The 57,671-nt window shown below is 59.6% G+C and carries 48 protein-coding genes (1 of these 48 running past the window's edge); 26 read left to right on the top strand and 22 right to left on the bottom strand.

Annotated features, from left to right (window positions below):
* From H0241_RS31355 to H0241_RS31345, 3 genes are all read left to right on the top strand, one after another.
* A protein-coding gene (locus H0241_RS31355) for a glycoside hydrolase family 3 N-terminal domain-containing protein (RefSeq protein ID WP_181061633.1) crosses the window boundary here: on the top strand, window positions 1-723 show its 3' portion. It extends 291 nt beyond the left edge of the window; the window shows 723 of its 1,014 coding nt (coding positions 292-1,014); the start codon falls outside the window, past its left edge; its stop codon occupies window positions 721-723.
* Between the two features lie 64 nt (window positions 724-787).
* A complete protein-coding gene (locus tag H0241_RS31350) occupies window positions 788-1,375 on the top strand; it encodes a DUF1349 domain-containing protein (protein ID WP_181061632.1) in 588 nt (195 codons plus the stop codon).
* An 82-nt stretch (window positions 1,376-1,457) separates the two neighbouring features.
* Window positions 1,458-2,252 carry a glucose 1-dehydrogenase gene (locus H0241_RS31345; RefSeq protein WP_181061631.1) on the top strand — a complete coding sequence of 265 codons (795 nt, stop codon included), beginning with the start codon at window positions 1,458-1,460 and terminating at the stop codon, window positions 2,250-2,252.
* A gap of 34 nt (window positions 2,253-2,286) precedes the next feature.
* Here the strand turns inward: H0241_RS31345 and H0241_RS31340 are convergent, their stop codons facing one another.
* Complete coding sequence (locus H0241_RS31340) at window positions 2,287-3,339, bottom strand: LacI family DNA-binding transcriptional regulator (protein ID WP_181061630.1); 1,053 nt, start codon at window positions 3,337-3,339, stop codon at window positions 2,287-2,289.
* Between the two features lie 198 nt (window positions 3,340-3,537).
* Between H0241_RS31340 and H0241_RS31335 the strand changes: the two genes are divergently transcribed.
* Together H0241_RS31335 and H0241_RS31330 are read left to right on the top strand one after the other, a co-directional pair.
* The gene (locus tag H0241_RS31335; protein ID WP_181061629.1) at window positions 3,538-5,655 is read left to right on the top strand and encodes a hydantoinase/oxoprolinase family protein; all 2,118 of its coding nucleotides are present in this window, start codon (window positions 3,538-3,540) and stop codon (window positions 5,653-5,655) included.
* Complete coding sequence (locus tag H0241_RS31330; protein ID WP_407941789.1) at window positions 5,639-7,306, top strand: hydantoinase B/oxoprolinase family protein; 1,668 nt, start codon at window positions 5,639-5,641, stop codon at window positions 7,304-7,306. Before H0241_RS31335 ends, H0241_RS31330 begins: the two co-directional genes overlap by 17 nt.
* 187 nt (window positions 7,307-7,493) lie before the next feature.
* On the opposite strand, the gene H0241_RS31325 is transcribed toward H0241_RS31330, so the two are convergent.
* Window positions 7,494-8,501, bottom strand: coding sequence for a Gfo/Idh/MocA family protein (locus H0241_RS31325; protein WP_181061628.1), 1,008 nt, complete (start codon window positions 8,499-8,501; stop codon window positions 7,494-7,496).
* A 388-nt stretch (window positions 8,502-8,889) separates the two neighbouring features.
* Between H0241_RS31325 and H0241_RS31320 the strand changes: the two genes are divergently transcribed.
* Complete coding sequence (locus H0241_RS31320) at window positions 8,890-10,485, top strand: GMC family oxidoreductase (protein ID WP_181061627.1); 1,596 nt, start codon at window positions 8,890-8,892, stop codon at window positions 10,483-10,485.
* A 50-nt stretch (window positions 10,486-10,535) separates the two neighbouring features.
* Here H0241_RS31320 and H0241_RS31315 read toward each other — a convergent pair whose 3' ends face one another.
* Window positions 10,536-11,231: a hypothetical protein gene (locus H0241_RS31315; protein WP_235984576.1), complete on the bottom strand. Its 696-nt coding sequence runs from the start codon at window positions 11,229-11,231 to the stop codon at window positions 10,536-10,538.
* Between the two features lie 154 nt (window positions 11,232-11,385).
* Here H0241_RS31315 and H0241_RS31310 point away from each other — a divergent pair, with 154 nt between their 5' ends.
* Together H0241_RS31310 and H0241_RS31305 are read left to right on the top strand one after the other, a co-directional pair.
* The gene (locus H0241_RS31310; RefSeq protein WP_181061650.1) at window positions 11,386-12,552 is read left to right on the top strand and encodes a Gfo/Idh/MocA family protein; all 1,167 of its coding nucleotides are present in this window, start codon (window positions 11,386-11,388) and stop codon (window positions 12,550-12,552) included.
* Window positions 12,553-12,593: 41 nt separating this feature from the next.
* Entirely contained in the window at window positions 12,594-13,091 is a 498-nt protein-coding gene (locus H0241_RS31305) for a VOC family protein (protein WP_181061625.1), read from the top strand.
* 27 nt (window positions 13,092-13,118) lie between these two features.
* Here H0241_RS31305 and H0241_RS31300 read toward each other — a convergent pair whose 3' ends face one another.
* The 9 genes from H0241_RS31300 to H0241_RS31260 all read right to left on the bottom strand — a co-directional run bounded on the left by H0241_RS31300 (window position 13,119) and on the right by H0241_RS31260 (window position 25,347).
* Window positions 13,119-14,582 carry an aldehyde dehydrogenase family protein gene (locus H0241_RS31300; protein ID WP_181061624.1) on the bottom strand — a complete coding sequence of 488 codons (1,464 nt, stop codon included), beginning with the start codon at window positions 14,580-14,582 and terminating at the stop codon, window positions 13,119-13,121.
* A gap of 160 nt (window positions 14,583-14,742) precedes the next feature.
* A complete protein-coding gene (locus H0241_RS31295) occupies window positions 14,743-16,017 on the bottom strand; it encodes an ABC transporter substrate-binding protein (protein ID WP_181061623.1) in 1,275 nt (424 codons plus the stop codon).
* A 274-nt stretch (window positions 16,018-16,291) separates the two neighbouring features.
* The gene (locus H0241_RS31290) at window positions 16,292-17,848 is read right to left on the bottom strand and encodes a GMC oxidoreductase (protein WP_210285145.1); all 1,557 of its coding nucleotides are present in this window, start codon (window positions 17,846-17,848) and stop codon (window positions 16,292-16,294) included.
* Window positions 17,849-17,855: 7 nt separating this feature from the next.
* The gene (locus H0241_RS31285) at window positions 17,856-18,965 is read right to left on the bottom strand and encodes an ABC transporter ATP-binding protein (protein ID WP_181061621.1); all 1,110 of its coding nucleotides are present in this window, start codon (window positions 18,963-18,965) and stop codon (window positions 17,856-17,858) included.
* Between the two features lie 4 nt (window positions 18,966-18,969).
* The gene (locus tag H0241_RS31280) at window positions 18,970-19,872 is read right to left on the bottom strand and encodes a carbohydrate ABC transporter permease (RefSeq protein WP_181061620.1); all 903 of its coding nucleotides are present in this window, start codon (window positions 19,870-19,872) and stop codon (window positions 18,970-18,972) included.
* Complete coding sequence (locus H0241_RS31275; protein WP_328824916.1) at window positions 19,862-20,812, bottom strand: carbohydrate ABC transporter permease; 951 nt, start codon at window positions 20,810-20,812, stop codon at window positions 19,862-19,864. Before H0241_RS31275 ends, H0241_RS31280 begins: the two co-directional genes overlap by 11 nt.
* A gap of 223 nt (window positions 20,813-21,035) precedes the next feature.
* Entirely contained in the window at window positions 21,036-22,838 is a 1,803-nt protein-coding gene (locus tag H0241_RS36280; protein ID WP_181061619.1) for a thiamine pyrophosphate-binding protein, read from the bottom strand.
* Between the two features lie 609 nt (window positions 22,839-23,447).
* Window positions 23,448-24,317 carry an NAD(P)-dependent oxidoreductase gene (locus H0241_RS31265; protein ID WP_181061618.1) on the bottom strand — a complete coding sequence of 290 codons (870 nt, stop codon included), beginning with the start codon at window positions 24,315-24,317 and terminating at the stop codon, window positions 23,448-23,450.
* A 142-nt stretch (window positions 24,318-24,459) separates the two neighbouring features.
* The gene (locus H0241_RS31260; protein ID WP_181061617.1) at window positions 24,460-25,347 is read right to left on the bottom strand and encodes a sugar phosphate isomerase/epimerase family protein; all 888 of its coding nucleotides are present in this window, start codon (window positions 25,345-25,347) and stop codon (window positions 24,460-24,462) included.
* Window positions 25,348-25,851: 504 nt separating this feature from the next.
* On the opposite strand from H0241_RS31260, the gene H0241_RS31255 reads away from it, so the two are divergent.
* The 7 genes from H0241_RS31255 (at window position 25,852) to H0241_RS31225 (ending at window position 35,651) form a co-directional block, all read left to right on the top strand.
* On the top strand, window positions 25,852-26,553 hold the full coding sequence (locus H0241_RS31255; protein ID WP_181061616.1) for a hypothetical protein: 702 nt from the start codon (window positions 25,852-25,854) through the stop codon (window positions 26,551-26,553).
* Window positions 26,554-26,598: 45 nt separating this feature from the next.
* Window positions 26,599-28,218, top strand: coding sequence for a GMC family oxidoreductase (locus H0241_RS31250; RefSeq protein ID WP_181061615.1), 1,620 nt, complete (start codon window positions 26,599-26,601; stop codon window positions 28,216-28,218).
* Between the two features lie 274 nt (window positions 28,219-28,492).
* Window positions 28,493-29,662, top strand: coding sequence for a Gfo/Idh/MocA family protein (locus H0241_RS31245; RefSeq protein ID WP_181061614.1), 1,170 nt, complete (start codon window positions 28,493-28,495; stop codon window positions 29,660-29,662).
* Window positions 29,663-29,749: 87 nt separating this feature from the next.
* The gene (locus H0241_RS31240) at window positions 29,750-31,405 is read left to right on the top strand and encodes a GMC family oxidoreductase (RefSeq protein ID WP_181061613.1); all 1,656 of its coding nucleotides are present in this window, start codon (window positions 29,750-29,752) and stop codon (window positions 31,403-31,405) included.
* Window position 31,406: 1 nt separating this feature from the next.
* Window positions 31,407-32,417, top strand: coding sequence for a glycoside hydrolase family 3 protein (locus H0241_RS31235; protein ID WP_181061612.1), 1,011 nt, complete (start codon window positions 31,407-31,409; stop codon window positions 32,415-32,417).
* 5 nt (window positions 32,418-32,422) lie between these two features.
* On the top strand, window positions 32,423-33,952 hold the full coding sequence (locus H0241_RS31230; protein WP_181061611.1) for a GMC oxidoreductase: 1,530 nt from the start codon (window positions 32,423-32,425) through the stop codon (window positions 33,950-33,952).
* Window positions 33,953-34,043: 91 nt separating this feature from the next.
* Window positions 34,044-35,651 (top strand): GMC family oxidoreductase N-terminal domain-containing protein, encoded by a 1,608-nt coding sequence (locus H0241_RS31225; protein ID WP_181061648.1) that lies wholly within the window; start codon window positions 34,044-34,046, stop codon window positions 35,649-35,651.
* A gap of 87 nt (window positions 35,652-35,738) precedes the next feature.
* On the opposite strand, the gene H0241_RS31220 is transcribed toward H0241_RS31225, so the two are convergent.
* The 4 genes from H0241_RS31220 to H0241_RS31205 are packed head-to-tail and all read right to left on the bottom strand — an operon-like array spanning window position 35,739 to window position 40,170.
* Window positions 35,739-36,608: a carbohydrate ABC transporter permease gene (locus H0241_RS31220; RefSeq protein ID WP_181061610.1), complete on the bottom strand. Its 870-nt coding sequence runs from the start codon at window positions 36,606-36,608 to the stop codon at window positions 35,739-35,741.
* A gap of 27 nt (window positions 36,609-36,635) precedes the next feature.
* Window positions 36,636-37,592 (bottom strand): carbohydrate ABC transporter permease, encoded by a 957-nt coding sequence (locus H0241_RS31215; protein WP_181061609.1) that lies wholly within the window; start codon window positions 37,590-37,592, stop codon window positions 36,636-36,638.
* A 23-nt stretch (window positions 37,593-37,615) separates the two neighbouring features.
* On the bottom strand, window positions 37,616-39,001 hold the full coding sequence (locus tag H0241_RS31210) for an ABC transporter substrate-binding protein (RefSeq protein WP_181061608.1): 1,386 nt from the start codon (window positions 38,999-39,001) through the stop codon (window positions 37,616-37,618).
* 38 nt (window positions 39,002-39,039) lie between these two features.
* The gene (locus tag H0241_RS31205; protein ID WP_181061607.1) at window positions 39,040-40,170 is read right to left on the bottom strand and encodes an ABC transporter ATP-binding protein; all 1,131 of its coding nucleotides are present in this window, start codon (window positions 40,168-40,170) and stop codon (window positions 39,040-39,042) included.
* Between the two features lie 380 nt (window positions 40,171-40,550).
* On the opposite strand from H0241_RS31205, the gene H0241_RS31200 reads away from it, so the two are divergent.
* Window positions 40,551-42,053, top strand: coding sequence for a GMC family oxidoreductase (locus H0241_RS31200; protein ID WP_181061606.1), 1,503 nt, complete (start codon window positions 40,551-40,553; stop codon window positions 42,051-42,053).
* A 26-nt stretch (window positions 42,054-42,079) separates the two neighbouring features.
* Here H0241_RS31200 and H0241_RS31195 read toward each other — a convergent pair whose 3' ends face one another.
* Window positions 42,080-42,910 carry a helix-turn-helix domain-containing protein gene (locus tag H0241_RS31195; RefSeq protein ID WP_181061605.1) on the bottom strand — a complete coding sequence of 277 codons (831 nt, stop codon included), beginning with the start codon at window positions 42,908-42,910 and terminating at the stop codon, window positions 42,080-42,082.
* A 170-nt stretch (window positions 42,911-43,080) separates the two neighbouring features.
* Between H0241_RS31195 and hisD the strand changes: the two genes are divergently transcribed.
* From hisD to H0241_RS31170, 5 genes are all read left to right on the top strand, one after another.
* On the top strand, window positions 43,081-44,430 hold the full coding sequence (gene hisD / locus H0241_RS31190) for a histidinol dehydrogenase (RefSeq protein ID WP_181061604.1): 1,350 nt from the start codon (window positions 43,081-43,083) through the stop codon (window positions 44,428-44,430).
* Window positions 44,417-46,249, top strand: coding sequence for a thiamine pyrophosphate-binding protein (locus H0241_RS31185; protein ID WP_210285144.1), 1,833 nt, complete (start codon window positions 44,417-44,419; stop codon window positions 46,247-46,249). Before hisD ends, H0241_RS31185 begins: the two co-directional genes overlap by 14 nt.
* A gap of 59 nt (window positions 46,250-46,308) precedes the next feature.
* Window positions 46,309-46,500, top strand: a complete 192-nt coding sequence (locus H0241_RS31180) for a hypothetical protein (protein WP_181061603.1) — start codon at window positions 46,309-46,311, stop codon at window positions 46,498-46,500.
* Window positions 46,501-46,649: 149 nt separating this feature from the next.
* Window positions 46,650-47,444, top strand: a complete 795-nt coding sequence (locus H0241_RS31175; RefSeq protein ID WP_181061602.1) for an inositol monophosphatase family protein — start codon at window positions 46,650-46,652, stop codon at window positions 47,442-47,444.
* A gap of 84 nt (window positions 47,445-47,528) precedes the next feature.
* A complete protein-coding gene (locus H0241_RS31170; RefSeq protein WP_210285143.1) occupies window positions 47,529-48,695 on the top strand; it encodes an MFS transporter in 1,167 nt (388 codons plus the stop codon).
* Between the two features lie 76 nt (window positions 48,696-48,771).
* On the opposite strand, the gene H0241_RS31165 is transcribed toward H0241_RS31170, so the two are convergent.
* The 3 genes from H0241_RS31165 to H0241_RS31155 all read right to left on the bottom strand — a co-directional run bounded on the left by H0241_RS31165 (window position 48,772) and on the right by H0241_RS31155 (window position 51,626).
* A complete protein-coding gene (locus H0241_RS31165; protein ID WP_181061600.1) occupies window positions 48,772-49,560 on the bottom strand; it encodes an ATP-binding cassette domain-containing protein in 789 nt (262 codons plus the stop codon).
* A gap of 69 nt (window positions 49,561-49,629) precedes the next feature.
* Window positions 49,630-50,628: a sugar ABC transporter substrate-binding protein gene (locus H0241_RS31160; RefSeq protein WP_181061599.1), complete on the bottom strand. Its 999-nt coding sequence runs from the start codon at window positions 50,626-50,628 to the stop codon at window positions 49,630-49,632.
* Window positions 50,625-51,626, bottom strand: a complete 1,002-nt coding sequence (locus H0241_RS31155; protein WP_181061598.1) for an ABC transporter permease — start codon at window positions 51,624-51,626, stop codon at window positions 50,625-50,627. The genes H0241_RS31160 and H0241_RS31155 overlap by 4 nt, the downstream gene beginning before the upstream one ends.
* A gap of 318 nt (window positions 51,627-51,944) precedes the next feature.
* Between H0241_RS31155 and H0241_RS31150 the strand changes: the two genes are divergently transcribed.
* From H0241_RS31150 to H0241_RS31140, 3 genes are all read left to right on the top strand, one after another.
* Entirely contained in the window at window positions 51,945-52,511 is a 567-nt protein-coding gene (locus H0241_RS31150; RefSeq protein WP_181061597.1) for a TetR/AcrR family transcriptional regulator, read from the top strand.
* A gap of 164 nt (window positions 52,512-52,675) precedes the next feature.
* The gene (locus H0241_RS31145; RefSeq protein ID WP_181061596.1) at window positions 52,676-53,494 is read left to right on the top strand and encodes an SDR family oxidoreductase; all 819 of its coding nucleotides are present in this window, start codon (window positions 52,676-52,678) and stop codon (window positions 53,492-53,494) included.
* A gap of 230 nt (window positions 53,495-53,724) precedes the next feature.
* Window positions 53,725-54,579 (top strand): SDR family NAD(P)-dependent oxidoreductase, encoded by an 855-nt coding sequence (locus tag H0241_RS31140; protein ID WP_181061595.1) that lies wholly within the window; start codon window positions 53,725-53,727, stop codon window positions 54,577-54,579.
* A gap of 131 nt (window positions 54,580-54,710) precedes the next feature.
* Here the strand turns inward: H0241_RS31140 and H0241_RS31135 are convergent, their stop codons facing one another.
* Entirely contained in the window at window positions 54,711-55,088 is a 378-nt protein-coding gene (locus H0241_RS31135; protein WP_181061594.1) for a winged helix-turn-helix transcriptional regulator, read from the bottom strand.
* 116 nt (window positions 55,089-55,204) lie between these two features.
* Between H0241_RS31135 and H0241_RS31130 the strand changes: the two genes are divergently transcribed.
* Together H0241_RS31130 and H0241_RS31125 are read left to right on the top strand one after the other, a co-directional pair.
* A complete protein-coding gene (locus H0241_RS31130; protein ID WP_181061593.1) occupies window positions 55,205-56,329 on the top strand; it encodes a Gfo/Idh/MocA family protein in 1,125 nt (374 codons plus the stop codon).
* A 60-nt stretch (window positions 56,330-56,389) separates the two neighbouring features.
* Window positions 56,390-57,358, top strand: coding sequence for a quinone oxidoreductase family protein (locus H0241_RS31125; protein ID WP_181061592.1), 969 nt, complete (start codon window positions 56,390-56,392; stop codon window positions 57,356-57,358).
* A gap of 41 nt (window positions 57,359-57,399) precedes the next feature.
* Here the strand turns inward: H0241_RS31125 and H0241_RS31120 are convergent.
* Window positions 57,400-57,671 (bottom strand): LysR substrate-binding domain-containing protein (locus H0241_RS31120; RefSeq protein ID WP_235984543.1); only part of this gene is annotated, 272 nt, incomplete at its 5' end.

Genomic DNA, 57,671 nt, shown 5'->3' with positions numbered 1-57,671 from the left:
TCGCTGCCATCGCTCGAAGAGGCGCATCGATCCACAAGTGAGGCCATCGAGGCGCGATCAAAGGCCTCGGCCGTGTCCGCTCGCAATCTTGGCGTCAACGTCTTCCTGTCGCCTGTGGCGGATGTGCTTGTCGGCCCCAATCCCTGGCTTGAGGGGCGTACCCTCAGCGACGATATTGGTGAAGTGACGCGGATTGTCAGTGCCTTCGTCAAAGGTGTCCAGGATGGCGGCGTCGCCGCAACGGTGAAGCATTTTCCCGGGCACCCGATCTGTGCGCTCGACCCCGCCGTTGACGAAGGCGAAGTTCCCCATTCGCTGGAGGAATTGCGGACATTTTCAGCACCGTTTCGAGCCGGCATCGAAGCCGGCAGCGATGTCGTCATGATGGGTCCGGCGATCTTCAAGGCGACGACCCCACCCACCGCAGCCTCCCACTCAGCCGAACTGATCAGCCTGCTAAAGGGCGAATTCGGTTTTGGCGGCGTTGTCCTTACCGATGACCTGGACTGGAAAGCGACAATCCGGGACATGACCATCGAGCAGTCGGCCGTCAAAGCGCTGGCCGCCGGCGCCGATTGGATGCTGGTCTCTGCAAACGGCGTTCCACACATCACGTCGATGGTCCGCGCTATTGAGCTGGCAGTCCAGCACGGGGCCCTGTCGGCCGATCAGATCGCCGCATCAGCTTCGAAATTGCGCACGCTGGCCTTGCGACTGACCTGAGCGCTGTCTCGACTGGCCGTCGCCATTTGCGACTTCAATTCAACTATGAATGTGGACATAGAATATGCTGATCGAACGATTTGAAAAACGCGGCCCACAGGCAGGCCGTATCGATTTCGACGGAAATGACGCGGTGATCGAGGCCGGCCCGAACACCGACTGGTTTTTTGATCCCCGGGGCAAAGCGAAATTGCGCAATGTTCCTTCGATGGCAATGTCCATCGAGGCACCCGTCTTTTCCCTGCAAGCAAAGGTAACCGCCGATTTCGGTTCCCGGTTCGACGGGGGGACCATTTTCGTCCAAGCCAGTGAAGACACTTGGGCTAAAATTGCTTTCGAGTATTCGCCCCAGCACATTCCAACAATCGTCAGCGTCGTTACCAAGGGCGTGTCGGATGATTGCGACGGCCCGTCCTTCGAAAAGGAGGCCGTCTATCTGAGGCTGAGCGCCCAGGACGGCGCCTTTGCCTTTCATTTCTCCGAGACCGGTAGCCACTGGCATTTCCTGCGATGGTTTTCCCTGCCACGTGGCAGCGGTCCGCTGACCATCGGTTTGTCGGCACAATCGCCGCTCGGAAACGGCTGTCGCGTCCGTTTCTCGGACATAAGGCTCAGCTACGATCCGATCCCGGATCTGCGGGACGGCAGCTGATGCTGACCGCACCATGCAGGTCTGTAGCGCCCGAACGGGCATTGAGGCCGAAATCGATTGCCTTACAGCACAGAGGAATGTCATGCGCGGATTGACCGACAAGCGGGTGCTGATAACGGGTGCCGCACAAGGCATTGGCAGTGCGACAGCCATGCGTTTTGCCGAGGAAGGCTCGATCGTCATTCTCAACGATCTTCAAGGCTCTGATGCCCTTCGCCAGACCGCCGCTTCGATAGCTGATCGTTATGGCACCGATCGGGTTGGCGGCGTCGTACCAGGCGATCTGTCCGATCCGCGCCAGGTCGAGACGATGTTCGAAGAGGCGGTCGACCTCGCGGGACAGGTCGACATACTGATCAACAATGCTGGCATCAACCGCGAACATGCATCGCATGAATTCCCGCTAGAGGATTTTGACGCGGTCCTGGATGTCAATCTCAGAGGCGCTTTCATCTGCTCGAAACTTGCCGTGCGGCATTTTCTCTCGCGCGGCATAGGCGGGGTGATCCTGAACAATTCCAGCAATCACGAAACGATCCCGAAGCCGCGGTTCATCGCCTATGCCGCAAGCAAAGGCGGGCTCGGCATGCTCATGCGGACACTGGCCCTGGAATATGCGGCGCAGGGTATCCGGGTGAACAATGTCGCGCCTGGCGCAACGGTGACGCCGCTGAATCGGAGCTGGGTTTTCGATCCCGACAAGCGCGCCGCTGTCGAAGCGCATATTCCGCTCGGCCGGATTGCCGACGCGGAGGAGGTTGCGGCAGCCTTTGCCTTCCTCGCCTCGGATGATGCCCGCTACATCACCGGGCACACGCTGTACGTCGATGGTGGCCTGACGATCTATCCGGACTACCGGGAAAACTGGGCGTCCTGACGTCGACTTGCCGGCAGCGCGGCCCTGCCGCGGATTAAGCCGCGGCGAAAGACTCGCCGCAGGATTCCCGGATCATCAGCTTGGGTTCGACGATGATGTCTCGCGAGGTCCGGCTAGGATTGGCGATCTTGTCCATAAGAACGCGGGCTGCCAATCGCCCAATGTTGCGTGCATCGATCGAGACGGTCGTCAGCGCTGGCGTCCAGAGCGCGGATTCCGGTATGTCGTCGAAACCGACAAGAGCAACATCCTTGCCCGGCACCAGGCCGAGGCGCTGCATCGCCAACATCACACCGAACGCCATCAGGTCGTTGTAGCAGATGATTGCATCCGGGCGATCGGGGCGGTCGAGCAGGACAAGTGCCGCCTCCATCGCTTCGCGCCGATTGATCGCGACGGACTTGATGAAGTCCTTCTTCACCCTCAACCGATGCTTGGCCACGCCCTGATTGAAGCCTTCAAGTCGCTCCTCGCTCGAAGACTTGCCGGCGGGGCCGCCAATGAACGCCAGTTTCTTGCGGCCCAAGCGCACCACGTGATCGATACCAAGCTGGACTCCGGCAACGTTGTCCGGGCCGATATAGGGTACTTTTTGCCCCGAGACGTGGCGCATGATCTGGACTACCGGTGTACCCGCCACTTCGAGGGCGGCGAGATCGTCAGCAGAGTTGTCGCCGGCGGGGCAAAAAAATACGCCGGCCACATTGTGCTGTATAAGACGATCGATGATCATCTTCTGGCGTCCGCCGTCTTCTGCAGTGTCGGCAAAGATCGTCAGGAAATCCTGCTGGTGGCACGCCCATTCAATGCCGGACGCGAGTAGTGCGTAAAACGGGTTCGATACGTCGGCAATGACCATGCCCAACGTCTTCGTCTTCTGCGACCGCAAACTGCCGGCCGACTGATTGTAGATGTAGCCCAGCGCCTTCATGGAGGCGCGAACACGCTCATGCGTTTCGGGCGCGATCAGGTTGCTGTTGCGAACAACGAGGGAGGCGGTCGACCTCGAAACCCCGGCATGTTTGGCGACGACGTCAAGCGTCACACGGTTCTGCCCGCGCTTTTCCGTCAAGGTCTTGCCGTCCATGCCTTCTCACTCCAACCTGGTCGAGATTGAAAGAACGCCGGCCGACTCCAGCGAGTCAGCGAGCGATCTTCCCTGACATACAGGAAAAGCTGTTTCAAATCATCAACCGCCTTGACGTCATTCCGCACAGGCATTAGATCGATCTAACAACCGAGATGGATCTATTTTCGGAAATATCTCCGGCGGCAAGGAATTGAAATGACCAAGAAGCTTTCCTGTCGATTGGCCGCCGACATTGGCGGCACGTTTACCGACATCGCGCTCGAATGTGGTGACCGTCGCTTTACCGCCAAGGTATTGACGACGCCCAAGGCGCCGGAAATCGGTGTGATCACGGGAATTCTTGAGGCGCTGAAGCGCGCCGGCCTCACCGCCGCCGATGTCGATATCTTTATCCACGGGACAACGCTGGCCACAAACGCGCTGATTGAACGCAAGGGCGCCAAGACCGCACTTATCACCACGCAAGGGTTCCGCGACGTGATCGAGATCGGCCGCGAAAGCCGCTTCGACCAATACGATATCAATCTCGTAAAACCCGAACCGCTCGTTGCACGCGCACTGCGCCTGACGGTTCCTGAAAGACTTGCCGTCGACGGCTCGGTCGTCATACCGATCAATCTCGACCAGATCGACGCACATGTACGCACGATGCGAGCAGCCGGCGTGACCAGCGTCGCTGTCGGGCTCCTGCACAGCTACGCGAATCCGCAGCACGAACAGTTGGTCGGCGAGCGGCTGAACCAGTTGATGCCGGAAGCGTATGTCTCGCTTTCCAGCAAGGTCTGCCCCGAGATCCGCGAATACGAAAGACTGATGACCACATGCGCCAACGCCTATGTGCAGCCACTTATGGCAAGCTATCTGCGGCGACTACGCGACGAACTTGATCGCATCGGCCTCTCGGCGCCGCTGCTGCTGATGACTTCCGGCGGCGGTCTGACGACGCTAAGCAATGCCTGCGAATTGCCTATCCGACTGGTTGAGTCCGGTCCCGCTGGGGGCGCCATCCTGGCTGCCCATGTCGGTGCAAAATGCGGCGTCGACGACCTGTTGTCCTTCGACATGGGCGGAACGACCGCCAAGATCTGCATCATCGACAATAGCGAGCCACTCAAATCGCGTTCGTTCGAAGTTGCTCGATCGAAACGCTTCATGAAGGGAAGCGGCATGCCGATCCGCATACCGGTCATCGAAATGGTCGAGATCGGCGCGGGTGGCGGATCGATCGCACATGTGGACTCGCTCGGCCGGATACAGGTGGGGCCAGAGAGCGCAACCTCTGAACCTGGACCTGCCTGCTATGGGCGCGGCGGCGAAACGCCGACCGTCACAGACGCCGATCTCGTTCTGGGAAAGATTGACCCTTTGCGTTTTGCCGGTGGCTCGATCCAACTCGACGCTGGTTCTTCACGCCGGGCAATCGCAGCGCATGTTTCGGATCGGCTTGGGACGGAACTTGAGACAGGCGCATTCGGCATCTGCGAGGTGGTCGAGGAAAACATGGCCAACGCATCGCGGGTGCATGCGATCGAGCGCGGCAAGGATGTTCGCGCCAGGACCATGGTCGCGTTCGGCGGCGCCGCCCCTCTTCACGCCGCCCGTCTTGCGGAAAAACTCGGCATAGGGCGCGTCATCGTGCCACGAAGTGCGGGCGTCGGTTCCGCCGTCGGCTTCCTGCGCGCGCCGCTCGGCTACGAAGTGGTGCGCAGCGCGTTCGCCCGCATCACCAGCCTCGACATCGAGGCCATCAACCGGCAGTTCGACGAGATGATCACGGAGGCTTCCGCGGTTATCCGCGAGGCCGATCCGGATGCGCAGCTCCAGTCGCGACGCTCCGTTTTCCTGCGCTACACCGGACAAGGCCACGAGATCGAGGTTCAACTGGAGGATCGGCCGCTCCACGGCGATGACCGGGAGGCTCTCGCCGACGCCTTCACCAGCGCCTACATCGCGCTCTACCGGCGCAAGATCGACAACGCCGCCATCGAGGCCTTGAGCTGGGCCGTTACCGTTGCAGCCACCGGTATGGCAACCGCACAGGATATCGCTTTCATTCGTCCCGACATGGCAGATGCGGCGGAGCCCGTCTCGCGAAGCCGACTTTTCGACGGGCAGCTTGGGATCTTTGCGGATAGCCCGGTCTATTGGCGCGATGCCATCGGCACCGATCAGCTGATCAGTGGACCGGCGATCATCGCGGAAGACGAAACGTCGACGGTCGTCACCTCGACATTCTGCGCGTCGATCGACGCGAACGGCTACATCATCCTCAACGCCAAGTCTGACGGAACCGGTCATGGACATGCATTCTGAGCTTTCCGACATCCACACGCAGATCATGTGGAATCGCCTGATCTCGGTCGTCGAGGAACAGGCACAAACCCTGGTCCGTACCGCCTTTAGCCCGATCGTGCGGGAGTCGGGCGACCTGTCGGCCGGCGTCTTCGACATGGATGGCCGCATGCTGGCACAAGCGGTGACGGGGACGCCCGGTCATGTCAACTCGATGGCCGAATCGGTGAAACACTTCCTCATCGCCTTTCCCGCCGAGACGATGCAGGAAGGCGACGTCTACATCACCAACGATCCCTGGAAAGGCACCGGGCATCTGCACGATATGGTGGTGGTGACACCGGCATTTCTCGACGGCAGGCTGGTTGCCCTGTTTGCCTGCACCAGTCACCTCGTCGACATCGGCGGCATCGGCTTCGGCCCGGACGGACGCGATGTCATTGAGGAAGGCCTCTATCTGCCTTTTCTTCGGCTGATCGACCGCGGCGTCAAGAACCAGACGTTGATCGACATCGTGCGCGGCAATTCCCGCTATCCCACCGAGGCGGAGGGCGACATCCTGTCGCTCGCCGCCTGCAACGATATCGGCGTCGAACGGCTCATCGAGATGATGCGCGAGTTTCGCCTCGAGACGCTCCGCGGGCTGGCGGAGCACATCATCACGCAATCGCGCAATGCGGTCGAGGCTCAGATCTCAGCGCTGCCGGACGGCAGCTATTCGTCATCGATGCGGGTCGACGGCTATGAGCAGCCCATCGACCTTGTGGCGACACTCACCGTCAAAGGCTCTACCATCACCATCGACTTCGAGGGTAGCTCCGGCGCTTCTTCAAAGGGAATCAACGTACCCCTCACTTACGCGCAAGCCTATTCGACCTATGGCGTCCGTGTGTTGGTTGCGCCCGACATTCCCAACAATGCCGGCTCGCTGGAACCGATACGGGTTACAGCGCCGATGAACTGTATCCTGAATGCGCAACGGCCGGCGCCCGTGTCATCGCGACACATCATCGGCCAGATGCTTCCTGACGTCGTCTTTGGTTGCCTGGCGCAGATTCCGGCGATACAGCCGCCGGCCGAAGGCACATCGTGCCTATGGAACCTCATCCTGGAGAACCACGCCAGCACTGCAAACGGGGCTACGGGCGATTTCAACCGCTTCTCGGTCCTTTCGGTGCAGACCGGCGGCGTTGGCGGGCGTCCTTCCCTGGACGGCCTGTCGGCGACCGCCTTTCCAAGCGGTGTCTCCGGTGTCCCGGTGGAAATCATCGAATCCATCTCACCGCTGCTGTTCAGATGCAAAGAGCTTCGCCCCGACAGCGGCGGTCCCGGCACCTATCGCGGCGGCCTCGGCCAGCACATCGAAATCCAGAACCGCGATCCCGTCGATTTCGACCTCTACGCCGCGCTTGATCGGATCGTGCATCCGCCGCGTGGTCGAAATGGAGGCAAGGCCGGTGGATCAGGCTATGTCGGTCTGGGTTCCGGGAGGACGCTGAATGGCAAAGGCCGGCAAACAGTGCCAGCTGGCGATTGGCTGGTCGTCCTGACCCCTGGTGGCGCCGGCTACGGTGCGCCGGTCGACAGACCGCGCGAGGCAGTCGCGTCCGACATAGACAACGGCTTGGTTTCGGCGGCGGCGGCCGCGGGCGACTACTCTTTCGGCACATAGCCCGCCAAGACCCCATCGTTTCGGCTGGCCTTATCCCGCGACTGGCGCTTCGGAGGCGATCCAGGTGCCTGAGGCCGCGGGACGTCTTGGCAAGCTCGATGCGCATGCCCGCCAATTTTCCTCCTGACGAGTGTGCCGGTCCGGGGCTATGGCTCAGCCCCGGATAGGTGTTCTGCACATGTTGCGACTAGAGCCGCACGGTGTTTCCGATTTCCATCGACTGCACTGCAGCCAGCGCCAAGCGCAGCGCATTCATGCCGTCCTCGCCAGTGACGGACGGCGCGCCGGTGCCGCGAACAGCCTTGACGAAATCGTCGATCGTCCGATCGTAGGGGACGAGATGCTCGACGCGAATTTCGTGCGTACCCCCGGCATCGCGCACTGTGACGCGCCCTTGCGGTTTCTGCCACAACACGTCCGCGCCATGGACTGATCCGTCCGTGCCGTGAATGTCGATTGCCGTCCCACCAAAGGGCACGAGGAACGTGTCATGGCAGCTGACGAGCAAGCGGCCGGGAAATTCCCAGATGGTCATGACATTGTCCTTGATGCCGTGCGGGGCACTCCCTGAAGTCAGGCCCATCGCCGTTACCGAAATCGGATCCGCGTCGAAATAGAAGCGCAGCAGATCCATGTCATGCACGGTCAAGTCGAGAACCACACCGGCGCCGGCCTTGGGGTCGTTCAGCCGCCAGCGAGCCAGATCGTCCGGCAGGTCGACGGTAAAGGACACCCGGGCCGAGGTGATATGACCCAATTGGCCCGACTTGATCAGATCCTTGATCGCGCGATGCGTCTCCATGTTGCGAAGATGATGATTGGTTGCAAGAACGACACCGGCCGCCCCGGCCGCGTCTATCATCGCCTGCGCGTCCTCCACCTTCAACGCCAGTGGCTTTTCACAAAGGATGTGCTTGCCGGCCTTGGCAGCGGCAATTGCCTCGTCGCGGTGCTTGTCGTTGGTCGTTGAAATATAGACGGCGTCAAGTTCGGGATCGGACAGAAATGCATCAAGGTCGGTGAAATTTCGCCGCAGACCCAAATCCTTTGCATAGGCCGCGGCGCGCTCCTTGTCCCGACTGTATACCGAGATCACCTCGCAGTCGGGATGCTTGCTGATCGACGTATGGAGCCACTGCTTGGCGATATTGCTGGCGCCAAGCAGGCCCCATCTCAGTTTTCCGTGCTTTGCCATTTCAAACTCCTTTTGGAAAAGACCAAGAGACCTGGGATCGATCTAAGGACGGGACGCAGGCTGTTTGTGCAGTCGCCAATCGCGACCCTTGCGTGCCGGCGAAGCCTCCGATTCCGATTCAGGAACGATGTTTCGACATGGGGATTCGGCCTCGATCACAACACCGCTGATATCGTGAACCGCATCCCGGATCATGGCTGTTCCCGTGCTGGAATAGCAATTGAGTTCAGCGCCCGTTGTTGCTATTAGATCGATCTAAGGCCTAGAGCGAAGTTTGTCAAATCCTCTCGGCCGACGGCGAGTTGCAAGGCGCCATTGGCCCGGGCACTCAAGTCTGATCAACATTGTAGAGGCCTATTGAGGGCCTACCAGGAATCGGGTTGCACGGATGACTTACGACTACATTATCGTCGGTGGCGGATCTGCGGGATGCGTCATCGCCAATCGCCTCAGCGCCGATCCGCAAGCACGTGTTCTCCTTCTTGAGGCCGGTGGGCCGGACAAGTCGCTGTTGATCCACTTCCCAGCCGGCTATTCGAAGCTCGTCGGGCCAAGGGTGAGTTGGGAGTTTCGAACCACGCCGCAAAAGAACGTCAACAATCGCGAGATGCATTACCCGCAAGGCATGACGCTTGGCGGGGGCAGTTCGATCAACGCGATGGTCTATATCCGCGGCAACAGCAATGACTACGATCAATGGGCAAAGCTCGGCAATGACGGCTGGGGATACGATGGCTGTCTGCCTTACTTTGTTCGCGCTGAGTCCAACCAGCGTTTTACCGCGCCTTACCATGGCAATGACGGACCTCTGGCGGTCTCCGATCAGGTCAGCCCTATTGCGCTGACCGACACGTTTGTTCGCGCCGCCCAGCAGGCCGGCCATCCCTTCACTGCCGATTTCAATGGCGCTCGGCAACATGGTGTCGGCTACTATCAGGTCACACAGCGCGATCGCCGGCGTGGCAGCGCTGCGGTATCGTACGTCCATCCTGTCCGTCATCGCACCAATCTGACGGTGATCACGCTGGCCAGGGCCTTGCGGGTCATCGTCGAGAATGGTCGTGCCACTGGCGTTGAGTATGTGGTCGGTTCATCAAGGGCGCCGAAGATTGCCTATGCCGACCGCGAAGTCGTTGTTTCCAGCGGCGCGATCGGTTCACCGCGCCTGTTGCTGCTTTCGGGGATCGGACACGCCGACAGCCTGTCGGCGCTCGGCATCAAACCGGTGCACGACCTCGGGGGCGTCGGCAAGAATCTGCAGGATCATCTCGATGTCTATGCCGTGGCGACCTTGAAGGAGCCGATCAGCTATGATGGGCAGGACCGACTGATCCCGATGATCCGGAATGGTATCCAGTACCTGTTGTACCGGACCGGACCGGTCACCTCCAATGTCTGCGAGGGCGGTGCCTTTCTGTCGACACAAGGCAATGACGGTTGGCCGGACAATCAGATGCATTTCCTGCCCGCCTACGTCGTCGACCATGGCCGCAAGAAGATTGCCGGTTCCGGCATGACGCTGAACACCGCCTATCTGCGACCCGAGGCCCGCGGCACCGTCACCCTGGCTTCAAACGACCCGCTTCAGCGGCCACTGATCGACCCCAATTTCCTCGGTGTCGATGAAGATCTGCGCCGGTCGATCGCTTGCTTCAAGCAATCACGCGAAATCTTTGCCCAGCCGGCGCTCGACCGGGTGATCGAGCGCGAATACATGCCCGGAAAGGACCTCAGGACCGACGCTCAGATCGCCGATTATGTGCGCGAATGGAGCAAGACCGACTACCACCCCGTCGGCACCTGCAAGATGGGCAACGACGAGATGGCTGTCGTCGATACACAATTGCGCGTGCGCGGGCTGGAGCGCTTGCGTGTGATCGATTCGTCGATCATGCCGACGCTGGTCAGTGGCAACACCAATGCCCCATCGATCATGATCGGCGAGAAGGGCGCGGCGATCATGATCGCCGGAAAGGTCGTTTGACCAACGCGGCGCCCCGGCATCTGGTGTGCCGGGGCGCCCGATGAGACATGTCAGGGGTGCAGTTCGACGGCGAGCCATATGGCATCGGTATCCGAGAAATAGCGATGCCACGGATAAGTCCACTCGTTCTTTCCCGTCACCAGGCAGAACGCTTCATGCGTGTAGCCAGGCGACATGATGACGTCCTCGTAGATCGTCTTCGAATCGCGCTCGCGAAACTTCTGCATCCTGCCAAAGCCGTGAATCTGGGTGTGTGTTTCCAGGAAGGGATGTTCGTTGTGGATGAAGCCGTCGGTCTGGGCCGGCGCCCACCAAAGCTTCAGCTTGAGTTCGAAGGCTTGCAGCGAACCGCCTGCGGTGCTCTCTCGCGTGAAATCAGACGGACACGCTTCTACGACACCGATGCTGTCGATCGCCGAAACATAGAGCGGGTTCTGCCGGGGAAAGCCGGCGTAGACATCGCCGAACCACGTCCAGCCGCGGTGCATGACCCCACCGAGGTTCTCGGTATTGTCGATCCTGAGCACGGCAATACGATCCGCCTTGAGCACCTTCTTGTCCAAGACTGTCGTTGACCTCCAGGGCTGAATTGGCGCGTTCACAACGCCTTCGATCCAGATGGTCCGCGGGCTGAGATTGACCACGATGCCACGAACATCGAGGGCTTCGACATTCTCGTACAGAACCGCCGAGATGTGTTTGTCAGCGAATTTGAGCGGGCGTGATCGGTTTTTTTCGATGGTCAAGGCATTCTCCAGCATGGTCAGAAAAGATGCCTTGACGTTTAAATTAGATCGATGCAATTTTCAACTCACTTCTCGTATATGTGACGGCGCTTGTTGCATTCGAGCAGGCGAAATCGCTTCTCGTAGCGCGTTACACCAGGATCAGGAGACGATGATGAAGCAGGTGGTGGTGGCGGTGCTTGGCGCATGCGGGTGGATGGGGCGGGTGCACTCCAACGCCTATGCCGCAATGATGCGACAGTTTCCCAGGCTTGGCGCCGAGGTGGTGATCAAATGGCTGGTCGACGACAATGAAGCTGGCGCGCACGAGGCGGCGCGGCTTCTCGGTGTGGCACGCGTCGGCCGGGACTGGCGCGAGGCAGTCGCTGATCCCGATGTCGACCTGATCGACATCTGCCTGCCAGACGCACTGCATTTCGAGGTTGCCAAGGCGGCGCTGCAGAACGGCAAGCATGTCTATTGCGAAAAGCCGTTCACGGACACCGGTGCCGAGGCCGACGAACTGGTAGCGCTGGCGCAAAGGACGGGAGTCATCACACGCGTCGGCCACAGCTTTCCCGTCAATCCGGTTCACCAGCTGGCGCGGGAGATCATTCGGTCAGGAGAGATCGGGGACATCACCATGTTCCGTGGCACGCAACACGTCGACAGCCATGGCGATCCACGGGCCCCTTTCATCTGGCGCCTTGACGGCGAACTCGCCAGGACAGGGATCGTCGGGGACACCGGCTCGCATGTGTTCAGCTTCATGGACTATCTGATCGGAGAGGTCGACGAACTGGTCGCGCATTGTCCGATCGTTTTCGGCGAGCGTCCGGACGTACCTGGAGCCACATACGGAGGGCAGGCTCCGGCGTTGGAGACTGGCAGGACTCGAAAGGTGACCAATCCGGATGCCGGCTTCCTCATCTGTCGCTTCAAGGGGGGCGCCATTGGCACAATCGACTTCAGCCGGATTGCCACCGGTAAGAGATTCACGCAGCGCTATGAGATCTACGGAACCAAGGGCTCGATCACCTATGACTACGATCAAATCACGCGGCTAAACCTGTTCAAGCTCAGCGACACGCCGGGCCAGCAAGGATTCCGCGCCATTGATGTTGGGCCGGAGCATGCCGACTACCGGAGCTTCCTGCCATTGCCAAATTTTGGCCTGGGCTACAACGAGATCAAGATGCTTGAAGCAAGCAAGGTCATCGCATCGATCGTGTCTGGCGCTCCCGCATGGCCTACATTTGGGGACGCGAAACGCATCGTCGCTCTCGTCGATGCATGCATGGCCTCTCATGCATCGCGTCAATGGGAGACCGTGCGAAACTGATCGCAGCGCGTTGAGTCCACATATCGCAACGGAGAGAATCGATGTCGTCACCCGCCAACCCGATCCCGCTCGTCGGCCTGGATCACGTGGTCTTTCTCGTCGACGACATGAAAGCAGCACTCGCTTTCTATCAAGGCGTTCTCGGCTGCCAGCCTGGCTACGCCTACCCGGATCTGGGTATGGAGCAACTATGGTGCGGCGCTTCTCTCATTGTTCTGTGGGACACGACCAATCCCGGTGGCCATGATGCGATCCCACCAGTTGTCGGTGGCCGCAATGTCGATCATGTTTGCATCGCTTGTGGCCCACTGGACCATGACACGGTGCGCAAACACCTCGTCCATCATGGTGTGCAAATCGAACGGGAGGCGTTCCATGGCGGCGCTCGCGGGATGGGGCATTCGTTCTACATCTTCGACCCATTCGGCAACAAGATCGAGATCAAGGGCCCGCCCGTCTATCCCGATGGTCGGCGCCAGGCACAGAGCCAAAATACGAAGGGTTTGGTTCTCGAAGACATCGATCTGCGCTCGAGCTGAGAACGACCAGACCCACATCGTGTTGGTTCAGCGCTGTCCTCGCACCCACCAGGCCTGACGGCCACCGAAATGAAACTGAACTGTTTTCAGTTCGGTGAATTCCTCGACACCGGCGCGGCCGTTCTCCCGTCCGATTCCACTTTGCTTGTATCCGCCGAACGGAAGCTCGGCCGGTCCCGAGGAATAGGTATTGACCCAGACCGTACCGGCCTGGAGCCGGCGTGTCATCGCGACGGCGCGTTCGTAATCCGATGTCCATACCGCGGCCGAGAGACCAAAATCCGTCTGATTGGCGATGGCGACAGCTTCGGCGGGGGTGTCGAACGGGATCACCGAGAGCACTGGTCCAAAGATCTCGCTGTTGGCCACCTCCATTTGCGGATCCACACCTGTCAGGATGGAGGGATAGACGTAGAGACCGGCATCCGACGGCGCCCTTCCCTCGCCGAGCAGCACGCCGGCTCCACCTTCCCTGGCTCGCGACACGAAACCGACGATCTTGTCGAGTTGAGCCGGGCTGATGATCGCTCCGATCTGTGCCTCCGGGTCAAGCGGATCGCCGACCTTGACGGACTGGGCCCGCTTCGACACGCGCTGCACGAGCTCGTCATGGATACTGCGTTCGACAAGCAGCCGGGCGCCACAGTTGCAGCTCTCTCCAGCGTTCTTGAATGCCCCTTCGATGATCGCGTCTGCCGCCTCTTCGAGGTTTGCATCGGCAAACACAATCTGGGCGTTCTTGCCGCCAAGTTCGAGCGACACTTTCTTCAACTGCTGCGCGGAGGATTGCACCGCGATCTTGCCGACGGCGGTCGATCCTGTGAAGGAAATCATATCGACGCCCGGATGGTCGAGCATGCGCTGGCCCGCCGGGCGGCCGTGACCAGTGACGATGTTGACGACCCCGTCGGGCAGCCCTGCTTCCATCAGCAGTTCACCCAGGATCAGGGTCGTTCCAGGCGTGAATTCGCTTGGCTTTACGATTGCCGTGCAACCTGCGGCGAGCGCGAAGGGCAATTTCTGCGAAATGATCAGCAATGGGAAATTCCACGGCGTGATGATCGACACCACCCCGATCGGCTCTCGCATGACATTGGCGATCAGGTTCGGCCCGAGGTTGTTGTGGCTGTCGCCGTGCAATGTTCGCGCCACGCCGGCGCAATAGTCCCAGAGATTTGCCGACCAATCCATTTCGGCGCGAGCCTGGGAAATTACCTTGCCGCTTTCCAGCGTCTCGATCAGTGCAATCCGATCGGCATTCTTTCGGATCAGCTCTGCGGTGCTCGTCAGAATGCGTGCTCGATCTTCTGCCGCCATGTAGGGCCATTCACCCGTTTCGAAGGCTGAGCGAGCGGCAGCCACCGCGCGGTCAACGTCCTCGGCGCCGGCTTCGGGATAGATGCCTACTTCCATTCCATTGCCTGGGGAGGATCGCGAGAACGTTTGACCGCCAGCAGCGTCGACCCATTTGCCGCCGATCAACATTTTCATCCTGTGCGGTCGCTCAGGCAGATCGGGCCGAATGAATGGGCGTATTCGTAGCGGATGTATCGGGACTGTCACGGGGCGCCCTGCAAGTTTTTTGTACACTTCGAATGCAACGAAATACCGGAGGACGGGAATGCTCCCGCCCCCCGGTTTTGCTACGCCGTCAAAGACCGGCCAGACCCGACTTCAGCTGAGCGACGGCTGCCGCCGACGTCATCGCCGGATTGTTCGCGAAGGACGTGATAACGTCTTCGAACACACCGCGTACTTCACGCGACTGCGCATGGTTCTGCGCCAGGGAAGGCAGGACATTGCCCTTTTCGGCCGCCGCGGCACGGTCGGCGATTGCGGCTTGCCCGCATTCGTCAAACGCCTTGGGATCGATGTCTATCCGGGCCGGTATTGAGCCCTTGCGGATGTTAAACTCCGTCTGGACCTTTGGATCCATCGTGAGGCGAGCCATCTCGGACTGAGCCTTCTTCGCCGCTTCGTCCTTGACTGGGAAGAAGCCCCAGAAATCGGCCAGAAAGACATAGGTCCCTTCGGTGCCGGGAGCAGGTGAGCAGACATAGTCCACGTTGGCCTTCTTGCCAGCCACACTGAATTCGCCCTTTGCCCAGTCTCCCATGAACTGGAACGCAGCCTGGTCCTCGATCACCATTGCAGTCGCGAGATTCCAATCCCGGTTTGCTGCGTTGGTGTCGGCGTAACCCAGCACTTTGCGGAACATGTCGAATGTCTTCACCATCGAGTCGCCCTCCAGAGACTCTGCATCCAGTTTCTCGAGGGCCTTCTTGTGGAATTCCGGCCCGCCAACGGAAATCAGGATATCTTCCCAGAGCATGAACTCCTGCCAGGGCTGGCCGCCATGGGCGAGAGGCTGCACCCCGTCCGCCTTCATCTTGTCGGCAAGCGCAAACCAATCGTCCCAGGTCGCCGGCACCTTGCCGCCGTAGCGATCGATGATCTTTTTGCTTGTCCACATCCAATTGTGACGGTGTTCATTGAACGGCACGCCGACATAGACACCGTTGTATTTGGCGAATGCCTGCAATTCCGGCGCCATGACAGCGTCCCAGTTCTGCGCCTTTGCGACTTCGGACAGGTCACCAAGCAGGCCTTCTTCCGAATAGCTGCGTATCTGTTGGCCGTGCATCTGCATCGCAGCTGGCGGATTTCCGGAGGCCACGCGAGCCTGCAGAACTTGAAGCGCGTTGGTTCCGGAGCCACCTGCGATCGCAGAATCCTCCCAGGCGATCCCGTCCGACTTCAGGGCGTCTTTCAGGACACTCAAGGCGTTCGCTTCACCGCCCGATGTCCACCAATGCATCACTTCGACCTTGCCATCGGCGAACGCGGCGTTGACCGAGCCCAGGGCAAATACGGATGCGACTACCAATCCGCGCATCATCTTTCCATTGATACTCATTGACTTCATTGCAGTCTCCCATTGTTACCGTCCCCCACGTCGTCAGCGGCCCGGACGGACAGCCACTGAGCCGCCTTATGCGGCCACGTATTCATAGCTCGAATTAGATCGATCTAATGCCGAGGTGAAAAGAAGTCGCGTTTTTTGCGATTTGTCCATGCAAGACTACTTGTCTCCCCCTTGCGCGCAGGGCGAATGCCTGTTGGAGACGTCCACAATTCGAGTGCTGGGTCGGATTTTCATGGCCAGGCTCTCCGGCTTCGCGTCGACGATAACATGCGTATTAGATCGATACAATAGACTCGCGGGAACGGTCATTTCCGATCCCGAAATCTTCGGCAAGCATGTGGTCCGCGACGCGCAGGGCCTGGGCTGCGATCGTCAGCGACGGATTGACCGCCGCCGAAGACGGAAAGAAGGAGCCGTCAACGACGAACAGATTTGGATGATCATAGGTCCGGCAGAATGCATCCAGCGCCGCTTGCTTCGGATCGCTGCCCATCCTGACCGTGCCGCATTGATGGGATGTGGTGCGAGCCCCCAGCATTTCACTCAGCACCAGTGGGTAGCCCAGCGAGCGCATCAAGCCACGTATCCGCTTGACCAATTCCTTATGTGAGCGAAGGTTCGTGACTTTCCTGTCGAGCCTGATCGAGCCGTCCGCCCCAACGGAAACCCTGCTGTCGGGATGCGGCAAGTCCTCGGATTGCAGATACCAATCGACGCTGCGATCGGCGACTGCCTGACGCAGCCGCGGCGGCAACATCGGCGTGCGGTGCGCAAGCATAGGGCCATGCAGCTTGCCGATCATCTGCACATTGCCCATCGGATGAGGATAGTGCTCATCGCCGAAATAGAAGTCGTTGACGCCGAAGCTCTTTTGAAAGACCGTTCCTGTCTTCTTCAAACCAACCGCCATCACCACCGACGAGTTGTGGGCCATGTAGTGGCGTCCAACCACGCCCGAGGAATTGGCGAGGCCGCGCGGCGATCGCCCACCCGCCGAGTGCAGCAGCAGGGCCGCCGAATTGATGGCGCCAGCCGAGACGACAAAGACCTCCGCACGCAGCGAGAACTCCTGGCCGTTGCGAAGCCCGACGATGCGGCTGATCTTGTTGCTCGCAGGATCAAGCTCAAGGCGCGTTACCATGCTGTTGTCGAGCAGGGTCACGTTTCGGTGCGCAATTGCCGGGCGGACCAGCGCCAACTCTGCGTCCAACTTGGCGCCAACCAGGCAGGGATAGCCATCGCATGTCCCGCACCGCACGCAAGCACCGCCGGAATGACGCTGCAGCACCAGTGGCAAGGAGAACGGCCGCAGACTGCGGTCCCTCAACTGGTAGATGAGCTGCTCGATCGGCCGGTCGTGATCGACCGCGCCGAACGGCAATTGCGATGTCTGCGGCGGTTCTGTCGGGTCGACGCCAGGATGTCCATGCACCCCGAAAAGCCGCTCGGCCTGGCCATAGTAGGGTTCCAGATCCTGGTATCCGATCGGCCAGGCCGGAGAGAGCCCGTCTGGATATTCGATCTCCTGGAAATCGCGCTCGCGCAGCCTCATCATGACGCCGCCAAACAGCTTGGTGGCACCGCCGACGAAGTAGTAGGATGCCGGCTTGATCGGCTTGCCGCCATCGAACGACCAGCGCTCGTCGGGTGACTGATACCGCTGGCGCCGGAAGACTTCATCGGCATCCCAATTCTCTGCCTCGCGCGGCAGGAATGTCCCGCGCTCGACCAGGGCAATGGAGAGGCCGGAGGACGCCAGCCGCAGTGCGGTGGCGCCGCCGCCGACACCGCTGCCGACGACAATCACATCGAAGTCTCGCTGCTCGCGCACTGCGGCCTCAGGCGATGCGCTGTTCGGATTGCGGATCGAACAGCAGCGCCTTGCTGGTGTCGATGCTGAACGCCATCGACTTTCCGGGAGCACCGGCGCCGGGTCGCAGCCGCGCGATCGCATCGATCCCGCCCAGACTGATGATCGCCAGATTGTCAGAGCCGGTCGGCTCGACCACCTCGACCCTAGCATCGAATGCATAGGGGGTTGCCCCATCATAGTGGATGCCCGGTTCCGTGATGATTTCGGGTCTCGCTCCAAGGATGATCTTGCTATCGAAGTACGGCGCCATGGCCGGGGTTGCACGCCCCATTGGAATTACCAGCTTGGTGCCACTCTCAAGTGTGGTTTCGACGGCCACCTGGCCGCCATTTTCGCGCAATGTCCCGGGAATGAGGTTCATCGGCGGCGAGCCGATGAAGCTCGCGACATACAGGTTTTGGGGTCGATCGTAGATCTCCTGCGGCGATCCAACTTGTTGAATTCGCGCCTGGCGCATGACGACGACCTTGGTGGCCAGCGTCATCGCCTCGATCTGATCGTGCGTCACGTAGACGATCGTCACACCGAGCTTCTTGTGAAGCTTTTTGATTTCGGTTCTCATTTCGACCCGCAACTTGGCGTCGAGGTTGGAAAGCGGCTCGTCGAACAGGAATACCTTCGGATCGCGTACCAGCGCACGTCCCATGGCGACGCGCTGGCGCTGCCCACCCGAGAGCTGGCTGGGCCTTCGGTCCAGCAATGATTCGAGCTGGAGCATCTTGGCGACGCGGCCAACGGACTCGACCTGCTGCGCCTTCGGCACCTTCCTGACCCTCATGCCGAAGCAGATGTTTTCGCGAACTGTCATGCTCGGATAGAGCGCGTAGGACTGGAATACCATGGCGATGTCGCGATCTTTCGGATCGCGGTCGTTCACCACTTCCCCATCGATCCGGATCAGCCCCTCGGTTACGGTTTCCAATCCCGCGATCATGTTCAGCAGCGTCGATTTTCCGCATCCCGAAGGTCCGAGAAGCACCAGAAATTCGCCAGAGTCCGCCTCGATGTTTACGTTATCCAGCGCCTGATACCCGCCGAAACGTTTGGAGATGTCCTTGATCGTAAGGGAAGACATGGCACTAACCTTTCACGGAACCAGCGACCAGGCCGCGGATGAAGTAGCGCCCGGCAAAGACGTAGATAATCAGGGTGGGCAGAGCGGCCATGATCGCTGCCGCCATCTGGACGTTGTATGGGCGCTCGCCGGTCGACGTGTTTACGATGTTGTTGAGAGCGACCATGATCGGCGCGTTGCGTCCGTAAGTGAATGACGCGCCGAACAGGAAGTCGTTCCAGATGTTGGTGAACTGCCAGATGACCGAGACGATGGCGATCGGCGCCGAGATCGGCAGCAGGATGTGGTAAAAGATCCGGAAGAAGCCGGCTCCGTCGACGCGCGCTGCCTTCACCAGATCCTGTGGAATGGAAACGTAATAGTTGCGGAAGAAAAGCGTGGTGAACGGCAGGCCATAGATGACATGGATCAGGATCAGGCCCCACAGGCTGCCTGAAAGCCCCAGCTTTCCGAGCACCGTCGCCATCGGGATGAGGATCGCCTGATATGGCGTGAAGCAGCCGAACATGATGAGGCCGAAGACAAGACGATGTCCCGGGAAATTGAACTTGGTCAATGCAAACCCGTTCAACGATCCAAGCAGCGTCGAGACGGTCACCGCCGGCAGCACCATCAGGAAGGTGTTGGCGTAGAATCCTCTAATTCCCGGACAGTCGACGCCGACGCAGGCCTCCATCCAGGCTACCCGCCACGGCTCCAAAGTCGGGTTGCGCGGCAGCGATATCAAATTGCCTTCGCGAATTTCGGACATGTCCTTGAGCGATGTCACGATCATCACGAACAAAGGCATCAGATAGTAGAACGCGAACAGGATCAGGATGCCGTAGATGAATATCCGGCCGAGAAGCCGGGACAATCCAGCTCCACGCTCGCTCTTGGGCGCGGCCAAGGTCGCTTCAGCGCTCATTGCGGGCCTCCCGACGCAGTTCCGAATAGATGTAGGGGACCATCACTGCCGCAATCGTCATGAAGATCATCATCCCGCTGGCCGCGGCGAGTGCCATGCGGTTCCGGCTGAAGGCGAACTGGTACATGAAAGTCGCTGGCAGATCGGACGAGAACCCGGGACCTCCACCGGTGAGCGATACGACGAGGTCGAACGACCGGACCGCCTGGTAGGTCAGGATCACAACCACGGTCAGGAAGACCGGCCGCAGCATCGGAATGATGACCGCGCGATAGATCAGCCAGGGCCCGGCGCCATCGATCCGCGCTGCCTTGATGATTTCCTGATCGACCCCGCGCAGACCTGCGAGAAAGATTGCCATGGCAAAGCCTGAACTCTGCCAGACGGCGGCAATGACCAGCGTGTAGACCGACATGTTGGGGTTGACGACCCAGTCGAACGAGAAGGTTGCCCATCCCAGATCGCGAACCAGTTTCTCGATGCCCAGGCCAGGATTGAGAATCCACTTCCAGGCGGTTCCGGTGACGATGAAGGAAATCGCCATCGGATAAAGGTAGATCGAGCGAATGACATTTTCGGCGCGGATGCGCTGGTCGAGAAAGATGGCGAGCAACAGTCCAAGCCCGACAGACAGCGAAATGAACAGACCGGCGAAGATCGCGAGATTGCTGACTGCGACGTGCCAGCGATCCATCGACCAGAGTGCAAAATATTGCTCAAGCCCGACGAAGTCATATTTCGGCGCCAGTTTCGACGACGTCATCGAAATCACCAGGGACCAAATCGCAAAACCGTAGACGAAAACGCTGAGGATGAGCAGGGACGGCGACAGCACGATCAGCGACATCATCCGCGCCAAACCAACCCTGAAGCGGCCCGGCCGCTTTTCGGTTCGCGCAGCGTCGGCACCGCCATACAATTCGGCCAGTATCCCTGCCATCGTGATCTCCCATCTGCCTTTGACAGGCGCTATTAGATCGATCCATTATTTGCCCGGCGTTCCCCTGCCGGATCTCGTCTTATCGTCAAGGCCCAGTCGCGTCGATGCCGCCGGACTGAGCAGCGTCCGCCTTCTGTAGAGGAATGCCGGTGCGCGGGGGCCTTGTTCCCGCGCACCGGCGAGGCCGTCGTCTCAGGGAGGAGAGAAGCGACGGATATGTGAACTAGAGATGCTGCTCGAGAGCACGTCCCGCCTGGTACTCGGCCTGCTCCTTTTCGTAGTATTCGGGCGAAGGGAAATCCCACCATCCGGTGACAAACGGTCCGGCCGCGTCCCGTGCAGTTGTAACCTCGACGAGGGCAGGACCGCCGGAAGCGAGTGCCCGCTCCAGCGCCGGGCGCAGGTCGTCGGCTTCATTCACCTTCCAGGATGGTAGCCCAAAATTTTTGGCTATCTCGGAAAGATCGGCCGTATAGGGCTCGCCGTTGCCCTTGTGGTAGTTGAACTCACTGGCAAGGTGACGGCCAAGAAATTTGCGTTGTCCGCCACGGATCGACATGTAGCCACGGTTGTTCTGAACCAGGAACACGGCGCCGATATCATTCATGACGGCGGTCGCCATTTCTGGGAGCGACATCATGAAGTCGCCGTCGCCCATGACCGCGACCACCTGGCGATCTGGTTGAGCGAGCTTGGCGCCAAGGGCTGCCGGCAGCACCCATCCCATCGGTGAGAACGAGCCGGACGTGATATGCGTGCGCGGTTGATAGACCGGGAAAGTCTGCTTGACCGCACCTTGCGTGTTGCCGGAACCCGCAAGCACGATCCCATCGCGATCCATCACCTTGCGCAATTCGCCTAGCGGAGACTGCGAGGTGAATGGCGCCTCACGTGAGTCTCGGCGCGGCGCCAGCATCCGTTCCCACTCGGACTTGCTGGCCTGAATCCGTGCAAAATAGTCCTGCCGTCTGTCGAGGCAACGCCGCGACTGCTGATCGGAGATCAGTGCAAGAATTGCCTCCAGGGTCGCCCGCGCGTCGGCGACGATGCCTACCTCGACTGGATAGTTCTTTCCGATTTCGTGGTGATCGATGTCGACGTGGATCAGCTTTGCCGGAGGGATCGATAGACTTGCGCCCTTGCGATAGCTCGACGCAGACCAGTCGGTGAACCGGCAGCCGACCGACATCACCACATCGGCTCCGGCGGTTATCTGATTGCCGCAGGACGTGCCCGTTTGACCGATTGCGCCGATGCTGAGCGCATGGTCTTCGGGGATTGCGCCCTTGCCGTTCCACGTGGTGGAGACGGCTGCGCCGACCTTGGCGGCGAGCTTGCTCAAGACATCCGAGGCATCTGCAGTGATCACGCCCCCGCCGGCCAGGATGACAGGACGTTCCGCCGCAAGCAGAAGCGCTGCCGCGCGCTCGACGGCGACAGGATCAGGATAGGCGACGCCTGTGGCGATGCGAAACTCGAGCGGATGGATCGACACGTCGGCGGCCTCGGTCTGCAGGTCCATCGGCACCTCGACATGGACCGGACCTTGCCGTCCCGACAGCATGGTGTTGAAGGCCCGGTGCATGATGAAGGGAAGCTCATCCACCCGCCCCGCCTTGTAGGCCCGCTTGGTAACCTGCTCGGTAATGCGGGGAAAAGCATTCTCCTGCTGACGCTCGATCTCCTGCATCACCCCATGGCCCTTCATGTGGGTTGCGGGTCCGCCGGAAACATAGAAGACCGGGACGGAGTCCGTGTAGCAGGTGGCAAGCCCGATGATGGTGTTCGCTGCGCCCGGTCCGATCGACGTGGAGCAGGCCATGACTTTCCCACTTGCCCTGTAGTAGCCGTCGGCAAGATGGACCGCGCTTTGTTCGTGCATCACCTGAATGAAGGGGATGTTCGATTCCTTCTCAAGAAAGGCGTCGAACAGCGACCATATCCCGTGACCGGGAATGCCCGAAACATACTCAACGCCATAGGCCTTGAGGGCCTGCGCAACAATCTGGCCACCGGTAAGTCGCACCTTTGTTCCCCGTGCTTATTGTGTAATTAGATCGATCTAACTAACCTGGGATGATTTTGCAATAGTTTTTTTCAGGACCTCGACCCATGGCTCAAATTGCAGCCTGAGACGACTATCGTCGCGAAGCGACCGACCTGCTCGAGCGTTGCTTGCCAACGGCCGCCGGTGTGCCGATCCCCGGCCAGTCAGTGATAGTAGATGTCCAGTCGGGTCAGATCATATGCCGATTGCGCAATTGCCTTGAGAATGCTTCCGCGCTTGCCGGACGATCGGGCCGCGGCCTGTTTGGTGAATCTGACGGCGTAGCTTGCACCACGTTTGTCCACCAGGCGCCGCGCAATTCCATGAACCCTCGCCAGATACCGCGACCGTTCTGACGCCCTGTCGACAAACGATCGAACGTCCTTCGCATACCCCTGAAGCAAGCAGCCAAGAGCACTACAGCGCACGTCCAATCCTCATCATTGGCTTGGTATTAGATCGATACAATCAGGTTTTCAAAAATTTGCAAGAAGTTTAGAAAGGAGGCGAGTTGCGGAATGGAATCGGCCATAGAGCTTGTTGATGAAGTTCGGCCATTTGCGTGCCTGCTTCACCTGCCCTCGGCGATCACAACGGCCTGATGACTTTGGCCGCAACGGCGAATTCGAGTTCCGCGAAGCCGGCATCGATCGATTTCTGGATCAGGTCGACCGCGGCCTGCGGCAGTCGGGTATCCAGTCCCTTTGCCGCGCAGACGGCGAGCACTTGCGCCGCTCCGCCCAGATGCAGCGTCATGTTGGCTTGGTTGCCGGTGAAATTGTCCAACCGCGTCTGGCGCTCGAAATCCTTCGACATCGCCAGGATCTCCGGCAGATAGGAAGGCGTCGCGTTGAGATAGGTTGAAGGATCGAGCCGAGCAGCCTGACAGATTGCGATGCCTTGGATGAGGCCAAGCGCTGCGCTGTAGAACAAGCTCAGCCACGCCATGTCCATCGATGAAGCATCTGACGGATCGGTGCCGCAATATGTCGGCTTGCCAGCCATTGCCGCCAGGATCTCGTGCTCGCGGTCGAAGATGGCTCTGTCGCCAGAGTAATAGATCACGGCGTCGCGATTGCCGATGCTCGACGGCATGGTCGCGATCGCGCCATCCAGAACGGCCACGCCCAACGGCTCGGCCAAGGTCGCGAAACGTCGAGCTTCCTCGGGGGACTCGGATGTTAATTGTATCAGTGTCTTGCCTCCGAGCGCTTCGGCCAAGCCGGCCAGTTCCAGGAACTCCGCTGAGGCGTCGAAATTGGTAATGCAAAGGACAACAACGTCGGCAGCCTCGACGGCGTCGACTGCGGACGCGGATACATGAAACTCGTTCGAGAACTCGGCTCGCCGGGCGGCGGACCGCGTCCATGCGCACACATTGAAGCCGGCGCAAGCCAGGGCGCGGGCGAGAGCGGAACCCATGAAACCAAGACCGATCACCGCAACGGGGCGTTTCAACTTTACATCTCCGTGTTTCGCTCAAGCATCGGGCCCAGATTTCGGCGGAGGCACGGCGTGGCAGGGCAGCGGCAGCTGTCGGCATCGTTCATGCGAAAGCGATAGCTAACGGCACCAACGCAGCCGCCACTCCACTTGCTGCCTAGCTCGACACAAGGCTTATCAACTGCGCCCTCATTTGGCTGGCGACGTCATAGCTATTTTCATGCTGAAGCTTCCGACAGAAAGTCTCCGAGCACCACCAACCCGTATACCCAGTAGCCTTGACGGCGTCGGTCCAGGCCTTGAGGTCGAGGACGCCCTCGCCCGTCGGTATGTCGCGTAACACCGATTCATTCGGAACACCGCCGGTGAGTGGCAAGGAGTCGCAAACGTGGACTCCATAGATCAGGTTGCCATCGATCCTGGCGACGTCCTCGGGACGGTCTCCCGATGCATAGCAGTGCCAATAGTCGACGACCATTTTGAGGTTGTCCTGGTCTGCTCTCCGCAGCAGTGCAACTTGGTGAGCCAGGGAATTGACCGGGGACCAGGCGAGAGCCTCGAGATAAACGATCAGTTCGAACTCTTGCGCGATTTCGGCGAGCAGCTTCAGATTTCGCGCGGTGATGTCGATACGCTCTTCGTCCTTGTACCCGAGCACGCCCCGGTACCCCGCTTTTGGTTCACCCTCCCTGAAGCGCTTGACCTCAACGTGGTCGAGTGGGCCGGTAATGACCTGCACGCCGCGTGCGCCGACACGGTGTGCGAGTTCGAAAATGGTGCGGGCGTCCGAAATCAAGGACCGGGCATCGTCGCCGTGGCGCTCGATGTTCAAGACCGTGCCTATGCCATAGATGGGAAGTCCGTCGAGGGTCGCTTTGAGATCGGAAACGGAGTGACCGGCGTCGAGGTAGCTAAGGACCTTCGCGGCGGTTGTCTCGATCCCGGAGAAGCCGGCGTCGCGAGCCACATCGATCTCTTTAGCGAGCGTCGCGTGCTTGGCGGCGGTTGTGTTGAATATCAGGGCGTACTCGGCCTGGAGCGTCATCGTCCACTTTCTGCGCGAAGGAACCCGGGGCGAAAAGACAGTGCTTGCGCTGGACACGCTAGCTCGCTTCGACAAGGCAGGTTCTCCAGATCCGGAAGAACGACGCAATTTCGCAAAACGCTGATTTCTGACGCAGGTTGGCGTGGCGTGTAACTGCGTGCCGTCAGGTCGGGACGCGCCTCTTGGTAGCCTGGGGCGGACCTGACTTCTGCTGTCTGGCCCCACCCTTGCCGAACCCGCGCCAGCCGCCCCTTTGGTAAGCGGCATGGGCGATGCTTCAATTTGCGCCAAGTATCGGAACGATGCGAAATTGTGATTACCCCCAGCCTCCCCCATGTTGTGAAGATGCACCGTTCTGACATGCGCGGCATTGGTTGGGTGACGTTGGTTGGTAAGATACCTGCGCTGGCATTTCAGCTATGTACTCACCAAGAGCACCGAAGGCTTCGCTTCCTGATTTCCACGGGCCTGGCTCTCGGCACCACTTGGCTTTCGGAGTAAGAAATGAAGGAAGAAAATCGCAGCCGCCCGCTTTCGTTCGACGGCAAATTTGTCCGAGCGCATCTCGTCGAAAGGGTGCGTGACTATGCTGCGAATGGCGTCGTAACCAATCTGTCCAATCAGCCGATGATTGTCGCTGGCGACGTCCCAGGCGTGATACCGCCCTGGAAGTCCACGATCTTGAAAGGTGGCACGATTGCCCAAGCAGAACGCGTATCGATCGTCGACGTCCCGGACCCCACAAACCTCGGCGGCATAATGTTTGACGGCTGGGATTGGTTCGGCAACCGCATGGCAGAGTTTCCGCGCACTACACCCCTGTTCATCTCCAGGCATGACGTCGTCGGCGAAGTCGCGCTCAATCCCTGGCGGTTCTCCAATCATCCGGAACCGCTCGACGAAACGGAACGATACGATATCCAGCTCAATCTCTGGTGGGCGCCTGCCGGGACGGATGCAGTCATTCACAACACGCATTCATTCCTTGAGATACACACGCAGATATTCGGCTTAGGCCGCATACAGATTTTCAAGGACCAGGCAGGAACCGAGCTGTACCGGGAGATTTCGGCTGCGCCGGGCGACACCCATGACCCCATCGTGAGGGTAACAGGCAGGCGGAGCTACATTTATCCCTGGCACAGAGGCTGGATAGACGAAGACTGCATCTGGATGGCAATCGAACTGCACCCGAAGCAGGCCTGACGCCCGATCCGGGCGCATGGCATCTGCCAGTACCGAGGATCAAGGATGCAGGACGCTTACGACTACATCATTGTCGGCGCGGGGACCGCTGGGTGCATCCTGGCCAACCGACTTTCGGAAAACCCGTCGAACCGCGTTCTGCTTCTGGAAGCAGGAGGACGTGACAACTGGATTTGGTTTCACATCCCCGTTGGCTATCTTTTCGCGATCGGCAATCCAAAGTCAGACTGGATGTTCCGCACAGACGTCGAGCCCGGCTTGAACGGCCGGACCCTTGCTTATCCGCGAGGAAAGGTCATTGGCGGCTCATCGGCAATCAATGCCATGATCGCGATGCGCGGACAGGCTGCCGACTATGACGGATGGCGGGACCTCGGCTTGTCTGGATGGGGCTGGGACGACGTACTCCCGGTATTTCGCAGGCTTGAGGATCATTTCCTCGGGAGCGGGCCGCACCATGGCGTCGGCGGGGGCTGGCGCGTCGAAGCTCCTCGACTTTCGTGGCCGATCCTGGACGCCGTGCGCGCAGCTGCTGTTGAAATGGGCGTGCCAAGATCCGACGACTTCAACACTGGCGACAACGAAGGCACCGGCTATTTCCACGTAAACCAGAAGCGAGGGCGCCGCTGGTCATCCGCGAGAGGCTTTCTCAAGCCGGCGCTCGGCAGAGCCAATCTGGAGCTCATCACGGATGTCCTCGTTGATCGGCTCGTGCTCAAGGCAAATCGCGTTAGCGGAGTGAGTTATCGTCGGGCGGATGGATCGCAGCATGTGGCCAAAGCCCGTGGCGAAGTCATCTTGAGCGCAGGAGCTATCGGTTCGGTGCAGATCATGCATCGCTCCGGCATCGGGCCCGGCAAGTGGCTTCAGGAAGCCGGCATCGATTGCATCGTCGACCGTCCGGGGGTGGGCCAAAACCTGCAGGACCATCTCCAGCAGCGCGCAATATACAAGGTCCGCGGCGCCCGGACACTCAACGACACCTATCACTCCCTGTTCCAGAAGGCGTTGATGGGCCTCGACTATGTCGTTCGCCGACGGGGGCCGCTGACCATGGCTCCATCCCAGCTTGGTATCTTCACACGCTCGGATCCGACACAGGGTCGCGCAAACATAGAGTTCCATGTGCAGCCGCTTTCGCTGGATAAGTTCGGTGACCCGCTGCATCGCTTTTCCGCGATCACCGTTGCGGCCTGCAATCTGCGCCCCACATCGCGCGGCAACGTCAGGATTACCTCGCCCGACCCGAAGACCCCTCCATCGATCAAGCCCAACTATCTCAGCACCGACGAAGATCGTCAGGTGGCCGCTGACGCAATCCGCGTGACGCGAAGGCTGATGAAACAGAAGGCTCTGCGCGACCTTCACCCTGAAGAGTATCTGCCAGGCCCCTCGGTCGGAGACGACGCCGAAGCTCTAGCCAAGGCAGCCGGCGACATAGGGACGACAATTTTCCATCCCGTCGGAACGGCCAAGATGGGCAAGGCGACAGACAGGCAGGCTGTGGTCGACGCGTCCCTCCGCTTCCTGGGCGTGGAAGGGCTTCGCGTTGCCGACGCTTCCGTCATGCCTTTGATCGTCTCCGGAAACACCAATACCCCGACTGCGATGATTGCAATGAAGGCTGCGGATATCATCCTCGGCAATCGGACGACCGGCGCGTAGGAGCCGTTTCTCCACATACACGCATCGCAATAGCCATCGCCGCCTCGACACCTGTGACGTCGACGTACCGGTCGGCCCGCGTCGGCATTCGATGCCGATATGCAGTGCTTCAGTTTGCGCCAGTCATTTCAAGTTTGCGAAATTGCTGACCAATTTGGCGCGTGGAAGGATGCGCGAGTTAGGCGTTCCGAGGCTAACTCGGCACGACTGGAAGCCAGCGCCAAAAGGAATTTTCAGATCGATGCTGAGCTCCGATGGGCTGGGGGAGAAGTTCATGAGCTTGTTGACGAGCGATATTCCGCGCAAGCGCCGCTTCCGCGCGGGAATGGTGGGGGGCGGCAGAGGGGCCTTTTTCGCGGGCATCCACAGGGCTGCGTTGCGTCTTGCAAACCGTTTTGATCTCGTCGCCGGTGCCTTTTCATCCGACCCGCAAACCTGCCTGGAAGCCGGAGAGGCCTTGGGGATATCTGCGCAACGCAACTACCTGAATTTCCGCGACATGGCATCGGCGGAAGCGGCGCGGGATGATCCAATCGACGTCGCGATCGTGGTGACGCCCAATCACTTGCATTTCGAACCGTGCAAGCTGTTCCTGGAAGCTGGCATCCCCGTCATATGCGACAAACCGCTCGTCAATTCGTCAGATGAGGCGCGAGAGCTTCAAAGACTGGCCGAAGCGAACGACACGTTCTTCGCTGTCACATACACTTACACCGGCTATCCGATGGTCCGCGATGCCCGTGCCCGAATTCGCGCTGGAGAAATCGGCCAGATTCGCTTCATGTATGTCGAATATCTGCTTGAATGGCTCGCTGGTGACTCTTCGAAGCTGGGCAAAGGCGCTGTCTGGCGTGGCGATCCCTCGAAGGCCGGCCCGACCGGCGCACTTGGGGATGTCGGGACGCACGCGTTCAACATCCTCGAATTCCTGTCAGGGCAACGCTGCACAGCCCTTAGCGCCACGCTGATGCAGACAGTCGCCTCCTTCGGTCTGGACGACACTGACGTTGTGCAGATGGAATTCGACGGCGGCGCCAACGGTCTGTTGTGGGCCGCCTTGGCAGCGCCCGGGCATCGCAACGGCCTGCGTTTCAAGATAGTCGGCACGAAGGCGACCATCGAGTGGCAGCAGGAAGCACCCGAGACGCTTCATGTTTCCCGTCTCGGGGAGGCGGATCTCATCTATCGCCGCGGACAGAGGGATCTCACTGCAGAAGCAGCGATCTCGGTCAGCCTGCCTGCCGGCAATCCAGAGGCCTATCTCGAGGCGCTCGCGGTACTTTACTGCGACTATGCTACGGCCCTGGAGGGTGGCCGCAATTGGCGTGAGGCGCTTTCCGTTCCACTCGCGGATCTAAACGAAGGGCTGCGCGGCGTGCTGCTGTCTGAAGTCAGTGTCAGGTCCTCGTCGCTGAGATCCTGGGTCCCCTTTCCCGTTTCCTGATCGTGACGAACACCATGACGACCGATCCCGAATCCATTTCCGCAGCCAAATTCGTTCCGTTCGACTTTGCTTTGGTGGGTCACTGATATGAGGCAGCGTCCCGACTACATCATAGTGGGTGGCGGCTCGACCGGCTGCACGCTGGCAGGTCGATTGACGGAAGATGCCGGCACGCAAGTCGCGCTCTTCGAGCAAGGGCCGGCAGACAGCAATCCATGGATCCACCTCCCGGCAACCTACTACAAAGTGTGCAAGGGTCCGCTTCTGTCGCGATACCCCTACGAGCGCAGCCCAGAGCAGACGCCGGCTGAACATCCGACGATGATCCAGGCTCGCGTGCTTGGCGGCGGCAGCTCGGTCAACGCGATGCTTTACGTTCGCGGCGTCCCGGACGACTATGATGGATGGGCTGCAAGCGGCGCCGACGGTTGGGCCTATGCGGACGTTCTCCCCTATTTCAAACGCGCCGAGGGAAACAACCGCTTCGATGGCGGAGCCCACAACAGTCAAGGCCCCCTCGGTGTGTCGGACGCCCGATACATCCATCCTCTGACAAGGGTGTGGTTGCAGGCCTGCCAGCAGGCAGGCCTGCCGTACAATTCCGATTTCAACTCTGGCGAACAATCAGGCGTCGGATTTTACCAGGTCACCACTCGAGATGGGCGGCGTTCGTCAGCAGCCGCAGCCTATATCCGCCCTGCGTTGAACCGGCCCAACCTTGATCTCAGGACCAATTGCCAGGTTCGCCGTATCCTATTCGAGGGACGGCGCGCCGTCGGTGTCGAGTTCATTGAGCGGGGCAAGCGCCATCGCCTGATGGCCGAGCGTGAAATCATCCTGTCGGCGGGAGCGATTGCTACACCGCATCTGCTTTTGCTGTCTGGAGTGGGACCAGCTCGCCATCTCTCGACGCACGGCATTCGCGTTGTCGCAGACCTTCCTGGCGTCGGGCAAAACTATCAAGACCACATGGAGATGTCGCTCGTCTACAGCTTGAGCGGCCCTTACAGCTACGACAAGTACAAGAAGCCGTGGTGGGCTGCGAAGGCTGGCCTGGAATACCTGTTGTTCCGAAGCGGGCCAGTGACATCCAACGTCGCAGAGGCCGGAGGCTTCTGGTGGAGCTCAAACGGAACGGCTAACCCGGATATCCAGCTCTTCTTTCTCGCGGGCGCCGGCGTCGAGGAAGGCGTCGACACGGTGCCTGGCGGCAATGGCTGCACGATCAGCGTTTCGCAGACGAGGCCAAAGTCGCGCGGGTTTATCGAACTGACGAGCGGCGATGAGAGCCAATCGCCGAGAATAGTGCCGAACTACCTGACGCATCCGGATGACATCCGTTGTCTCGCCGACGGAGCCCGGCTCGTCCAGGACATCGTGAAACAGACGATCCTGTCCCGATACGTCGAGCACGGGCACATCCCGCCCAGACCGCTCGCAACAACAGAGGAATTCGAGACGTTCGTACGCTCGGAGGCTCACCCCGGCCTGCACCCTTGCGGCACCTGCCGCATCGGACGCGATCCCATGGCGGTGGTCGACCCGCAACTGCGCGTACATGGTGTGGAACGGCTCAGGATCGCCGATGCGTCTGTGATGCCCGACGTCATCTCGGGCAACCTCAATTCCGTCGTCATCATGATTGGCGAGAAGGCTGCTGATCTCATCCGAGATCCCGCCGCAAACCTCCCAGCCCAGTTTGATGCTTTCGCTCGACACAGAGATTCCATGGGGTTGGTGTGAGATGGAAATTTCCCGCGATGCCTATGCCGTATTGCTTCCCGCATTCGGTGATGCCGACTTCACCATAGGATCGGCGTCCTTCTTCAGGTCGGGTGGCGTCGCCGCTCTCCTTGGATCGACACGCGAGGAGTATACGGCACGCCGCATGTCGCCCGAACGGCAGCGCTATGAGACCAGAGAACAGCTTTCGAGGTACGCCTTTCGTGCGCGCGCCCTGGCTGGCAATGTGCTGATTGCGGTCGACTACGAGATCGGCGGCGTCCACCGCTTGCACCAGCTCGGACCCCAACTCCCGCATCCCAACTCTGTGTTGGAAATGAGCGAGTTGGAGATAAGGGCCTTTGGCGCTGAAGCCGCGCGCGCGGCAAAGCTTTGCGGCGTCAATTTCTTCCTGGCGCCAGTTGTTGACTTGGTAACCGGCAGCAATCCGTGGCTGCGCGACCGCACCTTTTCCATCGATCCGGACATTGTGGGTCGTGTCGCCAGCGCGTTCATCCGCGGAGTGCAGGATGAGGGCCTGGTCGCAACGGCAAAACATTTTCCCGGCCATCCGAATGTTACGATCGATCCATTCGACAGCGAAACCGTCACAGTGACTGCAACGCTTGAAGAACTCGCGCCGAGCCTACGCTGCTTCGATGCGACCATCGCCGCGGGCGTGCGCGCGATCATGACCGGTCCCATACCAGTTGATGCGATCGATCCCGCCGAGCCGGCCTCCTGTTCGGCCAAGATCGTAGGCATGCTGCGAGGGGCTCACAATTTCAAAGGTCTTGTTGTTTCCGACGATATCGATCTGCCCGGAACACTGCGGGGCCGGACGGTGCCGGATATCGCAATTGCCTCGCTCAAGGCCGGCGTAGACCTCTTGCTTTTGGCTTCTGGCCCGCAGGTTGACGAGGTTGCTGCGCGGATCTCCCAATCCGTCAAAAATGGAGAACTGGGCCGGGATGTGCTCGCTCGCGCAGCGCGCTCGGTTCGTTCGCTCGCCGATGGGGCCTGGCAAGCGTGAACGTTATGCGTAACCGCGCACCATCGCCGGACGTCGTCGTCGTTGGCAGCGGCGCCGGCGGCGGCCCGATGATGAAACGGTTGGCGGAACTGGGCTTGAACGTGCTCGTCCTGGAGCGGGGTGCCGCCGTGCCTCGGGAGGATGACAACTGGAACGTTGGAAAGGTTTTCAAGGAGCGAAAGTACAGCCCCTTCGAGCTCTGGAAGGATCGGAACGGCAAGACCTTTCGGCCATCCAGCTGGCATAATGTCGGCGGATCGACGAAGTTTTTCGGCACAGTGATGATGCGGCTGCGCGAGCGGGACTTCGAGGCCGTAGAGCATGCTGAAGGTCTGTCGCCGGCGTGGCCGTTTCCTTATGCCGAGTTGGAGCCTTATTACGTCGAGGCCGAACATCTCTTCGGTGTTCACGGCAACCCCTCAAGTGACCCCTGGGAGCCGACACGCTCCGCGCCGCTTCCGTATGGGTCCGTCGGTTCGGAGCCTTATGTCGCCCGAATCGAACAGCGCTTGCGAGCAAGAGGTCTGCACCCTTTCCCGCTTCCCGTCGCAGTTGACCTGCATCCAGGCGGCAAGTGCGTGCGCTGCGGCACGTGCGACGGTTTCCCTTGCGCCGTCGGCGGCAAGAACGATGCCGAGACACGTTGTGTTGAACCGGCCCTCAAGAGCGGTCGCGTCGAACTCTGGATCGGCGCTTTCGTGCGCCGGCTGCTTCTGGCCGGCGATGGTCGAACCATCAACGCCGTGGAGGTCGAACATCAGGGCAACATCAAAACCGTTTCGGCCGGCATATTCGTCCTGTCCGCCGGCGCGGTGAACTCGGCGCTGATTCTGATGCGCTCAGCGACCGGCTCGTTCCCGAACGGCCTGGCCAACAGCACAGATATAGTCGGCCGTCATTACATGACGCACAACCTGACTACGATGATGGCGGTGTCGACGCGGGAGAACCCGACCAAGTTCCAGAAGACCCTGGCATTCAACGATTTTTACGATGGCGAGCCTGGATATCCGTTCCCGATGGGAAATGTTCAGGCGTTGGGAAAGTTGCAGTCCGGGATGCTTGTCGCCGGAGCCAAATACGTGCCGCAAATCATCTCGCGCGCTTTGACAAAACGCAGCTTCGACATTCTGACGATGTCCGAGGACCTTCCGAGCGCGGACAACCGAGTCATGCTTCGGAATGGAGATGTGCACATACTTGTCCAGGCGAACAATTTGAAATCACACAGACGTCTCAACAAGCGGGTCAAAGAGATTCTGGGCGATATTGGCTTTCCGCTGGTTCTCGCCAAGACGCTGCCTGTCAACTTCACCGCGGCACAGTGCGGAACCGTCCGAATCGGCCTGGATCCCACCCACTCCGCGCTCGATCCCTATTGCCGATCATGGGACCATCCCAACCTCTTCGTTGTCGACGCGTCGTTCATGCCGACGTCCGCTGCGACAAATCCATCCCTGACTATCGCCGCCCAGTCCCTTCGAGTGGCTCGACACATCGCAAGGGTGGACTTCGGGGATCGAGATGGCCGCTGACCAAACCGGTCAAGAGCAAGATTGTCCTGAACGGACGTGTGGGCGCGTGGCGTAAACACCGACCCCGGCCATGGACCACAAGGAAATTAACATGCCGCATTTCATAGTTGTTGGTGGTGGATCTTCGGGCTGTGTGCTGGCCGCCCGCCTCAGCGAAGATCCCGACGTTTCGGTGCTTTTGCTTGAGGAAGGGCCTGCGGACAGGAGCCCGTGGATACACTTGCCGGTGACCTACTATAAGACGGGCCAAGGGAACCTGGTGGCGCGATACCCGTGGGCTCCCGGTCCAGGTCATCGAGGCGATCCAAACCCGACAATGGTCCAGGCACGCGTGCTGGGCGGCGGAAGCTCAGTCAACGCCATGGTTTATCTGCGGGGGCAACCCCGCGACTACGATCAATGGCAGGCCTCCGGAGCCGAAGGATGGAGTTGGAATGACGTTCTCCCCTATTTCAAGCGGTGCGAGTCCAACGACCGCTTTGCCAACCAACTGCACGGAACCGACGGCCCCCTCCCCGTTTCCGATCAGGAATTCACCCACCCGATGAGCCGCATCTGGGTACAGGCGTGCCAACAGGCAGGCTTGCCATTCAATCCCGACTTCAATTCTGGCCACCAGGAGGGCTGTGGCTTCTACCAGATCAACTCGCGCAACGGCCGCCGCGGAAGTGCGGCCGCGAGCTATCTCAAGCCGGCACGAAACCGAAAGAACCTCACCGTGCAGACCGGCGCCCGTGTCTTGCGCATTATCTTCGACGGGAAGCGTGCGGTTGGTGTGGAGGCCATGCTCAGAGGCAGACGGATTCAGCTTCACGCGGATCGCGAGGTGATTGTGACAGCGGGCGCGATCAATACACCCAGGCTCCTGATGGTCTCCGGCGTTGGCAATGCTGACCACCTGAAGCAAAAAGGTGTGGAGCTGGTTCACCATCTGCCAGGTGTCGGACAAAACCTGCAGGACCACGTCGAAGTGTCCATCATCCATGAGGTGAACGGTCCCTTCAGCTACGACAAATACAAAAAGCTGCGATGGCAGGTTGCGGCCGGACTCGAGTATCTGGTGTTCCGCAGGGGACCTTGCACCGCCAACGTCGTGGAAGGTGGCGCCTTCTTTCGCTCGTCGTTCAACGACGAGCGGCCGGATCTTCAGTGCTGCTTCATGCCGGGCGCCGGTATCGAAGAGGGCGTGGACACCGTTCCGGGAGGCAACGGAACGACCCTGAATATCTGCCAGACCAGGCCAAAATCGGTAGGGTGGGTCGCACTTCGCAGCAACGACCCCTTCGACCTGGCCCACATCCAGCCGAACTATCTCGCGGAAGAATACGACATCGACGTCATGTGCGAGGGCGTCGCGTTCGGCCGCGAGATCATGTCTCAGCCGACTATTGCCAGGCATCTGACACGAGAACACGCGCCCGGTAACATCCGCACACGCGAGGATATTCGCGCCTACGTTCTGAAGCAGGCCCACGCTGCCCTGCACCCGATGGGTACCTGCAAGATAGGGCGCGACGACATGGCCGTCGTCGGCGCGGACCTGAAGGTGCACGGCGTCGACGGGCTCCGGATCTGCGACAATTCAGTTGGGCCGAATCTCGTTTCGGGCAATACCAATGGCGTGGCGATCATGATTGCCGAAAAGGCGGCGGACCATATCCGCAAGGATCATGATATGAAGTCTCACAGCGGCGGCTGATGGGCCGAGAGTGGACTACTCCCAACTGCCCTAGACCAGTGTGTGTGCCTGAGACACCGCCTCCGTTGACTGGAGTCATATGCACGGTCAGCGGACAGCGCCGCCGAGCACAAAGCCTGCTCGGAAAGAACGCGACATCAGAAGGTAGAGTATCACCACGGGTAGCGAGTAGAGGATGGAAAACGCCGCGACCGCGCCATAGTTGATGGCCACCGAATTCATGAACCCGTACATCCGAACCGGACCGGGTTGCTCGGCTGCCCGGCTGATAAGCACAAGCGGGATGAGGAAACTTCCCCATGCGTTGACGAAACCAAAGATGGCCGCCGACGCGATGCCAGGCATGGTCAGAGGAATCACAATCCTGCTCAGGATCTTCCAGGTGCTTGCCTTCTCGATATGGGCGGCCTCTTCCAGGTCCAGCGGGATGGCATCAACCGCGTTCTTGATAAGGTATATTTCGAATGGCAATGCCGTAACGCCGAGTATAACCGCGGTGGGGAAGATCGAAAGCCATCCAACGTAGCTGAACATCTTGTAGATCGGCACGATCAGGATCGAGATCGGGACTCCCGAAAGGAAGAGTATCGTCAGCAGGATCGGCCCCTTCCAGGGTATGTGCTGACGCGAAAAAGAATACGCCGCCAAAAACGCCGCGACCGTGGCGACGACCGTCGCGATCAATGACAAGATCAGGCTGTTGACCAGGGCCCTCGTGTAGTCAGGCTGCAGTGCCAGCAGATAGTTTCTCGTCGTGAAGTCGGGAACTCTTAGCTGCCACGACGCGCTGGTATCGACGGACGCGGCGAACAGCCACAACATCGGCAGAAGGAAGAAGGCGCCGATCACCAGCAGCGTTGTGTTGCTGATCACTTTCGTCAGGCTCCAGCGCTTGACGCGGATCGGTTCCGTCGAGGGCAACTGGGGCGTTAGGTGCTGAAATGCGTATGTGGACATTTTTGCTACCTGAGCTCTACGGAACGATCAGACTGAATTGGATTTCGGCGCACGACGGCGCGCCTGGGCCAGCCAGACATAGGCAATGCCGAGAACACCGGAAATAAGGACAATCACGTCACCCAGCAGGGCCGCGTAACCGAGCTTCTTGAAGGTGAAGCCCTGCAGGTAAGAGTACACCGGCAATATGTTTGAATCCCCGCCGGGTCCGCCCTGCGTCATCAAGTAGATGAGCGTGAAATTGCCGAAAGAAAGCAGGGTCATCAGGAGCGCCGAAGTCAGAATCGTAGGCTTGAGAATGGGCAGGACCAGGCGGGTTAGACGCTGGTAGGCATTGGCATCCTCCAGCTTCGCGGCCTCGAGCATTTCTTGAGGCACGTTACGCAGCGCGGCCGAGAAGATGATTGTAGCCAGACCAGCGAGCGACCAGGTGTTGGCCAGGGACACCACGAGCATGGCGTGATCATAAAGCACGTCTGCATGGGGATAGCCGAACAGAACAGGGAATATGCCGCCCTGCGTCGTTGCGGCGTACCAAATGATGGCGATCGCCGCCGGAGGGAGGGTCCAGGCGACGATCGCCAGGCTGGTCACCACCATTCGGACGGAAGTGAGCGCGCTCTGTAGGGCCAAGGCAATGACCAATCCCAGAATCGTTGTTCCCACAGCGCCAGATCCAACAACGAAGACGAGCGTCAGCCAGATCGAACGGTAAAAAACATGGTCGGAAAGGAGGAAGTAGACGTTTTGCAGCCCGGTGAAACGGAAGTGAATCGAGTTCGGGCCGATAAGCTGGAGGTTGGTGAAGCCCAGATACACGGAATAGCCAACCGGATAGATGAACAGGCCGATCAGCAAGGCCGCCGCGGGAAACAGCAGCAACAAGCTGGACGGACTGAAGCGCGGCTTGTCCAGTCGCGCTCCATTCTCGGCAACGAGAGCACCCAGGGTCTTTGCAACTGGATCGTTTGCGAGTTCGACCATTGGATTCTCTCCCAAACCAGGGGCTAGTTGCGAACTTCGATCTTGTCGTCACCGAGCTGGCCGGCGACATAAGACTTCATGCCTTCGACGGCTTGATCGAGGGTGGTTTCAGGATGCAGGACAAGGGTTTCGGTTGCCTGCGCGATTGCAAAGGACCAGACCTTATAGCCGGCGTTGGACGGAGCACTCCTCGCTATTGGCAGCAGATCTGCGAAGCCCTTTTGCGTCGCCGGAGCGAAGTCGACATAGGCCTTTTCTGAGATGTAGGCGGGGATCGGCGGAACGAGCCCACCATAGTTGCCAACCTCCAGCGCGACATCCTTCTGCATCATGAAGTTCAGCAAATTCCACGCCGCATCCGGGTGGGCGGAGGCCTTGGCCATCACCAGGCTCCACCCGGAAAAGGCGGTAGCCATGCCCGGTGCCTGACCTTGGGAAGTTGGAATAGGCGCAATGCCGATGTCTTTGACGCCTTCGGGCCAGCAGGGGCCGCAAATCACATTGTTCCAGATCTGCGGCACGTAGTTGCCGCCGAGCGTGATCCCGATCTGGTGCTTTGGCAGGAACGGCGCCACGATGCCAGGACCGTTGGCGTTCAGGATCTGCGAGGCCGGGGCCAGCAGGCCCTCGGCAGCGGCGGTACGATAGAAGTTGAGGACTTCGCGGATGCCCTTGCCGTCGACGACCCACTTGTCGTCTTTTTGATTATAGAACTCCGGATCGCTGGATCCGTACATGAAATTGAGCGCGCCGAGGACCACGCCTTGTGTTCCCTGGGCCGTCCCCGTGAGCACCCAGAGCGGCCAGACGTTCGGATCGGACTTCTTGATCGCCCTGGCGGCATCCAGGATATCGTTCCAGGTCTTGGGCTTCCAATCGCCCGGAAGGTTTGCCTTGGCGAAGATGGTCTTGTCATAGAGCAGAGCGTTGGTGTTGACGCCTTGACTCACCGCATAGACCTTGCCGTCGACTGTCCCTTCCGCCTTGACAGGCTCCACGTACTGAGACCACCAGTCGGTCTTGGCGAGTTGATCATCGAGCGGAGCCAAGAGGTCAGAGGCCACCCATTGGCCGAGTTCTGGAGCAGGAACCTCGGCGATGTCCGGAACGTCATCTGAGTTCGAATACATCAGACTGAGCTTGGTCAGGAAGTCATCATAGCCGCCCTGGATCGGCACCAACTCGACCTTGACATCAGGATTTGCCTTTTCGAAGCCATCCTTGACTTCACCAAACCATTTTTTGGCCAGAGCCGGGCTGCTCATGAAATAGTCGGCGCTGAATGCGACCTTCAACGCAATCGCGTCGGCCCAAGCGAGCGTTGTGCCAGCGCCCAAAGCGGTCGTGACTGCCAAGGCGAGCAATGCCCTTCGCGGCATGCTTGGATTGATAAGATTTCGAATTTTCATTTTTTTCTCCTCTGGTTGGTATTGCCTTTTGACAGGGTCTAGACGCCCTGCTGTTCCAGGATTCGGGCAGGTTCTGTCCGCAGGGTGTTCCCCGACTCCGGCTCAAAGAAATGGAGGTCGTTTGGATCGAAGACGAGATCAGCCTTCTGGCCGATCCGTATGTCGGCGAAGCTGGGGAACCGGGCATTCACTTCGACGCCGTCTACGTCGACCAGGACAAACGTCTCCGAACCGGTTGTCTCGGTGGCGCGAACCGTGCCGAAGATATGCTCGCGGCAGCGCGAGGGAGCGTCTTTGGTCCAATGAAGGTCATCCGGCCTGATGCCGAGTTCCACCCGCGAGGGGAGATCGGTCGACGTAAAGAAGCGCTCGGCCGGCACGGAGAACACTGAACCCAGGCACTTGATACGCCCCAGGGCGCCGTCACGGGCCAGTTCGGCGGGGAGGATGTTCATGCCCGGTGATCCGATGAATGTGCCGACGAACTTGTTCGCGGGATTCCGGTAGAGCTGCGCTGGTGTGTCGACCTGCAGGATCCGCCCACGATCGAAGACAGCGATGCGATGGCCCATTGTCATCGCCTCGACCTGATCGTGCGTGACATAGACGGTCGTCACACCAAGCCTGCGTTGGAGGTCAGCTATCTCGGCACGCATGTGCGTGCGCAGGCCCGCATCCAGGTTTGAAAGAGGCTCGTCCAGGAGGAAGATTCGTGGCTCACGGATCAGCGCGCGGCCAAGCGCAACGCGCTGCCGCTGCCCGCCCGAAAGTTCGGCAGGCTTGCGATCGAGAAGACCGTGCAGCCCGACGAGATTGGCGACCTTCTCGACACGATTGTTGAGGTCCGAGCGGCTCTCCTTGCGGACTTCCGGACCGAACGAGAGATTGCTGCGCACGCTCATATGCGGGTAAAGCGCGTAACTCTGGAACACCATGGCGATGTCGCGCCTGCCCGGCGGCGTGAGCGTGACATCTTCATCGTCGATACGGATGCTGCCATAGGTCGGCGTTTCCAGCCCGGCAAGCATTCGCAAGGTTGTGGTCTTGCCGCATCCCGAAGGGCCAACAAAGACGATGAACTCTCCGTCTTTGATGTTCAAATCGAGGTTGGGTATCGCTACGAAGGTGTTGAAGACCTTCCACACCCCTTCAAATGATACGCTTGCCATTCTCTCAAATCCCGCCGGTTGCACAGTGCAGCGCAAGCTCTTCGATGCTGTTGATGGTCACACCAACTGCAAAAATCTCTCTCGGCCGTGGGGAATCTTTGCAGAGTGAAGCGATATTCTCGCTCACTCACTTGTTCTTTTCAGTTCCCCATTCGACGACCATTCGAGAGCCGCCTTATTTTGATAGAGGACCCTACTCCAGCGTTGCGTCACCACAATTTCGCAGGCATTTGATATCTGACGCAAACTGACGCAATTTGGTCAAAGCCTGCTTTTCTCGAGACGGGCTAACCGATATAGCGCGTGGGACATGCGGATTGCCGGTCGTCCTGGTCAGCCCGGTATGGTCTGCCGACCTATCTCGGACATTTGGACTTGCTATGAAAGAGTATGACGTCATCGTTATTGGCAGCGGCGTCGGAGGCGCCATCACCGCGCGTCGGCTGTCGGAGAAGGGTGCTCGTATCCTCGTCGTCGAACGCGGTGATTTTGTCCCACGCGAGACAGAAAACTGGAGCGTCCGGTCAGTCTTCTTCGAGAAGAAATACAAGGCAAGAGACGCCTGGCTGGACCGTCATGGCAAAAGCTTCGACCCCGGCATGTTTTACAATGTTGGCGGTTCCACGAAATTCTATGGCGCCGCGATGTTCCGCCTGAGGGAACGGGATTTCGAGGATCTGGCGCACAGACGCGGCGTTTCTCCCGCGTGGCCAATTCGGTACGCCGACCTTGCACCCTACTATGATGAAGCCGAGCGGATGTTTGGTGTTCATGGTGACGACCGCCCTGACAAAACGGCGCCATCGCGCCAGGCGCCCTTCCCTTACGGACCGGTGAAATCGGAACCGATCGTTGAACGGATGGCACAGCGCTTTCGGGAGCAAGGCCTCTCCCCATCGGCTCTGCCGCTTGCAGTGAATGCAGCGCCGGCAGGCACATGCATCCTATGCCCAACCTGCGACGGCTTTCCATGCAAGATCGGCCAAAAGAACGATGCGGAAACCTGTGGCGTCGAGCCCGCTCTGGCAACTGGCCGGGTGGATCTGATGACCCACGCTTTCGCTCGCCGGCTTCTGCTGAGCCGCGATGCCAAACGCATCACCGCGGTTGAGGTGGATCACGGCGGCACGATAAAACGACTGTCCGCGCCGCTATTTGTAGTATCGTGCAACGCTGTAAACAGCTCGGCATTGCTGCTGCGCTCGGCCGACACAGGAGCCGTCAATGGCGTGGCGAACGGTTCCGACGTCGTCGGACGGCACTACATGGTGCACAATCAAACCGCGTTGATGGGGCTTTCGCACCGCGTGAATTCGACGGTCTTTCAAAAGACACTCGCGATCAACGACTGGTACTTCGGCGACGACGCCTTTCGCTGGCCGATGGGACAGATGCAAATGCTCGGCAAGCTGCAGGGCGGCATGCTGACCGCAAACGTGCCTTACCTGCCGGCTTTCCTGGCAGATCGAATGGCCAGGCATGGCATGGACTGGATCGGCCTTTCCGAAGATCTACCTGATCCCGACAACCGGGTGACGCTTGAGGGCGATCGCATCAAGCTCTCAGTGACCTTGAACAACATGGATGGACACATCAAGCTCGTCCGCCGGATGAAACGCGCGCTCCAGCAGGCGGGATATCCCATCGTCATCACAAAATCGCTCGTTGCGCACGCAACGGGCCATCAATGCGGCACGGTTCGGATGGGCAACGATCCTGGAACGTCGGCGCTGGATCCGTTCTGCAGAGCATGGGATCAGCAAAACCTGTTTGTTATCGATGCGTCCTTCTTTCCATCTTCCGCGGCTGTGAACCCAGCCCTGACGATTGCCGCCCAGGCATTGCGAGCAGCTGATCATATTATGGCGACTGATCTCGCGTGACGCGCGCGGTTGTCACTGAACGCCGATCAAGATCGGGGCAGCATCTCGTCACTGCCGAGGAATTGCCTGACCTCGACGGGAATCGATGAATCGTTTTCCTCAAGTGTCGTCACACGCCTCAAGTCTGCCTTGCTCAGCATGCCGGGCGATCGGAAGTGCATCGCGACCTTTGTGGCGTAAGGAGGTCGCAGCATCGTGGCCGCGATCCCCGACGTGATACCAAACATGAAGTTCTTCGCGCTTCGTTGAACGGGTGCATAGATCCCGAACGTCATCTCATTTTTCTGGCTGACTTCGAAATCAATGGAGAATATTCGGCCGTCGAGCGGTATTGTAAAACCATGGTATTTGAAAACATAGTCTGCCTTCGAGGGTCGATCGAAACTAGGAAACCGCTCGACATAGTAATGCTGAAGAAAATCCCTGTTGCGGTAGATGCAGAATGCGGACCGCAATATTTTTCCTTTGTAGATACTAGAATACTGATACCGATCATATATTCCTAAATACCCATCCGCCGCGGATCTCTGGTGAAGAAGGCCTGTCTCAAGGAATCCGCTAAACCTTGCCGCATGGCGGAGCGCCTCGAGGGTATGAAAATAGTTTCCCTCGATAAGCATCCTAAATTCTTCGTGCTCCACAAAGAGCACGTCCTGGCTTAGTCCAAAGTATTTTGCAATTATCCTTCTATTCTGCATCGATGGAACATGCAGGCCCGACATATACTTATTAAATTGCTGTCGATTTATTTTCATTTTGCGGCAGATGTCCGAAATGGAGCCGCTTCGCTCACACAAAAATCTGAGATTGGCAGCGAAATTTACCGCTAAAAGACCCGTATCCTCATCCGTTTCCATCAGTTTACTGCTGCCCACCGCGAAAGTTTATGGGTCGGATATGCGTCAGTTTGCGCCAAGTATCAAGGCCTTGCGAAATTGTGACCGTGGTGGGGCTGTCGCAATCTCGGGACGGCCGGCGATCGAGCGCCCCAATTGTGCGAAGAGCTGCCGGGCAAAGGCGGATGCGAATGATCAGACATCTCAAGACAGCGGAGGCGCAGGCCTCCAACTTTCAGGACGAGGCTCTCACCAAAACCGTCCAGGCACTTCTCGACGAGGTGGAGAAGGGCGGAGACGCAGCGGTTCGCAAGCTTGCCGTCCGCTTCGACGGCGTGGATCGAGACAGCTATAGGCTCACCAAAACCGAGATCGAAGCCTGCCTGAACAGCGTATCCAAACAAGAGCGAGAAGACATCGAGTTCGCACAAGAGCAGGTGCGCAATTTCGCGGAAGCCCAGAAAGCCGCTTTGACCGACATCGAGGTCGAGACGCTGCCCGGCGTCATACTGGGTCATCGCAATGTTCCCGTGCAGAGCGTCGGCTGCTATGTGCCCGGCGGCAAATACCCGCTGCTTGCCTCGGCACACATGTCGGTATTGACCGCCAAGGTGGCAGGCTGCGAGCGCGTTATCACTTGCGCTCCGCCGTTCAAGGGCAAGCCTGCACCGCTGATCGTCGCGGCTCAACATCTGGCCGGTGCGGACGAGATTTATGTACTTGGTGGCGTGCAGGCCGTGGCCGCAATGGCACTTGGCACCGAGACCATCGAGCCTGTCGATATGCTGGCTGGCCCTGGCAACGCTTACGTTGCGGAAGCCAAGCGTCTCCTTTTCGGACGCGTCGGCATTGACCTTTTCGCCGGCCCGACTGAGGTTCTCATCTTGGCCGATGATACCGTTGACGGAGAATTGGTCGCGACAGACCTGCTTGGGCAGGCGGAGCACGGTACGAATTCGCCGGCCGTCCTGGTGACCAATTCGGAGAAGCTCGCCAAAAACACTTTGGCTGAAATCGGGCGATTGCTGGGGATCATGCCGACCGCCGAAATCGCCGGGACCGCCTGGCGCAATCACGGCGAGATAATCCTTTGCGAGACACGGGAAGAGATGCTGGCCGAGGCCGATCGCATCGCTTCCGAGCACGTTCAGGTCATGACCAGGGATGACGACTGGTTTCTCGACAACATGAGGAACTATGGCGCGCTGTTCCTCGGCGCCCGCACGACCGTCGCCTATGGCGACAAAGTGATTGGCACCAACCATACTCTGCCGACGATGCGCGCAGCGCGCTATACTGGCGGGCTATGGGTCGGCAAGTTCATCAAGACCTGCACCTATCAGCGAATCCTGACCGATCAGGCCTCCGCGATGGTCGGTGAGTATGCGTCGCGCCTATGCATCATGGAAGGATTTGCCGGCCACGCCGAGCAAGCCAACGTCCGCGTGCGACGTTACGGTCATCGAAACATCGAGTACGCCACGGCCGCCCATCCGTTGGCCGCGGACAGGCAAATGGAGGAAACCAATGAAGCACGATAAGAACGTGAAAGGCGATGTCGTCGCTCGTGAAATGACCGGCGGCCAGATCATCGTGGATCACCTGATCCGTGAAGGGGTTACTCACGTTTTCGGCATCCCGGGACACGGCGATACGGCCCTGATCGACGCGTTCGTGGACCGCAAGGATGAGATCCAGCTTCTGCCCGCGATGCACGAACAAAATGCTTCTCACATGGCCGATGGGTTCTACCGCTCCTCCGGCAATTTAGCAGCCGTCGTGACGTCAATCGGACCTGGAGCCACCAACACGTTGACCGGCATTGCCACCGCGTTCGCGGATTCGTTGCCGCAACTTGTCATCACGGGTGGTGTCCACACCTACATGATGGGGCGTGGCGTTCTTCAAGAAGTCGATCGACCGCATTCGGACAACTTCCCGCGCATGGCCGAGCCCGTGGTGAAGCGCTGGTTCAATCCAAGCCATGTCGAGCAAATTCCCAACATGATGGAGCAGGCGTTCAACGCCATGCTTGAAGGACGCAAAGGGCCAGTCCTCGTGAACGTGCCTCAGGATGTCCAGGCCGAGTCGGCGACGGTCACAATCAACGACGGCAAGAAGCGCCGCACCGCGGCGCGCGCCTTCGGCGATCCGGAATATATCTCCCACGCCGTCGAGTTGCTCCTTTCGGCGGAACGTCCGGTACTTCTGGCCGGTGGCGGTGTCATCCAAGCGGAAGCAACGGACGAGCTGATAGCCATCGCGGAGTTTCTCGGCGCTCCTGTCACCACCTCCTTCATGGGCAAGGGCGCTTTCCCCGAAGACCACGAATTGTTCGCATGCGCCTGCGGCGACCTTGGTTCGATCCCTGGCAATGCGATGACCCGGTCGGCGGACGTGCTCCTGGCGGTTGGCTGTCGTTTCTCCGACCGCATCACGTCCTCTTACCAGCCGGGCGTCACATTCGACATTCCGAAGACCAAGCTGGTCCAGGTCGATCTCGACGGCTTCGAAATCGGCAAGAACTATCCGGTGGAGGTCGGAATCGTCGGCGATGCCAAGGCTGTGCTGGGCGCCATCCTGGCGGAGCTCACGGCCAAGGGACGCCGGCGAGACTATAAATCCACCGCGCAGTTCAAGGAACTGGAGCAGCGCAAAGTGGAATGGGAGGAATTCCTTCGTCCTCTGCGCACAGCCGACGTCCAGCCCATGACTGCTTCCCAGGTACTTGTCGAGGCGCGCAAGGCGTTGCCGCGCGACACGATCGTCGTTACCGATTCATCCAATCCGCAGAACCAGGTATTCAACGAATTCCCGGTTTATGGTCCTCGCCAGCACATCACGCCGGGCGGAATGTCGGGGATCGGCTTTGCCCTGCCCGCCGCCATCGGCGCCAAGCTGGGCAAGCCGGAAGTGCCGGTCTGCGCTGTCTTCGGCGACGGCGCCTTTCTCCAGACAGGGACTGAACTCGCCACCGCAGCAATGCTCGGCACGCCGGTGATCTTTCTCGTCATCAACAATGGCGGCTGGGGAGCAATCCGGAACCTGCAGCTGAACATGTTCGGGGAGGATCGCGAGATCATCACGGAGTTCAAGACACCGGACGGCTCGAAGTGGATGGCCGACATAGCTGGCGTCGCGAAATCTCTCGGCTGCGAAGGCGAACGCGTTGTCGATGCCACACAGATTGGTCCGGCGATTGAACGGGCTCTAGCGTCTGGGAAGCCGTATGTCATCGACGCGATCTGCGCGATCGAACGGCCCTACTCCAACATGCACGTGACCGGCTGGTGGGACATCACCGTCCCCGCCTACCTGGGCGACCTGCGCGCCAAATACGTGAAGGGCCGCGGGTTTTGATCGACGCGAGAGCCGGCTGGTGCCAGTTGGCTCTCGTCCCACACCTTTGGAGTTGCCCGATGACTGACAAGGGACAACGGATCGTCAAAAGTGATCTCGCGCGCAGGCTGCTCTGGATCGCGGCCGCTGCGGTTCTGCTCTCTCCATTTTTCCCGGCAGCAGTAAGAATTCTAGGCGAACAAAGTGAGTTGCGCGGCCAAATTGCGGAAGCGCAGGTTGCTTTGGTCAAGCACTATTTCGATGAAGAGTAGGTCTCGTGAACGCTGAGCCAGGAACAGCGGCAGCGACGGACACCGCGCTTGATAATTGATCTGGACCATGTCCCGGCCGCACCCCGAGACAGATCGCTACGCTGCACCTTTTCTAGCCACCCAAATCCGCTTTTTTACAAGATTGCGCCATGTCAAACGACGCCCTGCCCTCACTGGACTTCTTCCTATCGTTGGTCGAGGCAGCGAGCTTTATCACTCTTCCCAAGTTTCGAACTCGACTGGCCGCCGATGCAAAGGTCAAGCCAGGTGTAAAGTTCGACCCTGTGACCGACGCTGACCGAGAAGCTGAAATCGCAATTCGCGAAATCATCAAGTCTGCTTACCCCGATCACTCCATCCTTGGCGAAGAATTCGGCACAACGGGGGTCGGTCCGATACAGTGGGTCATAGATCCGATAGACGGAACGAAGCCGTATTTATGCGGCATCCCCGTGTGGGGAACTCTGATCGGCGTGACTGTCGACGGCCGCGCAACGCGCGGGATAATGAGCCAACCATATACGGGCGAATTCTTCTGGGGCGACCAATCCGAAGCCTTCAGTGAAAGCGCACGCGGGAGATCGACGCTTCGCACAAGCAATGTTTCGGCTCTATCCGAGGCCATTTGTCATACGACGTCGCCCGAGCCGTTCACCAGGCGTTCAGGTCGCGGTTTCGCAAAGCTCTCGTCGGCGGTCAAATTCACCCGCTATGGAGGGGAATGCTACGCATTTGCGATGTTGGCTGCCGGCCAGATCGACCTGTGCGTTGAACCATCGATGCAGCCCTACGACATCGTCCCACTCATTCCGATTATCGAATCGGCCGGCGGCATCGTTACCCGGTTCGACGGCGGCCGTGCAGAGCGCGGCGGCAAAGTGCTGGCGTCAGCCAACCGGGCACTCCACGAAGCCGCGTTGGAAATGCTCAACGACGGCTGCTGATGGTTGCGAGCCACAGTCTACGCGCCGCCTTGAAACTTTGTGGCCGGGCCTCTTCAGGACAACATGGTTCAGCGAGCGAACATCTTGGATACGGGTGATTGTGTTGATCGGTCGAAGCGTATTGGCGCCCGAGAACGGTGGGCCACTTACGTCGTCTTCATGGGCACCGGGACACTGATTTCTGCCTGGGCGCCGTTGATTCCTTTCGCGAGATTTCGCCTGGGCATCGGTGAAGGCGAACTTGGCATCCTTTTGCTGTTCCTGGGCGGCGGCTCGCTGATAGGAATGCCCTTGACCGGTCTTCTGACGGCACGCCTCGGATGCCGTATGGTCATGGTTGGCGGAACGCTTGTCGCTGCTGCGGTTTTGCCATTTCTTGCCGTGAGCACAAGCTTCATCGGGATGGCGTTCGCCCTTGCGATATTCGGCGGAGCCATGGGGACGATCGACGTTTCAGCGAACATACAGGCAGTGACTGTCGAGAAGCGGATGGGACTTTCCCTGATGTCTGGCTTTCATGCTTGCTACAGCATTGGAGGGTTCATCGGAGCAGGAGGGTTAAGTGGATTGCTCAAGCTGGGATTTGGTCCACTCGAGGCTTCGTTTGCTTTGGGGCTGCTGGTGGTTGCCTCTGTCTGCTCACGAGCAATGGGCTTTATCTCCTACGCAAATGACGGAGGAAAATCCCCTCCATTGTTTGTCTTCCCAAAGCGGTTGGTTCTGTTCATAGGAGTATTCTCGGCCCTGGTTTTCATGGCCGAGGGAGCGGTGCTCGACTGGAGCGGCGTGTTCCTGGTGCAGTATCGTGGGGCCGAGACATATGCCGCGGGATTCGGCTATGCCGCCTTCGCCGTGGCGATTACCATAGGACGACTTGTCGGCGACCGTCTTATCAATGCCGTCGGAGCCCATCAGGTGCTTCTGGCGGGCGGACTGGTCGCCGCAACTGGCTTTGCGATGGTTTTGGCGCTGCCGTCGCAATCGCTTGCGCTGTGCGGTTTCATGCTTGTTGGTTTCGGCGCCGCAAACATCGTTCCGATCATGTTCAAAGCCGCCGGATTGCAGACGCTGATGCCGGCCAACCTTGCGGTCGCCGTCGTCACGACGTTTGCTTATGGAGGCAATTTGATGGGCCCCGCCCTGATCGGTTTGATCGCGCATCTCGTGGACTTGCGCGTAGCATTCGCCATGCTGGCCGCAATCATGGCCTTTGTCGCCCTTGCGGGCCGCACGGTGGTCCCGGACAGATAAGAGCAGAGCGCCTTGGGCATCTTTTCGCGTACGCTGAAAAAGCGTCCGCGGGATGAAACGCCGGACACAGAGAATTCTAGTTTCGTGCACCCGTGATGTAGCTGATGATCTCGTCGGTCGACGTGTTCTGTGTGATGAGTTCCCGGGCTATCCGGCCGCGACGGAAGACGTACACACGATCGCTCAGTTCCATTACCTGCCTCATATTGTGGCTGACGAGCAAGGTCGCCACCCCCCTCGATTGCAGGCGGCGAATGATGTCGTGCACATGTGCCGTTTCTTGTACGCCCAGTGCGGCTGTCGGTTCATCCATGATGATGAGCTGAGAGCCCCACCCGGCTGCGCGGGCGATGGCGACGCCCTGTCTCTGGCCACCGGAAAGGCCACCGACAATGTCTCTGACGCCGGGGACGTTGACGCCGACCTCGTTCAGGAGCTCTTCGGCCCGTTTTCTCATTTTGCTGCGATTGAGGAAGCTCAATCCGGCAATCTTGAAGCGGATCTCCTCGCGGCCCAGGAAAAGATTGGTGAGGACGTCCAGGTGCTCGGCGAGTGAGAGATCCTGGTAGACGGTTTCGATTCCGGCTTGCCTCGCATCGCTCGGGCGGTGAAACGAAACTGGCGTTCCGGCAACAAGGATCTTGCCTTCGTCGGCCTGTTGCGCGCCCGAGAGAATTTTTACAAATGTGGATTTTCCGGCGCCATTGTCGCCAACGATCGCGACGATTTCTCCTGGCATCACAATAAGGTTCGCATCCGTCAGCGCGACAACGCCACCATAGTGCTTGGCGATCCCTCGAGACTCAAGGATCGGCACGACACCGGCCGGCGCGGCATTGGTTCGAGCGCGAGAAATCTCCAGCATGCTGTCCAAATCCAGTTGAGACGATGAGAGCGACCCGCGGGAGATTGGCTCCCGCGGGCCGCAAGCAACTTAGTAGTCGGCAGTCTTCTGATCGACATTGTCCTTGGTGATCAGGGTCGTCTCGATCATGACCACTTTCTCGACTTTCTCCCCATTGGCAGCTTTGTCGGCGGTTTCCACGGCGAGCGCCGCAAGGAGCTTCGGATCCTGGCTGATTGTCGCGAGCAAAGTGCCTTCCTTGATCGCGCGTCGCGCGTCCTCAGGATAGTCGATGCCTATAAACGCGACCTCCTCGCGCCCCTGTGACTTGGCATACTCCGCTGCCGCCACGATTTCCGGCCCATGCGCCAGAACTGCGTTCAGCTGGCCCTTCGGATATTTGGACAGCCAGTCCTGGATCAGAGCGACCGTCTTCTCGTGAGCCCAGTCGTTGGGCTGTTCTTCGACGACCTTTACGTCGGTTCCCTGGTCGAATACCTCATGCTGGCCCTTCGATCGACCGATCTGGGCCGAGGTGCCGAGGATACCGGTCATGAGGGCTACATTGCCCTTTCCTCCGATCGCCTTGACTGCCTCCTGCGCCGCCGTGCGGCCCATGCCGACCTCATCGGCGCCGACGAAGGCGGTCAAGTTGGCTTCGTCCGACACTCCGAGGGAAAACGCCACCACCGGAACGCCGGCCGCGACAGACTTGGAAATGCTACCAACGAGGCTGTCCGGATCGGCGGGACATATGACGATCGCCTTCACACCCTGGATTACGAACTGATCAATAGCCGCATTCATCTGGGCTACGTCGTTGCGACCGTCAGCAACGGATACTTCGTAGCCGAGCGCTTTCGCCTTTTCTTCGAGCGACTTCACCGCGACGTTCATCCACGGATCGACGCCGATGTTGTAGATCATGACGCCAAGCTTTTTGCCTTCGGCGAAGGAAGGCGATGCCGTGGACATGGCCAATGCGGCGGCGAATGTCGCCACGCCGAAGAAACGTCTGGTGATCTTCATGTTTGGTTCTCCTCCTTGCTTGGTGGGCATTCGCTCACCTGTTGAAATGGCTTCGATCATGATTTGCGGCTGCGCCGCATCGCTTCGTACCCAACGGCCAGGAGCACACCGGCACCCATGAATGCCGGCTGCCAGAAGGCCGAGATGCTGTAGAGAGTCATCGCGTTGTTGAGGACGGTAAGGGCAAAGATGCCGATTACCGCCGAACTGATGCCGCCCACGCCGCCAGTCAGCGGCGTGCCACCGATGACAACTGCGGCGATAGACAACAATGCCCAGGTCGTTCCGGCTTGTGGGCTACCGATACCGGCGATGGACGTCAGCAGGACACCCGCAATTGCGGCTGTCAGGCCGCCGATCGCATATGTGGCAATGATGACCCGGTCGACATTTACGCCGGCGCGGCTCGTTCCGACCTTGTTGCTCCCCACCGCGTATACGTGCTGCCCATAGCGCGTGTATCGAAGAACGACTGCCAGCGTGACCACGACCAGGACGAAGACCATGCTCGAGAAGGTGAGCCCGCCGAGGTTGAAGAAGCCTAGTTCACGCCATTCACGCGGAAGCGGTGCAATCGGCTTCGCTTCAGTCATCGCATACAGCGTGCCGATGATGATGGCCTGTGTTCCGAAGGTCGACACAAAGGGATTCATTCCGACCTTGGCGATCAGGCTTCCGTTGATGGTCCCGATCAGCAGACCAAGGGTAAGCGCTCCCAGGATGCCGAATGGAATGCCGGCAACCAGGGAAATCGCCGCTGCAAGGCAACCGGCCGCCGCGGCGATGGCGCCAACAGACAGATCGAAGCCGCCTGAGATGATCATCAGCTGCATTCCGCAGGCCACGATCCCGACCATGGACGCCTGCTGGACGATGTTCAGCAGGTTGGCGGGATTTCGAAAATTGGGATTGGCGATCGCAAGGCCGATCACGCTCGCTATGAGAAGCAGGAGCATGACCCGCTGAACAACCTCGGACGGCGACCGAGGCTGCATCATCAGGCGAACGCGCCCGCCAGAGAGCGCCTCTTTGGAAACAGCTGCCGAGCTGTTGCTCACGGTTTGATCCTCCATCGTTCCCTACTGGCGTGATGGTCCATGGCCATCACATTCTTGTGAGCGAGAGGGTATTTGAAGGTCATGTCGCCGCAATTTCGCAGGCAATCGATATCTGACGCAATCTGACGCAGAGCATTGTACGGTATTTGCGTATGTCCCGGACCACAGGGGTTTGCATCCTGCAACGTCGAAAAATCGGGGCGAGTGAGGGCACGAGAACAGTAGGCAAAGCCAAGCCTGATTAGGGCAGATCGCCTCGTCGTCGATTAATTTCGATTTGTTATTGAACGCTCGTTCCAGAACGACTATGTCATAGCCATGGCAAGACCGCGGGAATTCGACACGGACGCTGCGCTCGATGGCGCGATCGACGTCTTCAGCGAGCATGGATTCGAGGGTAGCTCGGCCCAGATGCTCGTCGATGCGATGGGGATCGGACGGCAAAGCCTCTACGCTGCGTTCGGCGACAAGTGGCAGCTCTATTGCGCGGCAGTGCATCGCTACGGGCTGGACGAGTGTACGAGGCATTTTGGTGCGCTGCGAAGCGATGCGCGGGGAATAGACGGGATCGATGCGATGCTGCGGCGCGTCGTCGAGACCGCCGATCAGCCATGCCTTGGCGTCAGCTCGACCTATGAGTTCGGCGCGTCGCGCCCCGACCTTGAGAAGATCAAAACGCTGCTGGGCAAAAGCCTGCGTGAAGCCATCGTAGCCCGCGTTCACGATGGACAACGCGAAGGCGATATCGCTCCGAGCCTGGACGCGCAAGCAGCCGCCGATTTTCTGATCGCCAACATTGCCGGCATCCGGGTCGCGGGACGCGGCGGCGCCGATCCCGCGGCGCTGGTCAGCCTGGTCGACATGGCGCTGAGGGCGCTGCGGTAGCGCCCCCTTTTTTAACCAATTATGGAACGATCATTCAAGTATGGAGCACCATCAATGAAAGCGGTTGTGATGAACGGTACCGGCGGCCGAGAGATGCTGGAGTAATGCCAAGCGCAAAGAAGCTACTCGGTATCTAGTGCAACAATGACAAACAGGATGATGACATGACCAAGACGATATTCATTACCGGCACCAGTAGCGGCCTGGGTAAATTGACGGCGCTCCATTTCGCAAAACGAGGCTGGAACGTCGCGGCTACCATGCGGACGCCGGAAAAGGAAAGCGAGCTGACCGCATATGACAACATCAAGATTTTCAAGCTGGATGTGACGGATGTCCAGCAAGTGCAGATCGCGACGGAACAAGCCATCACTGCTTTCAGGAAGATCGACGTAGTGGTCAACAATGCCGGCGCTGGCTCCTACGGACCTCTGGAGTTCGCCGAAGAAAGTACGATTGATTGGCAGTTCGCGCTAAATGTACGCGGCCCCATCAACGTCATTCGCGGTTTCTTGCCGCACTTCCGCGCCAATAAAGGTGGCATGTTCATCAACATAAGCTCGTTCATGGGCGTATTGAGTGCGGTGCCTACCGGCTCCCTCTACAATATGTCGAAGTTCGCCCTCGAAGGGCTCACGGAGGGGCTTTATTACGAGTTGAAGCCGCTGAATATCGAACTGCGTCTCATCGAGCAGGGCGGTTCGAAGGGGAACAATTTCCTGAATAGTGTGGTGTTCAACACGCATCCCGAGATCAGGGACTACGACGGTGTTGTCGGCAAGGTGAATGCCATGTTCTCCGGAGTGACCGAAGACGCGCTGGACGATCCGCAAGCGATCGTAGATGCGATTCATGCCCTGGCGACCGGCGAAAGCCAGAAATTCAGGACGCTTTTGGGGCAGGCGGGTAACGACTTGATGGCGCTTCGCAATGCAGTTCCGATTGAGGAATATCTGGCAAAGATTGCTTTGAACTTCGCATGAGCGGAGTCCGCTTCGTGGAAAGCCCGCCCACATAGGAAAACCGTCGGCCCCTGCCATAGCGGGCATATAAGTTCCCTTCTAGTTGCTTAGTTGCCCTAAAGTGCATTATTTACACTAAGTACCGATATGATACTACAGTGGCCGCGGCTCGATGATTGTTGGCGTCAACGCCTAAGCGGACGCCGGCCGGCCGACGGGAAAGCCCGCAACATAGAGAAAAGAAGGAAACCATGAGTACGCAAACCTGGTTCATCACCGGCGCATCAAGCGGCCTCGGCGCCTCGGTCGCGAATGCGGCGTTGCGCGCCGGCCACCGTGTCGCTGCTACCGCGCGGGACAAAGTTCGTCTCGAGAAGCTGACCGAAGCCCACCCCGACGCGGTGCTTCCCCTGTCAATGGATCTGACCAAACCATCCGAGATCAAGGCTGCGATCACCGCCGCCGAGAAATGGCATGGCGGTATCGATGTGCTCGTGAACAACGCCGCGCTTGGCTATCTCGCAGCCATTGAAGAAGGAGAGGAGCAGAACATCCGGACGCTGTTCGACACGAATGTGTTCGGCGTCGCGAGCACAATCCGGGCAGTTCTGCCTGGTATGCGCGCCCGGGCAAGCGGGACGATCATCAACGTGTCCTCTCTTAACGGCGTCGTCTCCATGCCCGCGCTCGGCTACTACAGCGCGTCAAAACACGCGCTCGAAGGTTTGACCGAAGCCTTGTCTCAAGAGGTCGCTCCGCTGGGCATCAAGGTGCTGTCTATCCAGCCAGGCGGCTTCCGCACCGGTATCGTCGAACGCAATCTGCGAAGCCCAAAGATCGACGCCTATGACCCTACCGCGCACGCGGTCATGGGAATGCTGTTGAACGACAAGGACGGCGTTTACGCGCCGGGTGATCCGGATCGCATGGCGGAAATACTCGTCAACTTGGTGAAGTCGGGCGGCACGTTGGTGAAGTCGGGCGACATGCCCCAGCGGCTCAGCATGGGCGCCGACAGTTGGGGTGCCATTACGGCGAAGCTGGACGAGCGGCGAGCTGAATATGAGCAGTGGAAAGATCTCTCCCACAGCACCTATTTCGCATAACGGATTGAAAGCAGTGCCCGCTCGGTCTCGCCGCTGCTCATTCCGGAATCAGGGTGTTGCCGATCGGTGACTCGTCTTGCGTGTACGACAGCTGGCCCTTTGCAAGTCGTGCCCCAAAAACACCGAAGGGTTCATCCTCGTCGTTCGGAAACCGAACCATGCCGCTCGTCGAAAGCCTTCTGCGCGGCTCGCAGGGCCTCGGCATGCGCCATGGTCCACGCATTCAAGGCTGCGAAGGGTTTATCGAGCGATCGGCCGAGCGGGGTCACCATATATTCGACGCCAGGCGGCGCGGTGTCGATGAGCCTGCGCTCCAGGATGCCGTTTCGCTCCAGCCGGCGCAGGGCTTGTGTGAGAGTCTTTTGCGCAATGCCATCGATCCGTCGGCGCACTTCGTTGAAGCGCAATGTGCCTCCGGCAGCGCAGATAGCGCCCAGAACGAGGATGCTCCACCGGTCAGCGATCTGGTCGAGGAGCAGCCGGTCGAATTTGCTGCCATCGGGTTTCATCAAATAGGCTCCAAGGTTCCCTCAAGGATACGTAGTCGCTTTAAAGTGCATTCTTTATGCTAAGTATCGTTCTGATACTAGAGGGTGATAGAGCCTGTTTAACAGAGGAAATCCCCATGAGTAAGATTGGCGTCGGCGTAATCGGCGCGAGCCCGCTTCGGCCCGGCTGGGCCGCAACCGCACATCTTCCTGCATTGCTGGCGCTGTCCGAATATGAGCTACGCGCTGTTGCGACCTCAAGCGAGGCGTCGGCGAAAGCCGCCGGCGAGGCCTATGGTGTCCCGGCTTACGCCGATCCGGCCACGATGATCGCCCGGGTCGATATCGATCTCGTCGTTGTCACGGTGAAACTCGCCGATCACCAGACTCTCGTCGCGGAGGCTATTGCCGCGGGCAAGATGGTCATGTGCGAATGGCCGCTTGGCGTGGATTTCGAACAGACGGCGGATCTTGCCAAACAGGTCGCGCTGGCAGGTGTTGGCAATCTGATCGGTCTTCAGGCGCGGATGGCGCCATCGATCCGCTATGCCCGCGACCTCGTCATTCAGGGCTATGTCGGTGAGGTGCTCGGCACCACGATGGTGGCGTCAGGTATCGCCTGGACGTCGGTCAGCGACAGCGCGCATGCCTATATGTTCGACGCGACGAAGAACGCCACCTTGCTTTCCGTACCGACAATGCATGCGCTGGACGCACTACAATTCGTCGTTGGCGATCTCGCAGATATCCGCTCCGCGAGCGCGGTGCGCCGCTCAGCCGTCAGGCTCGCCGACACGAACGAGGAGATCAGGTCAACGACGCCGGATCATCTGGCGATCGCCGCCGTGCTGGAAAGCGGTGCGGTGGCCTCGATTTTCTATCGCGGCGGCGTCTCGCGCGGCGACAATTTTCGATGGGAGATCAACGGGAGTAAGGGCGATCTCGTACTTACGTCGCCGCTTGGCAATCTTCAGGTGCTCGCGCCGACGCTGCTCGGCGGACACGACGAGGATACGTCGGTCGCGCCGCTGGCGATCCCACCTGAGTATGACGTTGCGTCCGATGCGCCGGAAGGGCCGGCCGCCAATGTCGCCCGGCTCTATGCGGCATTTGCCGCTGATCTGCGGAATGGAACGCCCGGGCAGACCGCGCCCGACTTCGCGCATGCGCTGCGTTTGCATCGCACCCTAGACCTGATCTCTGCGGCGGCGGCAAGCGGCATCGCGCAAACCGAACGAGGCCGACATCGTCGCCGAGCGTGACGAGGCGTCCAATCTCGACCCTGAGGCGGCTGCCGATCATTCAAGTATGGAGCACCATCAATGAGAGCGGTTGTGATGAACGGTACAGGCGGCCGGGCGATGCTGGACTATGTCGAGCGTCCCGAACCGGTGGCAGGTCCTGATGAGGCATTGGTCGAGATCGCCTTCGCGGGCGTCAACTTCATGGATATCGGCGTGCGGCAGGGCATGGCCTGGACCGATATTCCCAGCCCCAAAATTCTTGGCGTCGAAGGTGTCGGGCGGGTCCTGAATGTGGGGGCCGGCGTCGAGGGCATCGAACCCAGCCAGCGTGTCGCCTGGGTCTATGCGCCCGGAAGCTATGCGGAACGGATTGCCATCCCTGCTGCATCGCTGGTGCCGGTTCCCGACGCGATCGACGATCGCGTGGCCGCAGCCGCGATGATGCAGGGACTGACCGCCAGTCATTTCGCGACCGATTTCTATCCGGTCCAGCCCGGCGATGTCGCCTTCGTCCACGCGGCGGCGGGTGGGCTCGGGCTGCTGCTGACCCAGATCATCAAGCTACGTGGCGGCCATGTCATCGGACGCGTCTCGTCGCAGGAAAAGGTCGCGGCAGCCAGGGAGGCCGGCGTCGACCATGTCATCGTCGATACAGAAGGCCGCTTTGCGGAGGAGACGCTCCGTCTGACCAAGGGTGAAGGCGTGCATGTCGTCTATGACGGCTCCGGGCCGACGACCTTTCAGGGATCGCTCGACGTACTACGCCGATCGGGAACGTTCTGCTGGTATGGCCCGGTGCTTGGAGGTCCAGGTCCGCTCGATATCATGAGCCTGCCCAAGAGCATCAAGATCGGCTATGCGGTATTTTTCGACCATATCCCTACGCCCGGTCTGCTGCGCGCTCGCTCGGCACAGTTGTTCGACTGGATTGCTGAACGGAAGCTCAAGGTCCTGATCGGCGGCGAGTATCGGCTCGGCGATGCGGTGACGGCTCATGCCGACATGGAAAGCCGCAAATCCACTGGCAAGCTGGTCCTGATCCCATGACCGCCGGTGGTACCGGCTTGAAGCGCGGGCCGTGAAGCCCGCTAATCCGCTGCCGTCGGCAAATAGTCGGTTGCGCTCACCGGATGACGCATGCGCGTGACCGCAAACTCGATAAAGGCACGCAATTTGGGCAGCGCCTGGCTGCGACTCGGGTGATAGAGCGACAGGCCGGGCACATCTTCGCCGAAAGCATCGAGCGCGGTCTCAAGCGCCCCGCTATCCAGATAGGGCATCACCAGCGAGCGCGGCAGGCGGAACAATCCAACACCACGCAACGCCGCCCTGATGCACAGATCAACATCGTTAATCACCA

The sequence above is a fragment of the Mesorhizobium neociceri genome, assembly GCF_013520985.1.
Lineage (GTDB): Bacteria > Pseudomonadota > Alphaproteobacteria > Rhizobiales > Rhizobiaceae > Mesorhizobium > Mesorhizobium neociceri.
This window is presented reverse-complemented; position numbering and strand designations above follow the sequence as displayed.

Coding starts and splice junctions, on each gene's coding strand:
- H0241_RS31350 (WP_181061632.1), top strand. CDS start 788: ATGCTGATCGAACGATTTGAAAAACGCGGCCCACAGGCAGGCCGTATC.
- H0241_RS31345 (WP_181061631.1), top strand. CDS start 1,458: ATGCGCGGATTGACCGACAAGCGGGTGCTGATAACGGGTGCCGCACAA.
- H0241_RS31340 (WP_181061630.1), bottom strand. CDS start 3,339: ATGGACGGCAAGACCTTGACGGAAAAGCGCGGGCAGAACCGTGTGACG.
- H0241_RS31335 (WP_181061629.1), top strand. CDS start 3,538: ATGACCAAGAAGCTTTCCTGTCGATTGGCCGCCGACATTGGCGGCACG.
- H0241_RS31330 (WP_407941789.1), top strand. CDS start 5,639: ATGGACATGCATTCTGAGCTTTCCGACATCCACACGCAGATCATGTGG.
- H0241_RS31325 (WP_181061628.1), bottom strand. CDS start 8,501: ATGGCAAAGCACGGAAAACTGAGATGGGGCCTGCTTGGCGCCAGCAAT.
- H0241_RS31320 (WP_181061627.1), top strand. CDS start 8,890: ATGACTTACGACTACATTATCGTCGGTGGCGGATCTGCGGGATGCGTC.
- H0241_RS31310 (WP_181061650.1), top strand. CDS start 11,386: ATGAAGCAGGTGGTGGTGGCGGTGCTTGGCGCATGCGGGTGGATGGGG.
- H0241_RS31305 (WP_181061625.1), top strand. CDS start 12,594: ATGTCGTCACCCGCCAACCCGATCCCGCTCGTCGGCCTGGATCACGTG.
- H0241_RS31300 (WP_181061624.1), bottom strand. CDS start 14,582: ATGAAAATGTTGATCGGCGGCAAATGGGTCGACGCTGCTGGCGGTCAA.
- H0241_RS31295 (WP_181061623.1), bottom strand. CDS start 16,017: ATGAAGTCAATGAGTATCAATGGAAAGATGATGCGCGGATTGGTAGTC.
- H0241_RS31285 (WP_181061621.1), bottom strand. CDS start 18,965: ATGTCTTCCCTTACGATCAAGGACATCTCCAAACGTTTCGGCGGGTAT.
- H0241_RS31280 (WP_181061620.1), bottom strand. CDS start 19,872: ATGAGCGCTGAAGCGACCTTGGCCGCGCCCAAGAGCGAGCGTGGAGCT.
- H0241_RS31275 (WP_328824916.1), bottom strand. CDS start 20,812: ATGGCAGGGATACTGGCCGAATTGTATGGCGGTGCCGACGCTGCGCGA.
- H0241_RS31260 (WP_181061617.1), bottom strand. CDS start 25,347: ATGACGCTCCAGGCCGAGTACGCCCTGATATTCAACACAACCGCCGCC.
- H0241_RS31255 (WP_181061616.1), top strand. CDS start 25,852: ATGAAGGAAGAAAATCGCAGCCGCCCGCTTTCGTTCGACGGCAAATTT.
- H0241_RS31250 (WP_181061615.1), top strand. CDS start 26,599: ATGCAGGACGCTTACGACTACATCATTGTCGGCGCGGGGACCGCTGGG.
- H0241_RS31245 (WP_181061614.1), top strand. CDS start 28,493: ATGAGCTTGTTGACGAGCGATATTCCGCGCAAGCGCCGCTTCCGCGCG.
- H0241_RS31240 (WP_181061613.1), top strand. CDS start 29,750: ATGAGGCAGCGTCCCGACTACATCATAGTGGGTGGCGGCTCGACCGGC.
- H0241_RS31235 (WP_181061612.1), top strand. CDS start 31,407: ATGGAAATTTCCCGCGATGCCTATGCCGTATTGCTTCCCGCATTCGGT.
- H0241_RS31230 (WP_181061611.1), top strand. CDS start 32,423: ATGCGTAACCGCGCACCATCGCCGGACGTCGTCGTCGTTGGCAGCGGC.
- H0241_RS31225 (WP_181061648.1), top strand. CDS start 34,044: ATGCCGCATTTCATAGTTGTTGGTGGTGGATCTTCGGGCTGTGTGCTG.
- H0241_RS31220 (WP_181061610.1), bottom strand. CDS start 36,608: ATGTCCACATACGCATTTCAGCACCTAACGCCCCAGTTGCCCTCGACG.
- H0241_RS31215 (WP_181061609.1), bottom strand. CDS start 37,592: ATGGTCGAACTCGCAAACGATCCAGTTGCAAAGACCCTGGGTGCTCTC.
- H0241_RS31210 (WP_181061608.1), bottom strand. CDS start 39,001: ATGAAAATTCGAAATCTTATCAATCCAAGCATGCCGCGAAGGGCATTG.
- H0241_RS31205 (WP_181061607.1), bottom strand. CDS start 40,170: ATGGCAAGCGTATCATTTGAAGGGGTGTGGAAGGTCTTCAACACCTTC.
- H0241_RS31200 (WP_181061606.1), top strand. CDS start 40,551: ATGAAAGAGTATGACGTCATCGTTATTGGCAGCGGCGTCGGAGGCGCC.
- H0241_RS31195 (WP_181061605.1), bottom strand. CDS start 42,910: ATGGAAACGGATGAGGATACGGGTCTTTTAGCGGTAAATTTCGCTGCC.
- hisD (WP_181061604.1), top strand. CDS start 43,081: ATGATCAGACATCTCAAGACAGCGGAGGCGCAGGCCTCCAACTTTCAG.
- H0241_RS31185 (WP_210285144.1), top strand. CDS start 44,417: ATGAAGCACGATAAGAACGTGAAAGGCGATGTCGTCGCTCGTGAAATG.
- H0241_RS31180 (WP_181061603.1), top strand. CDS start 46,309: ATGACTGACAAGGGACAACGGATCGTCAAAAGTGATCTCGCGCGCAGG.
- H0241_RS31175 (WP_181061602.1), top strand. CDS start 46,650: ATGTCAAACGACGCCCTGCCCTCACTGGACTTCTTCCTATCGTTGGTC.
- H0241_RS31165 (WP_181061600.1), bottom strand. CDS start 49,560: ATGCTGGAGATTTCTCGCGCTCGAACCAATGCCGCGCCGGCCGGTGTC.
- H0241_RS31160 (WP_181061599.1), bottom strand. CDS start 50,628: ATGATCGAAGCCATTTCAACAGGTGAGCGAATGCCCACCAAGCAAGGA.
- H0241_RS31150 (WP_181061597.1), top strand. CDS start 51,945: ATGGCAAGACCGCGGGAATTCGACACGGACGCTGCGCTCGATGGCGCG.
- H0241_RS31145 (WP_181061596.1), top strand. CDS start 52,676: ATGACCAAGACGATATTCATTACCGGCACCAGTAGCGGCCTGGGTAAA.
- H0241_RS31140 (WP_181061595.1), top strand. CDS start 53,725: ATGAGTACGCAAACCTGGTTCATCACCGGCGCATCAAGCGGCCTCGGC.
- H0241_RS31135 (WP_181061594.1), bottom strand. CDS start 55,088: ATGAAACCCGATGGCAGCAAATTCGACCGGCTGCTCCTCGACCAGATC.
- H0241_RS31130 (WP_181061593.1), top strand. CDS start 55,205: ATGAGTAAGATTGGCGTCGGCGTAATCGGCGCGAGCCCGCTTCGGCCC.
- H0241_RS31125 (WP_181061592.1), top strand. CDS start 56,390: ATGAGAGCGGTTGTGATGAACGGTACAGGCGGCCGGGCGATGCTGGAC.